The organism is Streptomyces sp. BK340 (assembly GCF_007827595.1).
Lineage (GTDB): Bacteria > Actinomycetota > Actinomycetes > Streptomycetales > Streptomycetaceae > Streptomyces.
Genome location: NZ_VISR01000032.1, coordinates 1 through 57,073, shown reverse-complemented (window position 1 = coordinate 57,073; position 57,073 = coordinate 1). Strand labels below are relative to the sequence as shown.

At 70.8% G+C, this 57,073-nt stretch carries 49 protein-coding genes, 1 pseudogene and 1 riboswitch (1 of these 51 cut by a window edge); of the genes and pseudogenes, 19 read left to right on the top strand and 31 right to left on the bottom strand.

Going from position 1 to position 57,073, the window contains the following annotated elements:
• On the top strand, window positions 1-1,128 hold the 3' portion of the coding sequence (locus tag FB157_RS39245; RefSeq protein WP_145885515.1) for an IS110 family transposase. Its footprint begins 87 nt before the window's first position; 1,128 of the gene's 1,215 nt are visible here — the last part of the coding sequence; its start codon lies beyond the left edge, outside the window; the stop codon is at window positions 1,126-1,128.
• A gap of 74 nt (window positions 1,129-1,202) precedes the next feature.
• On the opposite strand, the gene FB157_RS39240 is transcribed toward FB157_RS39245, so the two are convergent.
• The 6 genes from FB157_RS39240 to FB157_RS39215 form a co-directional block, all read right to left on the bottom strand.
• Window positions 1,203-1,991 carry a metalloregulator ArsR/SmtB family transcription factor gene (locus FB157_RS39240; protein WP_145885565.1) on the bottom strand — a complete coding sequence of 263 codons (789 nt, stop codon included), beginning with the start codon at window positions 1,989-1,991 and terminating at the stop codon, window positions 1,203-1,205.
• Between the two features lie 161 nt (window positions 1,992-2,152).
• Window positions 2,153-2,761, bottom strand: a complete 609-nt coding sequence (locus FB157_RS39235; protein WP_145885514.1) for a DJ-1/PfpI family protein — start codon at window positions 2,759-2,761, stop codon at window positions 2,153-2,155.
• Between the two features lie 155 nt (window positions 2,762-2,916).
• Window positions 2,917-4,290, bottom strand: a complete 1,374-nt coding sequence (locus tag FB157_RS39230) for a S8 family serine peptidase (RefSeq protein WP_145885513.1) — start codon at window positions 4,288-4,290, stop codon at window positions 2,917-2,919.
• A 191-nt stretch (window positions 4,291-4,481) separates the two neighbouring features.
• Window positions 4,482-5,927, bottom strand: coding sequence for an aldehyde dehydrogenase family protein (locus FB157_RS39225; RefSeq protein ID WP_145885512.1), 1,446 nt, complete (start codon window positions 5,925-5,927; stop codon window positions 4,482-4,484).
• 186 nt (window positions 5,928-6,113) lie between these two features.
• The gene (locus FB157_RS39220) at window positions 6,114-7,715 is read right to left on the bottom strand and encodes a PucR family transcriptional regulator (RefSeq protein ID WP_145885511.1); all 1,602 of its coding nucleotides are present in this window, start codon (window positions 7,713-7,715) and stop codon (window positions 6,114-6,116) included.
• Window positions 7,716-7,851: 136 nt separating this feature from the next.
• Window positions 7,852-9,978 carry an ATP-binding protein gene (locus tag FB157_RS39215; RefSeq protein WP_145885510.1) on the bottom strand — a complete coding sequence of 709 codons (2,127 nt, stop codon included), beginning with the start codon at window positions 9,976-9,978 and terminating at the stop codon, window positions 7,852-7,854.
• Window positions 9,979-10,268: 290 nt separating this feature from the next.
• Here FB157_RS39215 and gabT point away from each other — a divergent pair, with 290 nt between their 5' ends.
• Together gabT and FB157_RS49515 are read left to right on the top strand one after the other, a co-directional pair.
• Complete coding sequence (gabT, locus tag FB157_RS39210) at window positions 10,269-11,603, top strand: 4-aminobutyrate--2-oxoglutarate transaminase (RefSeq protein ID WP_145885509.1); 1,335 nt, start codon at window positions 10,269-10,271, stop codon at window positions 11,601-11,603.
• Between the two features lie 386 nt (window positions 11,604-11,989).
• A pseudogene (locus FB157_RS49515) lies at window positions 11,990-12,538 on the top strand (phosphatase PAP2 family protein); the annotation flags it as partial.
• A 52-nt stretch (window positions 12,539-12,590) separates the two neighbouring features.
• Here the strand turns inward: FB157_RS49515 and FB157_RS39200 are convergent.
• From FB157_RS39200 to FB157_RS39160, 9 genes are all read right to left on the bottom strand, one after another.
• Window positions 12,591-14,414 carry a chitinase gene (locus FB157_RS39200; protein WP_145885508.1) on the bottom strand — a complete coding sequence of 608 codons (1,824 nt, stop codon included), beginning with the start codon at window positions 14,412-14,414 and terminating at the stop codon, window positions 12,591-12,593.
• Window positions 14,415-14,501: 87 nt separating this feature from the next.
• Window positions 14,502-14,954, bottom strand: a complete 453-nt coding sequence (locus FB157_RS39195) for a hypothetical protein (RefSeq protein ID WP_145885507.1) — start codon at window positions 14,952-14,954, stop codon at window positions 14,502-14,504.
• A 124-nt stretch (window positions 14,955-15,078) separates the two neighbouring features.
• The gene (locus FB157_RS39190) at window positions 15,079-15,903 is read right to left on the bottom strand and encodes a hypothetical protein (protein WP_145885506.1); all 825 of its coding nucleotides are present in this window, start codon (window positions 15,901-15,903) and stop codon (window positions 15,079-15,081) included.
• 197 nt (window positions 15,904-16,100) lie between these two features.
• Entirely contained in the window at window positions 16,101-17,531 is a 1,431-nt protein-coding gene (locus FB157_RS39185) for an FAD-binding oxidoreductase (RefSeq protein ID WP_145885505.1), read from the bottom strand.
• Between the two features lie 22 nt (window positions 17,532-17,553).
• Window positions 17,554-18,351 (bottom strand): ABC transporter permease, encoded by a 798-nt coding sequence (locus FB157_RS39180; protein WP_145885504.1) that lies wholly within the window; start codon window positions 18,349-18,351, stop codon window positions 17,554-17,556.
• On the bottom strand, window positions 18,352-19,281 hold the full coding sequence (locus FB157_RS39175) for an ABC transporter permease (RefSeq protein WP_145885503.1): 930 nt from the start codon (window positions 19,279-19,281) through the stop codon (window positions 18,352-18,354). It lies immediately after the preceding gene.
• Between the two features lie 2 nt (window positions 19,282-19,283).
• On the bottom strand, window positions 19,284-20,438 hold the full coding sequence (locus FB157_RS39170) for an ABC transporter ATP-binding protein (protein WP_145885502.1): 1,155 nt from the start codon (window positions 20,436-20,438) through the stop codon (window positions 19,284-19,286).
• 7 nt (window positions 20,439-20,445) lie between these two features.
• Window positions 20,446-21,681 carry a PotD/PotF family extracellular solute-binding protein gene (locus tag FB157_RS39165; RefSeq protein WP_145885501.1) on the bottom strand — a complete coding sequence of 412 codons (1,236 nt, stop codon included), beginning with the start codon at window positions 21,679-21,681 and terminating at the stop codon, window positions 20,446-20,448.
• A 52-nt stretch (window positions 21,682-21,733) separates the two neighbouring features.
• Entirely contained in the window at window positions 21,734-23,269 is a 1,536-nt protein-coding gene (locus tag FB157_RS39160; RefSeq protein ID WP_145885500.1) for a gamma-aminobutyraldehyde dehydrogenase, read from the bottom strand.
• 209 nt (window positions 23,270-23,478) lie between these two features.
• Here FB157_RS39160 and FB157_RS39155 point away from each other — a divergent pair, with 209 nt between their 5' ends.
• Window positions 23,479-24,036: an NADAR family protein gene (locus tag FB157_RS39155; RefSeq protein WP_145885499.1), complete on the top strand. Its 558-nt coding sequence runs from the start codon at window positions 23,479-23,481 to the stop codon at window positions 24,034-24,036.
• 59 nt (window positions 24,037-24,095) lie between these two features.
• Here the strand turns inward: FB157_RS39155 and FB157_RS48960 are convergent, their stop codons facing one another.
• On the bottom strand, window positions 24,096-25,097 hold the full coding sequence (locus tag FB157_RS48960) for a DUF4190 domain-containing protein (RefSeq protein WP_261386816.1): 1,002 nt from the start codon (window positions 25,095-25,097) through the stop codon (window positions 24,096-24,098).
• Window positions 25,098-25,171: 74 nt separating this feature from the next.
• Between FB157_RS48960 and FB157_RS39145 the strand changes: the two genes are divergently transcribed.
• Both FB157_RS39145 and FB157_RS39140 read left to right on the top strand, forming a co-directional pair.
• Complete coding sequence (locus FB157_RS39145) at window positions 25,172-26,293, top strand: adenosine deaminase (protein ID WP_261386815.1); 1,122 nt, start codon at window positions 25,172-25,174, stop codon at window positions 26,291-26,293.
• Window positions 26,294-26,335: 42 nt separating this feature from the next.
• On the top strand, window positions 26,336-27,037 hold the full coding sequence (locus FB157_RS39140; RefSeq protein ID WP_145885497.1) for a glycerophosphodiester phosphodiesterase: 702 nt from the start codon (window positions 26,336-26,338) through the stop codon (window positions 27,035-27,037).
• Window positions 27,038-27,091: 54 nt separating this feature from the next.
• Here FB157_RS39140 and FB157_RS39135 read toward each other — a convergent pair whose 3' ends face one another.
• Window positions 27,092-28,609 (bottom strand): delta-60 repeat domain-containing protein, encoded by a 1,518-nt coding sequence (locus FB157_RS39135; protein ID WP_145885496.1) that lies wholly within the window; start codon window positions 28,607-28,609, stop codon window positions 27,092-27,094.
• A 432-nt stretch (window positions 28,610-29,041) separates the two neighbouring features.
• On the opposite strand from FB157_RS39135, the gene FB157_RS39130 reads away from it, so the two are divergent.
• Both FB157_RS39130 and FB157_RS39125 read left to right on the top strand, forming a co-directional pair.
• A complete protein-coding gene (locus FB157_RS39130) occupies window positions 29,042-29,569 on the top strand; it encodes a hypothetical protein (RefSeq protein ID WP_145885495.1) in 528 nt (175 codons plus the stop codon).
• Window positions 29,570-29,859: 290 nt separating this feature from the next.
• Entirely contained in the window at window positions 29,860-31,047 is a 1,188-nt protein-coding gene (locus FB157_RS39125) for a serine hydrolase (protein WP_145885494.1), read from the top strand.
• Here the strand turns inward: FB157_RS39125 and FB157_RS39120 are convergent.
• On the bottom strand, window positions 31,007-31,516 hold the full coding sequence (locus FB157_RS39120; RefSeq protein WP_145885493.1) for a hypothetical protein: 510 nt from the start codon (window positions 31,514-31,516) through the stop codon (window positions 31,007-31,009). The genes FB157_RS39125 and FB157_RS39120 overlap by 41 nt on opposite strands.
• Window positions 31,517-31,859: 343 nt before the next feature.
• On the opposite strand from FB157_RS39120, the gene FB157_RS39115 reads away from it, so the two are divergent.
• Entirely contained in the window at window positions 31,860-32,321 is a 462-nt protein-coding gene (locus tag FB157_RS39115; RefSeq protein WP_145885492.1) for a cyclic nucleotide-binding domain-containing protein, read from the top strand.
• A 30-nt stretch (window positions 32,322-32,351) separates the two neighbouring features.
• Here the strand turns inward: FB157_RS39115 and FB157_RS39110 are convergent, their stop codons facing one another.
• On the bottom strand, window positions 32,352-33,026 hold the full coding sequence (locus tag FB157_RS39110; RefSeq protein ID WP_145885491.1) for a CBS domain-containing protein: 675 nt from the start codon (window positions 33,024-33,026) through the stop codon (window positions 32,352-32,354).
• Window positions 33,027-33,150: 124 nt separating this feature from the next.
• Window positions 33,151-34,869: a GAF domain-containing protein gene (locus FB157_RS39105; RefSeq protein WP_145885490.1), complete on the bottom strand. Its 1,719-nt coding sequence runs from the start codon at window positions 34,867-34,869 to the stop codon at window positions 33,151-33,153.
• 294 nt (window positions 34,870-35,163) lie between these two features.
• Between FB157_RS39105 and FB157_RS39100 the strand changes: the two genes are divergently transcribed.
• Window positions 35,164-35,622 (top strand): pyridoxamine 5'-phosphate oxidase family protein, encoded by a 459-nt coding sequence (locus FB157_RS39100; protein WP_145885489.1) that lies wholly within the window; start codon window positions 35,164-35,166, stop codon window positions 35,620-35,622.
• Window positions 35,623-35,708: 86 nt separating this feature from the next.
• On the opposite strand, the gene FB157_RS39095 is transcribed toward FB157_RS39100, so the two are convergent.
• Window positions 35,709-36,383: a pyridoxamine 5'-phosphate oxidase family protein gene (locus tag FB157_RS39095; protein WP_145885488.1), complete on the bottom strand. Its 675-nt coding sequence runs from the start codon at window positions 36,381-36,383 to the stop codon at window positions 35,709-35,711.
• A 31-nt stretch (window positions 36,384-36,414) separates the two neighbouring features.
• Complete coding sequence (locus tag FB157_RS39090; protein ID WP_145885487.1) at window positions 36,415-37,314, bottom strand: universal stress protein; 900 nt, start codon at window positions 37,312-37,314, stop codon at window positions 36,415-36,417.
• 210 nt (window positions 37,315-37,524) lie between these two features.
• On the opposite strand from FB157_RS39090, the gene FB157_RS39085 reads away from it, so the two are divergent.
• Entirely contained in the window at window positions 37,525-39,246 is a 1,722-nt protein-coding gene (locus FB157_RS39085) for a SulP family inorganic anion transporter (protein WP_145885486.1), read from the top strand.
• A 101-nt stretch (window positions 39,247-39,347) separates the two neighbouring features.
• Window positions 39,348-40,037, top strand: coding sequence for a response regulator transcription factor (locus FB157_RS39080; protein WP_145885485.1), 690 nt, complete (start codon window positions 39,348-39,350; stop codon window positions 40,035-40,037).
• Window position 40,038: 1 nt separating this feature from the next.
• Here FB157_RS39080 and FB157_RS39075 read toward each other — a convergent pair whose 3' ends face one another.
• Both FB157_RS39075 and FB157_RS39070 read right to left on the bottom strand, forming a co-directional pair.
• The gene (locus tag FB157_RS39075) at window positions 40,039-41,232 is read right to left on the bottom strand and encodes a PotD/PotF family extracellular solute-binding protein (protein WP_145885484.1); all 1,194 of its coding nucleotides are present in this window, start codon (window positions 41,230-41,232) and stop codon (window positions 40,039-40,041) included.
• 181 nt (window positions 41,233-41,413) lie between these two features.
• Window positions 41,414-42,853 (bottom strand): gamma-aminobutyraldehyde dehydrogenase, encoded by a 1,440-nt coding sequence (locus FB157_RS39070; protein WP_145885483.1) that lies wholly within the window; start codon window positions 42,851-42,853, stop codon window positions 41,414-41,416.
• Between the two features lie 170 nt (window positions 42,854-43,023).
• Between FB157_RS39070 and FB157_RS39065 the strand changes: the two genes are divergently transcribed.
• From FB157_RS39065 to FB157_RS39035, 7 genes are all read left to right on the top strand, one after another.
• Window positions 43,024-43,545, top strand: coding sequence for an Lrp/AsnC family transcriptional regulator (locus tag FB157_RS39065; protein WP_145885482.1), 522 nt, complete (start codon window positions 43,024-43,026; stop codon window positions 43,543-43,545).
• Window positions 43,530-44,912 (top strand): aspartate aminotransferase family protein, encoded by a 1,383-nt coding sequence (locus FB157_RS39060; RefSeq protein ID WP_145885481.1) that lies wholly within the window; start codon window positions 43,530-43,532, stop codon window positions 44,910-44,912. The genes FB157_RS39065 and FB157_RS39060 overlap by 16 nt, the downstream gene beginning before the upstream one ends.
• 191 nt (window positions 44,913-45,103) lie before the next feature.
• The gene (locus tag FB157_RS39055; protein WP_145885480.1) at window positions 45,104-45,844 is read left to right on the top strand and encodes an ABC transporter ATP-binding protein; all 741 of its coding nucleotides are present in this window, start codon (window positions 45,104-45,106) and stop codon (window positions 45,842-45,844) included.
• Entirely contained in the window at window positions 45,826-47,193 is a 1,368-nt protein-coding gene (locus FB157_RS39050) for a hypothetical protein (RefSeq protein WP_145885479.1), read from the top strand. Before FB157_RS39055 ends, FB157_RS39050 begins: the two co-directional genes overlap by 19 nt.
• A 127-nt stretch (window positions 47,194-47,320) precedes the next feature.
• Window positions 47,321-47,728: a VOC family protein gene (locus FB157_RS39045; RefSeq protein WP_145885478.1), complete on the top strand. Its 408-nt coding sequence runs from the start codon at window positions 47,321-47,323 to the stop codon at window positions 47,726-47,728.
• Between the two features lie 37 nt (window positions 47,729-47,765).
• Window positions 47,766-48,890: an LOG family protein gene (locus FB157_RS39040; RefSeq protein ID WP_145885477.1), complete on the top strand. Its 1,125-nt coding sequence runs from the start codon at window positions 47,766-47,768 to the stop codon at window positions 48,888-48,890.
• 161 nt (window positions 48,891-49,051) lie between these two features.
• Entirely contained in the window at window positions 49,052-49,738 is a 687-nt protein-coding gene (locus tag FB157_RS39035) for an LAETG motif-containing sortase-dependent surface protein (RefSeq protein ID WP_186581885.1), read from the top strand.
• A gap of 66 nt (window positions 49,739-49,804) precedes the next feature.
• Here FB157_RS39035 and FB157_RS39030 read toward each other — a convergent pair whose 3' ends face one another.
• The 7 genes from FB157_RS39030 to FB157_RS48080 all read right to left on the bottom strand — a co-directional run bounded on the left by FB157_RS39030 (window position 49,805) and on the right by FB157_RS48080 (window position 57,054).
• The gene (locus FB157_RS39030; protein WP_145885476.1) at window positions 49,805-50,599 is read right to left on the bottom strand and encodes a maleylpyruvate isomerase family mycothiol-dependent enzyme; all 795 of its coding nucleotides are present in this window, start codon (window positions 50,597-50,599) and stop codon (window positions 49,805-49,807) included.
• A 25-nt stretch (window positions 50,600-50,624) separates the two neighbouring features.
• Complete coding sequence (locus FB157_RS39025; protein ID WP_145885475.1) at window positions 50,625-51,647, bottom strand: ABC transporter ATP-binding protein; 1,023 nt, start codon at window positions 51,645-51,647, stop codon at window positions 50,625-50,627.
• The gene (locus FB157_RS39020; RefSeq protein WP_145885474.1) at window positions 51,647-53,248 is read right to left on the bottom strand and encodes an iron ABC transporter permease; all 1,602 of its coding nucleotides are present in this window, start codon (window positions 53,246-53,248) and stop codon (window positions 51,647-51,649) included. The genes FB157_RS39025 and FB157_RS39020 overlap by 1 nt, the downstream gene beginning before the upstream one ends.
• Before the next feature lie 41 nt (window positions 53,249-53,289).
• On the bottom strand, window positions 53,290-54,399 hold the full coding sequence (locus FB157_RS39015) for a thiamine ABC transporter substrate binding subunit (protein ID WP_145885473.1): 1,110 nt from the start codon (window positions 54,397-54,399) through the stop codon (window positions 53,290-53,292).
• 74 nt (window positions 54,400-54,473) lie between these two features.
• A riboswitch (TPP riboswitch) is annotated at window positions 54,474-54,581 on the bottom strand.
• 35 nt (window positions 54,582-54,616) lie between these two features.
• Window positions 54,617-55,723 carry a 23S rRNA (adenine(2503)-C(2))-methyltransferase RlmN gene (gene rlmN, locus FB157_RS39010; RefSeq protein ID WP_145885472.1) on the bottom strand — a complete coding sequence of 369 codons (1,107 nt, stop codon included), beginning with the start codon at window positions 55,721-55,723 and terminating at the stop codon, window positions 54,617-54,619.
• Window positions 55,724-55,878: 155 nt separating this feature from the next.
• A complete protein-coding gene (locus FB157_RS39005) occupies window positions 55,879-56,481 on the bottom strand; it encodes a hypothetical protein (RefSeq protein WP_145885471.1) in 603 nt (200 codons plus the stop codon).
• Between the two features lie 246 nt (window positions 56,482-56,727).
• Window positions 56,728-57,054 (bottom strand): DUF6083 domain-containing protein, encoded by a 327-nt coding sequence (locus FB157_RS48080; RefSeq protein WP_222441010.1) that lies wholly within the window; start codon window positions 57,052-57,054, stop codon window positions 56,728-56,730.
• Window positions 57,055-57,073 lie beyond the last annotated feature (19 nt).

Genomic DNA, 57,073 nt, shown 5'->3' with positions numbered 1-57,073 from the left:
CGCCGGGTGCCGAACAACGAGACCGAGCTGCTCCAACTGCTCGGTGACGTCTTGGAGCTGGCCGACGGCAGCCCGGTCACCTGGGCGGTGGACCTGAACGCCGGCGGTGCCGCGCTGTCGATCGCGCTCTTGGTCAACCACGAGCAGCGCCTGTTCTACATCCCCGGCCGGTCCGTTCACCACGCCTCCGGCTCCTACCGCGGCGACGGCAAGACCGACGCGAAGGACGCCTACGTCATCGCCGACCAGGCCCGGATGCGCCGCGACCTGCAACCTCTTCAGAAGTGGGGCGAAATCGCGGTCGACCTGAAGATCCTCACGGCACGACGCCTGGACCTGTCCGCGGACCGCACCAGGGCGATCAACCGGCTCCGTGCTCAGATGCTGGAGTACTTCCCCGCGCTGGAGCGAGCCTTCGACTACAGCACCTCCAAGACCGCGCTCGTTGTGCTGACCGGGTACCAGACTCCCGCCGCCCTGCGGCGGATCGGTCGGGCCCGGCTTGCCACCTGGCTCAAGAACCGTGGCGTTCGCACCGACACCCTTGCCAAGAGCGCTGCCGATGCCGCGATTACTGCCGCCGAGGCCCAGTTCACCACCGTGCCCGGGGAGAAGACGGCCGCGAAGATGGTTCACACCCTGGCCAGGGAGGTGATGGCCCTCGATGAGGAGATCGCCCAGGTCAGTGTCCTCATCGAGGGGCGGTTTCGCGAGCATCCCGACGCCGAGGTGATCACCAGCATGCCCGGCATCGGCGACATGCTCGGCGCTGAGTTCGTCGCCGCCACCGGCGGCGACATGGCTGCCTTCGGCAGCCCCGACCGCCTCGCCGGCGTCGCCGGGCTCGCCCCCGTCCCCCGCGACTCGGGCAAGGTCAGCGGCAATCTGCGCAGGCCACGGCGCTACAGCCGACGGCTCCTGCGGATGTTCTACCTGTCCGCTCAGTCTGCCGCCGTGCACTGCCCTGTCTCCAAGGCGTTCTACGCACGCAAACGCGCTGAGGGAAAGTCCCACAGGCAGGCCGTCCTTGCCCTGGCCAGGCGCCGACTCAACGTCCTGTGGGCCCTCATACGCGACCACAGGACGTTCGACGCGATCGTCCCGGCCCCAGCAACAGCAGCGGCATGACACCGTCACGAGGCGTCACTGCCTCCGGTTGACAACGTCATTGGGAATCCTCTCGCTTGTGCCGACGTGCCGTCTCAGCTGTGCGCGCCGAACATCTCCCAGGGGGCCTGCGGGAGGATGTCGCCGGTCTCCAGCAGCGACTTGAGGTTCGCCAGCACGGCCGGCCATCCCCGTGAAATCCCCTTGAGCATCGCCTCGTTGGCGAGGTTCTCGTGGGTCACGGTGAGGCGGACGATGTCCTCGTGCGGCTCGACGAGGAAGGTGACCACCGACGGTTCCCTGGGCGGCACGGTGTCGGGGGCGTCCTCGAACGTGATGACCAGGCTCGTCGGGGGTTCGGCCTTGAGCACCCGGCCGACGACGTCGACCTTGCCCGATCCGTCGACGCGCCGGTGCTCCCAGGTCGAGCCCGGCTGCCAGTCCGAGACGTTGGCGTGGTCCCAGTAGCGCGCCGTCAGGTCCGCGTCCGTCAGGGCCTGCCACACCTGCTCCGCGCCGGCCCGGATGTAGGTGACGTAGACGTAGGTCGGTACGGATGTGGCTGCGTCGGTCATGGCGTACTCCTCTGCCTGGTTCTTGATGGCACTGATCGCTTGCAGGCGGGGCTTGTCGAACTCCGAGATCCAGCGCTCCTCGATCTCGTGGATGGGGGCCGGATTGAGGTAGTGGAGCCGTTCCCGCCCGCGCCGTACGACGGTCACGAGACCGGCCTGCTGGAGCAGGTCGAGATGCTGCGTCGCCGACTGCCGTGTCATGTCGAGGCGCTCGCACAGTTCACGCAGTGTCTGACCGTTCTGCTCGCGCAGCCGGTCGAGCAGGAGTCGTCGGGTGGGATCGGCCAGTGCCCTGAAGACCGAATCCATGGCTCTCGCTTCGTGGCTCACCCTTCGATTATGCAGGTATCTGCCTGCATAATGTCAACGACGAGATCCGAGCCCAGGGCACGCCACATGCCTGGAGCTGTTCTGACCTGCGGTGATGTCGTTCGGGTGCGACTGGGGGCCGACGCCGGCGCGCGGGGCCGTCAGCGCAGTGCGGCCTCGCCCGCCCGGACGGCGCGCAGGGCGCGCTCGACGGTCGCCCGGTTCTCGCCGACCGGCGCCACGTAGTCGACGACGTCACGCGCCGCGTCCTCGCCGAGCGTCTTGGCGATCACCCACGTGGCGAGGTACTGCGACGCCAGGCAGCCGCCCGCCGTGGCGATGTTCCCCTCGGCATGGAACGGCGCGTCCAGCACGGTGACGTCGCAGGCCTCGACGAAGGGCCGGCTCGTGCGGTCGGTGCAGGCGGGCATGCCGGCCAGCAGGCCGAGCCGGGCGAGCACCAGCGCGCCGGAGCACTGCGCACCGATCAGCTGTCGCGCGGGGTCGAGCGGCAGCCTGGAGATCAGCCGGTCGTCGGCGACCACGTCCCGCGTCTTCACGCCGCTGCCGATCAGCACGACGTCGGCCTCGGTGACGAACTCCATCGGGCGCTGCCCGGTCACCTCGACGCCGTTCATGGACGTCACCACCGGTGTCGGTGTCGTGATGAAGGCTTCCAGGCCGTCCTTGCGGCACCGGTTGATCAGCGCGGAGGCGATGAAGCTGTCGAGCTCGTTGAATCCGTCAAAGGTGACCACGGCTACCTGCATGGCGTCTCCTCGCAGTACGGCACTGGAGGCGCAGTCTCTCAGACGCGCCGTTGCCGGGTCGCGGGCCAGTCGGCGATCCGTGGCCCGGGGACGGACGAACGGCCCGGGTGGAGAACCCGGGCCGTTCGCAGGGGCAGCAGATGCCCCGTGGTGCGTCAGCTGTGGTGGCCCGCCTCGGCGAGGGCGGTCACGAAGCGGAGGGCGTTCACGGTGCCCACGCCGGTGGCCATGTCGTAGCCCTTGACGGCCTTGTAGCCGGTGACACCCTCGTAGCTGTTGTCGGTGCCGTCGTTGACGTCGACGACGCCGGTGTTCCGGAGCTTGGCCAGCTTGTACAGCGCCGCGTTGATGTTGCCGAGCCGGTGGCCCGCCGCCTGGTCGGCGAGCGCGACGATGCCCGAGAAGAGCGGGCTGGCCTCGCTGGTGCCGCCGGTGACGTCCCAGCCGGTGGCGGTCGGGTCGTAGCCGGAGTAGATCCAGGCGCCGCCGTTGACCGCGGCGGCCATCGACACGTCCGGCGTGCCGCGGCGGGTGCCGACGATGCCCTTCACGCCGTCCTGGAAGCCCGGGCGGCCGAAGACGTGCGACTGGCCGCCGCCGCCCGCGCCGTAGTCGTTGTAGACGCTGTCCGGCTTGACGCGGTCACCCTTGTCGTTCAGGTGGAGCTGGGTGCCGCCGATGGAGGTGACCAGCGGGTCCGAGGAGGGCCAGGAGTTGACCCGCTTGTTGTAGTAGTGCTTGCCGTCCGCCTTCATGTCGGTGGCACCGCCGTCACCGGACGAGGCGAGGACGGTCACGTGCTTGCGGTTCGCGTCCTGGAAGGCGTAGCGCAGCTTCTTGATGCTCGTGAAGTCGCCCCGGGCGAAGCCGGGGAACGTGTTCTCCGTGGCACCGAAGCTCTGGGTGATGACGTCGCCGACGCCCTGGTCGATCAGGTGCTTCTCGGCGGACATCATCTCCGGCAGACCGGTGGTGCCCTCGGTCTCGGAGACGGCCGTCTCCACCAGCACGATCTTGGCGCCGGGCGCCACCGCGTGGGCCATCTCGACGTCCAGGGTGGTCTCGCCGGCCCACCCGGTCATGTCGGAGTTCTTGGGGTCGAAGGCGGGCACGTGACCCCACTTGACGACCTTGACCTTGGTGCTCGGCAGACCGAACTGCCTGCTGTAGACGTCCAGGTCGTGCTGGACCGTCGGCGAGCCGAACGAGTCCACGATGACGATGGTGCGCCCCTTGCCCGTGATGCCCTGGCGGTACAGCGGGTTGAGGTTGTACGCGGTGCGGTACTGCAGCGGGTTGTAGCAGTTGATGTGCCACTTGGCCTGGCACTGCGCGCTCGGGAGCGGGCTGGCCACGCCATGGACCAGGGTGTGCCCTGCGATGGCCGGAACCGCCTTGGTGTGCGGTACGGCGGCGGGCGCGGCGGTGGTGACGCCGGCCTGCGAGGTGGTCGCCAGCGCGGCGGCGACGAGGGCAGCGGTGGCGGCCGCGGAAGTCGCGACGCCGCGCCCGGTACGGGCTATGTGCATGAATTCCCCTGAGTGGTCCGTGAGTCGGACGAAGTGGTCGACTCGCATCCCATCTAGTGAGTCATGCACAGAACAAGACTATTGAACGGACGATGCCGAATCCTTTACCCGGCTATAGGAACGGCAAAAGGAACGGCCGCAGCCCCCGCACAGTGGGCTGCGGCCGTTCCGTCCGACCTGTCCGTGGCAGGTCAGAGCGCGAGACCGGTGAGAACCAGAACGCGCTCGTATGTGTAGTCCTCCATCGCGAACTTCACGCCCTCGCGACCCACACCCGACTGCTTGGCACCGCCGTAGGGCATCTGGTCGGCGCGGTAGGACGGGACGTCGCCGATGACCACGCCGCCGACCTCCAGCGCCCGGTGGGCGCGGAAGGCGGCCTGGAGGTCACGGGTGAACACGCCCGCCTGGAGGCCGTACTTGGAGGAGTTGACGGCGGCGAAGGCCGCGGCCTCGCCGTCCACCTTCTGCACGGTGAGGACGGGTCCGAAGACCTCCTCGCACGCGATCGTGGTGTCCGCCGGTACGTCGGTGAGGACGGTCGGCGCGTAGGAGGCGCCGTCGCGGTCGCCGCCCGCGAGAAGGGTGGCACCGGCCTCGACGGCCTCCTTCACCCAGGACTCCACGCGCTTGGCCGCGTCCTCGCTGACCAGCGGGCCGACGTCGGTCTTGTCGTCGGTCGGGTCACCGGTGACCTGGGCCTCGACGGCGGCGACGATGCGCGGCAGCAGACGGTCGTAGACGGAGGCGTCCGCGATCACACGCTGCACGGAGATGCAGGACTGGCCGCCCTGGTAGTTCGAGAAGGTCGCGATGCGGGTCGCGGCCCAGTCGAGGTCGGCGTCGGAGGCGAAGTCACCGAGGACGACCGCGGCACCGTTGCCGCCCAGCTCCAGGGTGCAGTGCTTGCGCGGCACCGAGTCCATGATCGCGTAGCCGACCTTCTCGGAACCGGTGAAGGAGATGACCGGCAGGCGCTCGTCCTGAACCAGCGCGGGCATCTTCTCGTTGGCGACCGGGAGGATCGACCAGGAGCCGGCGGGCAGCTCGGTCTCGGCGAGCAGGTCACCGATGATCAGGCCGGAGAGCGGCGTGGCCGGGGCCGGCTTGAGGATGATCGGGGCGCCGGCGGCGATCGCCGGGGCGACCTTGTGCGCGCACAGGTTCAGCGGGAAGTTGAACGGCGCGATACCGAGGACGACGCCCTTCGGGAAGCGGCGGGTGAGCGCCAGACGGCCCTGGCCGCCGAGGTCGGTGTCGAGCCGCTGGGCCTCGCCGCCGTTGAACCGCCGGGCCTCCTCGGCCGCGAAGCGGAACACGGACACGGCACGGCCGACCTCGCCGCGCGCCCACTTGATCGGCTTGCCGTTCTCGGCGGAGATCAGCTGGGCGATCTCCTCGGTGCGCTCGACCAGACGCTTGCTGACGTGGTCGAGAGCGGCGGCCCGGACGTGCGCCGGGGTGGCGGCGAACTCGTCCCGCACGGCGTACGCGGCGGCCACGGCCTCCTCGACCTGGGCGTCGGTCGGCACGCTGACCTTGCCGACGAGACGGCCGTCCCACGGGGAGGTGACGTCGAAGGTGTCCTCGCCGGTGACCTGGCGGCCGGCGAGCCAGAAGGCGTGGGTGGAAGTCATCAGAGTCCCGGCCCTTCCGCGTTGGGGGTGTGCGTGTGCTTTCGTGGTCCACGGTAGGGCGGAGGCGGGCGGGGGTCGCTTGTCCGAGTCGTACTGATGTGGACGAGCGATGCTCCGGTTTGGCGTGGTGGGTGCCGAGACTCCCCGCTCTTTCGTCCCTGCCAGGGGGCGGAGCCCCTGGTACGGCTACTCCGGTGACGTCGCCTTCAGAGCGAGCCACAGCTCCATCCGGACGTCCGGGTCGTCCAGAGAGCGCCCCAGGATCTCCTCGACCCTGCGCATCCGGTACCGCAGCGTATGCCGGTGCACCCCGAGATCCGCGGCCGCCGCGTCCCACTGGCCGTGCCGGGACAGCCACGCCCGCAGGGAGGCGACCAGATCCCCCCGCCCCGTCGCATCGTGCTCGTGCAGCGCCCGCAGCAACCCGTCGGCGAACGCCTTCACGGCGTCGTCGGCCAGCAGTGGCAGGACCGACCCCGCAGCCAGCTGCTCGTGCTCCACCAGCACCCGCCCCCGCCGCCGCGCGACGGACAGCGCCTGCTCGGCCTGCTTGTAGGCCGCCGCGGCCGCGATCGGCCCGACCGGGGCCGACAGCCCGACGACCAGCTCCACCTCGTCCCCGGCCGCCTGCTCGGGCACCGCCCGCCCGGCCTCCAGCGCCGCCGCGTACGCCGCACAGGCGGCCACCGCCGCACCCCCGTCCGCGGCCAGCACCACCAGCCGCTCCCCCTCGGGCACGACCAGCACGGCCTCCCCGGCGCGCGCGGCCGCCGACTCCACGGCCTCCACGATCCCGCCCAGCGCGTCGGCGTCCGCCTCCGGGTGGGACCGCGCGGCCGTGCCGGACGCCGACTCGGCGACGATCACCCGGAAGGGTGCGTCGAGGAGCCCGCCGTACAGGTCACCGGCGACGGCCCGGGCATGGTCCGGCTCCCCGGCCAGCAGCATGCGCAGCACGGCCGCGCCGACCCGCTGCTCGGCCGCGTGCAGCGAGCGGGACCGTTCGGTGGTCAGGGTGAGCAGGGCGATCGCGGAGTGGACGGCGTACCGCTCGGCGGTGCCGAGGGCGGCGGCCGTGCCCACGGCGAGCGCGGCGCGCGGGCGCCGGCCCGTGCCCAGGGAGTGCAGCTCCACCCGGTCCTCGTTGTCGGGACCGCCGACCACCGAGGAGGCCGGGGCGGACCGCTCGCGCAGCCGCTCGACCTCCGCGGTGAGCCGGGCGGCCCGGCGACCGGCCCACTCGGGTGCGGTGGCGACGACGGCGCCCGAGGCGTCGTACAGCGCCGCCCACCCGTCGACCTGCGTGGCGAGCGCGCCGAGCACCCCCTCGGGGCCGGCGTTCAGGGCCTGCTTGGTCAGCTCCCGCTGGGCGGCGAAGCCCGCCGTGACGGCCCGGTACTGGTCGGCGGCGATCGCGGCCGAGACGGCCTTGCTGATGGCGAGGAAGGGGGTGCGGCGGGGCACCTCCAGCAGCGGCAGCCCCTCCTCCTCGGCGGCGTCGACGAGGGCCTTGGGGATCTCGTCGTAGTTCACCCCGACCGCGAAGCCGAGCCCCACGACACCCGCGCCGGCCAGCCGCTTCACATACCGCCGCATCGCCTCCGGATCCTCCGCGTCCAGCTTGAGCGCGGTGATCAGCAGCAGCTCGCCGCCCTCCATGTAGGGCACGGGGTCGGCCAGCTCGCTCACGTGCGCCCAGCGGACGGGCACGTCGAGCCGGTCCTCGCCCGCGCGGACGGTCAGCTTGAGCGCGGAGTGGTGGACGAGCGAGGCGAGCGTCGGGGGCATGAGGCCTTCAGGGAGGGGAGAACCGGGACGGACAGCGGGTGGGGAGATTCGGTGATCAGTGCGATCAATTGGCCGCCGCGTATGAACAGCCTATGCCGATTCTGCCGTACCGTACGGTCCCGGGTGGCCCCTTCCCTCAGCCCCGCAGATCCACCAGCAACGGCGGAGCGTGCTCCCCCTGCACGGTGGTCAGCGACAGCACCGCATGCCCCGGCGGCACCCCGTGCGCCAGCTCGGAGGCCGACCAGCGCTCGCGCTCCACCTGGCGGACGGTGACGGCCCGGGCGGTGGGTGCCTGCCCGGTGATGACCCGGCGCAGCATGTGCACGGCCTTGCCTGCCGGGGTCTCGGCGATGATCTGCCGGTCGGTGACGTCCCGGGTCTCGGTCCACTCCTTGCCCCACACCTCGGCGAAGTCCTGCCCGTCCCAGGGGGTGAGCCCGGACAGCGCCATCCGGCAGCCGGTGGCACCGAGCAGCGGTCCGCGCAGCGGCCGGGGTACGTCGTCCAGGGTGCGCAGCGTGAGCACGGTGCCCGCGTGGGCGGAGCGCAGCCGCTGGATGCCGCGCACGGACTCCGGTGTGATCACACCGGAGGCGTCGTCCAGCAGCAGGCAGGCGAACAGCGAGCGGTCCTCCCGTACCGTCACGCTGGCCGTGAACTGGGCCAGGACCAGCCGGGCGAGGATCCGGGAGGCGTCGGCGTGCCCGCGCTGGGGCAGGTCGATACGGACCCGGACCGGGTGGTCGAGGGCCTTGAGCGAGAACGGCCGGGACTGCCCGGACGTGTCGAAGAAGGGGGCGAAGGCGGGCCGGTCCAGCAGCGCGATCCGGTCGGCGAGCACCGCGCCGACATCGCCCGGGTGGGCCATCTGCCGCTCCCGCGCGTCCAGTTCCCTGAGCAGCGACTCCTGCCCGGTGTCGGTCAGCGCCTTGCGGAGCGCGGCGAGCGGTCCGGGCGTGCCGTCGAGGAGCTGGCGCAGCTCGGGGACGGAGGGGAAGCGGTCGTGGACGGCGCGGAAGGGGCCGAGCAGCTGGGCGAGGACGGTGGTGGAGCGGCGGCTGTCGCCACCGGGGTGCGGGTCGGCGAGATCGCCGACGAGGGCCTCGGCGAGTATGGCGGCGGCCTCGTCCGGGTCGGTGGTGCCGCCGTACAGGTCGAGGTCGTAGACGGACTCGGGGTGCCCGATCCGGACGACGACGTCGTACGCCTCGGCCGGGCCGAGTCCCGCGCCCGCCGCTCCGACGGCCACGACGGCGGCCCGTCCGGCGAGGGAGTGCAGGCACAGCGACTCGGCGAGCGGCCGGATGACCGCGCCGGTCTTGCCGGAGCCGGCCGGGCCGACGGCGAGCAGCGAGGTGCCGAGCAGCTCGGGGCCGAGGGCGAGTCCGGAACCGCGGTAGTGGTACGGGTTGCGGGGGTCGTCCGCGGTGGTGCCGAGCCGCACCTGCCCGGTGAGCAGGTCGTGCCGGGCCTGGCGGGCGGGCAGGTCGCGCTCGCCGGAGGGGTGCAGACAGGCGGCCGAGCCGTCCTGCAGCACGGCGCCCGTGAAGGAGGCGAGCGTGTGCGTGCCGGACCGCACGCCCTGCCAGGCCCGGCTGATCCGGGCGTGGTCGACGTCCCGCATGAGCCCGGCCCTCGCCTCGGCGGCCAGCCGCTCGGCGGCCTCATGGGCTCCGGCGTGCCGCAGCTGGGGCCATTCGGCGGGGTCCTGCTCGGGAGCGGGCGCGGGCTCGGCGGCGGGCACGGTCGCCCGCCAGGCGGGCGGCCCGAAACGGCGCCAGACCTCGCCCCAGCGGCCGAGGCGGCCGACGACGAGCATGATGCCCACCGCGATGAGGGTGTAGTACGAGTACCAGAGGAACGCGTTGCCGACCTGGTCGTTGCTCTGGCGCCAGGAGTCCGGGGTGAACAGTTCCAGGGGCAGCACCCACCAGCCCCCGAGGTAGCCGTTCCACAGCAGGGACCACACCAGCCAGCCCACGAGGAAGGCGATCAGTGCGCCGCTCAGCAGCTGCCGGGTCGGGATCCGCTCGGGCTCCTGTTCGGGCCGGGGCCGGTAGCCGAACCGCCACACGCCCGGTGCCGCCTCCGGCCGGGACGCCCGCAGCCAGGCCAGGAAGGCCGAGCCGTCCGGCCTGGGCGGAACCCCGGGCGGCCCGGCGGGCAGGGGCGGCACGGCGGAACCCTCCCGGGGCACCGCCGGGCGCGGCACAGGATTCGCATGCGTACCGCGCACGTCCCGCGTCCCGTCGCTCTCCATCGCCCCTGCCCCCTGACCAGCCGTTCCGTCCACCATCAGCGAGCCAATCTAACGCCCCGACAAAGGGAGTTCACCGTTTACGCGGCCGAGAGGACGCAACCGGCCGGGCGCGCCCCTCCCCCAGTGCTATGTCCACGACGGACAACCAATCTTCCCGACAACGCCCACATGGAGCATGCCCACCCTCCACCTCCGGCCCTAGCCTGCGAAGAAAGAGACAAGCGTCAGTAAAACGCACCGTCCGGTACCGCCCGGGAACACCCGGTACGCAAGATCATCAGGGAGCCCTCATGACCGCACTTCCGCAGGAGCGCCGCGTCGTCACCGCCATCCCCGGCCCGAAGTCGCAGGAGCTGCAGGCCCGCCGCCTCGCCGCGGTCGCGCAGGGCGTGGGCTCCGTGCTGCCCGTGTTCACGACGCGCGTGGACGGCGGCATCATCGAGGACGTCGACGGCAACCGTCTGATCGACTTCGGTTCCGGCATCGCCGTGACCTCGGTCGGCGGCTCCGCCGAGGCCGTCGTACGCCGCGCGAGCGCCCAGCTGGCCGACTTCACCCACACCTGTTTCATGGTCACGCCGTACGAGGGCTACGTGGCCGTCGCCGAGGCGCTGGCCGAGCTCACGCCGGGTGACCACGCCAAGAAGTCCGCGCTGTTCAACTCGGGCGCCGAGGCCGTCGAGAACGCCGTCAAGATCGCCCGCGCGTACACCAAGCGCCAGGCCGTCGTCGTCTTCGACCACGGCTACCACGGCCGTACCAACCTGACGATGGCGCTGACGGCCAAGAACATGCCGTACAAGCACGGCTTCGGCCCGTTCGCGCCCGAGGTCTACCGCGTCCCCGTCGCGTACGGCTACCGCTGGCTGACCGGCCCGGAGAACTGCGGCCCGGAGGCCACGAAGCAGGCCATCGACCAGATCACCAAGCAGATCGGCGCCGACAACGTCGCCGCGATCATCATCGAGCCCGTGCTCGGTGAGGGCGGCTTCATCGAGCCGGCCAAGGGCTTCCTGCCCGCGATCAGCGAGTTCGCCAAGGACAACGGCATCGTCTTCGTCGCGGACGAGATCCAGTCCGGCTTCTGCCGCACCGGCCAGTGGTTCGCCTGCGAGGACGAGGGCATCGTCCCCGACCTGATCACCACGGCCAAGGGCATCGCCGGCGGTCTGCCGCTGGCCGCCGTCACCGGCCGCGCCGAGATCATGGACGCCGCGCACGCGGGCGGCCTCGGCGGCACCTACGGCGGCAACCCGGTGGCCTGCGCCGGTGCGCTCGGCGCCATCGAGACGATGAAGGAGCTGGACCTCAACGCCAAGGCGAAGAACATCGAGGCGATCATGAAGGCGCGCCTCACCGCCATGGCCGAGAAGTTCGACATCATCGGCGACATCCGTGGCCGTGGCGGCATGATCGCCATCGAGCTGGTCAAGGACCGCGCCACCAAGGAGCCGAACGCGGAGGCCACCGCCGCCCTCGCCAAGGCCTGCCACCAGGAGGGCCTGCTCGTCCTGACCTGTGGCACCTACGGCAACGTGCTGCGTTTCCTGCCCCCGCTGGTGATCGGCGAGGACCTCCTGAACGAGGGTCTCGACATCATCGAGCAGGCGTTCGCACGCATCTGAGCGGCTGGTTCGCCCCTCTGAAGGGTGGCCTGCGGCAGGCCGTGTGAAGAAGGTGTGCGAGGTGGATGGCGGGACGCGATTCCGTCTGCCCAAGCGCCCCGGGCTGCCGTAGGTTCTACCCAGATGAGAGATACACCCCGCCCACAGGGGACTGTGGGTGATTTCAGGCCGGGGCCTCCCCAGCTTCGACCTGGTCGTGCCTTCGCGCACACAACCGGAGCCTGACCGCTCCGGGATCTCCTCACCGATCGGACGGTCGCCGCCCCAAACCCCCCGGGGCGCGCGACGTCCCGATCCGGACGGCCGCCTCGGAACCACCCCCCCTGTTCCGGGGCGGCCGACCTCCTTCCTCCCCCGCAGGGTCTGAGAAGCTGTGCCGCGTGCCGATGTCACCGGATCCGCGCCCGAAGTACGCGCTCCTGGCCCTGCCCACGCTCCTGCTCGCCCTGATCACCTGGCAGGTCGTCACCCACGGACCGCTCCTGCGCCTCGACGCGCGGTTGAGCCGGCAGCTCGTCCGTCCGGACCGGTTCTCCGAGCTCCTCTCCGACCTCGGCGATGTCCAGGTCGCCGTCCCGGTGCTCGTCCTCGCCCTCGGGTACTCCGCCTGGCGCGGCCGCGCGGCGGGCACGGACGGCTGGTGGCTGCCACCCGCCGCGGCGGCCGTACTGATGGCGCTGGTCCCTGCGTTCGTCGTCCCGCTGAAGGACTGGACCGCCCGGCCGGGGACCCCGCTGATGCCCCCGGGGGTCGGCTACTTCCCCTCCGGTCATACGGCGACCGCGGCGATCGCGTACGGTTCGGCGACCCTGCTCGTGTTCCCCTGGCTGCGCTCGGCCGCCGCCCGCAGAGCACTCGTCGGCGTCTGCGCCGCCCTCGTGCTCGGCGTCTCCTACGGCCTGGTCCGCCGGGGCTGGCACTGGCCGCTGGACGTGGTGGCCAGCTGGTGCCTGGGCACGGTGCTGCTGACCACCCTGTCCCTGGTGGTCAGCCGAAGTGGGCGTCGAAGTTCTTCTGGAACTCCCAGCTGGAGTAGCGGTCCCAGTTCACCGACCACGTCATCAGACCGCGAAGAGCGGGCCAGGTCCCGTGGGTCGGATACGAGCCGCAGTTCGTCTTCTTCGTCAGGCAGTCCAGGGTCTTGGTGACCTCGGACGGGGCCACGTACCCGTTGCCCGCGTTCGTCGACGCCGGCATGCCGATCGCCACCTGGTCCGGGCGCAGCGGCGGGAAGACGTTGTCCGCGTCGCCCGCGACCGGGAAGCCGGTGAGCAGCATGTCGGTCATGGCGATGTGGAAGTCGGCGCCGCCCATGGAGTGGTACTGGTTGTCGAGGCCCATGATCGGGCCCGAGTTGTAGTCCTGGACGTGCAGCAGGGTGAGGGCGTCGCGCAGGGCGTGGATGACCGGGAGGTACGCCCCGCAGCGCGGGTCCTGGCCGCCCCACTTGCCGGTGCCGTAGTACTGGTGTCCCATCTGGACGAAGAAGGTCTCCGGCGCCATCGTCAGCACGAATTTCGAACCGTACCTGGCCTTCAGGGTCTTCAGGGCCGAGATGAGGTTGACGATCACGGGCGTGGTCGGGTTCCTGAAGTCCGTGTCGTTCGCGTTCAGGGACAGCGAGTGGCCCTCGAAGTCGATGTCCAGGCCGTCGAGGCCGTAGGTGTCGATGATGTTCGAGACCGAGGAGACGAAGGTGTCGCGGGCCGCCGTGGTCGTCAGCTGGACCTGGCCGTTCTGACCGCCGATGGAGATCAGCACCTTCTTGCCGGCCGCCTGCTTGGCCTTGATGGCCGCCTTGAAGTCGGCGTCGCTCTCCACGTTCGGGCACTCGGTGACCGGGCAGCGGTTGAAGCGGATGTCACCGGAGGTGGCCGAGGTGGGCTCGCCGAAGGCCAGGTCGATGACGTCCCAGCTGTCGGGTACGTCGGCCATACGGGTGTAACCGGAGCCGTTGGCGAAACTGGCGTGCAGGTAGCCGACCAGGGCGTGGGCGGGCAGGTCGGTCGAGCCGCCGCCGGTGCCTGCCGTGGTCGTCGCGGTCACCGCGGCCGACCTGGCGGACTCGCCGGCGTCGTTGCTCGCGGTGACCTGGAAGCTGTACGCCGTCGAGGGCGCGAGCCCGGAGACGGTGGCCGAAGTGCCGCTCACCGTCTGGACCTTGGCCCCGTCCCGGTAGACCGCGTAACTCGTGGCGCCGGTCGCCGCCGACCAGGACAGGGCGACGGAGGAGGAGGTGACCGTGCCGGTTCTGAGGCCGGCCGGCGCGGCGGGCGGCTGTCCGGTGCTCCCGCCCGGGCCGACCAGGGAGATGTCGTCGGCGTAGTAGGCGCCGGTGCCGTACCAGCCGTGTGTGTAGAGGGTGACCTTCGTCGTGGCGGCGCCGGTGGTGAAGGTGGTCGTCAGCTTCTGCCAGTCGGGGGCGGACTGGGTCCAGGTGGAGACGTCGGTGGTGCCGGTGCCGTTCGCGCCGAGGTAGACGTAGGAGCCGCGGACGTAACCGGACAGCGTGTACTGGGAGTTGGGCTGGACGGTCACGGTCTGCGCGCACTGGGCGTTGTCGCTGCCGGCCGGGGTCGCCTGCAGCGCGGAACTCCCGCTGTGCACTGGAGAGTTGACCGCCGCTCCGGCCGTGCAGGTCCAGCCGTCGAGGCCGGACTCGAAGCCGCCGTTCCTCGCGAGGTCCGCGTCGGCCGCACGGGCGGCCGACGAGAGCACGGTGATGCCTGCTACGGCCAGCAGTACGGCCGTGAGCAGGGCGAGGACGGATCTGGGGTGTCCGGGTCGTCCGGTGCGTCGGGCGCGGTCCACAGGGGCCTCCGGCGAAGGGGGAGTTGGAGGGGGTGGAGCGCACTCAACTTGGTCCAGACCAATCGTCTTGTCAAGGTGTCCGGGGCGTCACCTCCCCTTCTTCCCGGCCAGCCCGGCCGCCGCCTCGTGCATCACCAGCTCCAGCAGCGCCGGGTCGGTCAGCAGACCGGAGCCGTCCGGCGGCACCAGCCAGCGCACGCCCCGCGACTCCCGGCCCGGGTACGGCACGACGATCCAGGTGCCGGCTCCGGCGGTACGGATGCCGGTACCCAGCCAGCGGGCCGCGGTTCCCGGCGGCACGAAGAAACCGACCCGGTTGCCGTCGAAGTCGACCAGAACCGGCCCGGGCCGATCGAGCACCCGGGTGAGCACATCGAGCGTGGGACCGCCGAGTTCACCCGGCAGGATCAGCACGTCCCAGGCCTTGCCCGCGGGCAGCAGCGCGATCCCGAGAGGATTGCGCTCCCACTCCCAGCGGCAGGCCCCGGGGTCCGGTGCGACGGACACCAGCCAGTCGACCGCCGTCTTCGCCCCTGTCATGAGAAGGCCTCCCTCTCTCTCGTGGACGCGGTCGCGTCACGAGAGAGAGGGAGGCCTTGCGGCGGTCATTACGCGGATTCCGGCTCCACTTTCGAGTGACCTGGGTCACGTTCTCAGCAGGGCATCACCCGCCGGCCGGGGCGACGTCACCGGCACCGGGGTCCTGCTGCGGGTGGTCCTGCGGGGCCTGGTCCTGCTGCGGCTGGTCCTGCGGGGTCTGGTCCTGCTGCGCCCGGCCCTCCTGCGCCTGCCCCGGCTGCTGATCCTGCTGCGGTTGCTCGTCCGGAGCCTGGTCCTGCTTCGCCTGGTCCTGCTCGGTCCGGCCGGGCTGCTGGTCCTGCTGCGGCTGGTCCTGCGCAGCCTGGTCCTGCTCGGCCTGAGGGGGCTGCTGGTCCTGCTGCGGCTGGTCCTGCTTCGCCTGGTCCTGCTGCGCCGGGTCGGTCTTGTCGGTGTCCTGCTTGCGGTCCTTCGTCTCGCCCTTCCGCTCGTCCTTGTTGTGCGACTCGGCCTTGTCCCAGTCCGACTTGGCGGGCTCCTTCTTCCAGTGGTCGTGGTCGTGCACGTCCCAGTGGTGGTCGTGGTGGTGGTGCCAGAAGTAGTGGAAGTTGTCGTAGGAGTCCCAGAGGTAGTACCGGTGATGGTCGACCAGCACGAAGAAGCAGTTGTGGTGGTCGTCCCAGTAGTACTTGTAGTTGTCGACCCAGCAGTAGAACTTGTGGTGCTTCTTCCAGTGGGACCTGTGGTGCTTGTCCCAGCAGTAGATCTTGTGCCCGCCGTGCTCCTGCACACCCTTGCTCACCGTCGGCGCCTGCGGCATCGGGGCCGCCGTGGCGGTCGCGACGGGCAGGACGGCACCTCCGGCGACGGCCGCGGCCGAGGCGATCGCCGCCGCGAGGCCCATACGGCGCTTGGAACGGAAATCGTCGTTCGTGCGGGTGACGCGAGTCATGATGTCTCTCCTGCTCCTGCTGGAAGGGGTTCGGCGCTTTCTCGGCGCACGTCCAGTAGGCCGGAACCGCCCGGCGGGGTCATGCTCCGAGGATTCGGGACTTGACCGAGGAGTAAATCGGGCGTAAAAGGCGGAGCAGCACAAAGGCCCAGGTCTGTGACCTGGGCCTTTGCTCATGAAGGAGCGCCGGAAAGGGCTCAGCTGTCGAAGCCCAGCCCCAGCCGGTCCATCGCCCGCAGCCACAGGTTGCGGCGGCCGCCGTGCGCGTCCGCGCGGGCCAGCGACCACTTCGTCAGGGCGATACCGGTCCAGGCGAAGGGCTCCGGCGGGAACGGCAGCGGCTTCCTGCGGACCATCTCCAGCTCGGTCCGCTCGGTGCGCTCCCCGTCCAGCAGGTCCAGCATCACGTCGGCACCGAAGCGGGTGGCGCCGACACCGAGGCCGGTGTAGCCCGCCGCGTATGCCACCTTCCCCTGGTGGGCCGTGCCGAAGAACGCCGAGAAGCGCGAGCAGGTGTCGATCGCGCCGCCCCAGGCGTGCGTGAAGCGGACGCCCTCCAGCTGCGGGAAGCAGGAGAAGAAGTGCCCCGCGAGCTTGGCGTACGTCTCCGGGCGGTCGTCGTACTCGGCGCGCACCCGGCCACCGTAGTGGTGGATCGCGTCGTAGCCGCCCCACAGGATCCGGTTGTCGGCGGACAGCCGGAAGTAGTGGAACTGGTTCGCCGAGTCCCCGAGGCCCTGGCGGTTCTTCCAGCCGATCGAGGCCAGCTGGTCCGCGCTCAGCGGCTCGGTCATCAGCGCGTAGTCGTAGACCGGGACGGTGTACGAGCGCACGCGCCGCAGCAGGCTCGGGAAGATGTTCGTGCCGAGCGCGACCCGGCGGGCCCGGACGGAGCCGTACGGCGTGCGTACGGCCATACCGGCGCCGTACGCCTTCAGGGAGAGGGCGGGCGTGTGCTCGTACACGCGCACCCCGAGCCTGACGCACGCCTCCTTCAGACCCCAGACCAGCTTGGCCGGGTGCAGCATCGCCACGCCCCGGCGGTCCCACAGGCCGGCCTCGAAGGTGGGCGAGTTCACCTGCTCGCGCACGGCGTCCGTGTCGAGGAACTCGATGCCGTCGGCGAGGCCCTTCTCCTCCAGCTGCCGGTGCCAGTCGCGCAGCTCCCAGGCCTGGTAGGTCTCGGTGGCCACGTCGATCTCACCCGTGCGCTCGAAGTCGCAGTCGATGCCGTGCCGGGCGACCGCCGCCTCGATCTCGTCGAGGTTGCGCCGGCCCAGCTCCTCCAGCCGGCCGATCTCGTCCGGCCAGCGGGCAAGGCCATTGGGCAGGCCGTGCGTGAGGGAGGCGGCACAGAAGCCGCCGTTGCGGCCCGAGGCGGCCCAGCCCACCTCGCGGCCTTCCAGCAGCACCACTTCGCGCTGCGGGTCGCGCTCCTTGGCGTTGAGCGCGGTCCACAGTCCGCTGTAGCCGCCGCCGACGACCAGCAGGTCGCAGGTCTCGGTGCCGGTGAGGGCGGGCTCGGCAGGTGGCTTGCCGGGGTCTTCCAGCCAGTACGGCACCGGCTGGGCTTCGGAAAGAGAGGCGATCCAGTTGTCTTTACCACGACTCATGGCGCTTGGGGCCATGATTTCAACTCCCTACAGAGCGTTACGCCTTTTGCTTACGGCGGTTGGTGATGAGCATCGAGACCAGGACGAACAGCACGGCGACCAGGAACATGGCCGTACCGATGACGTTGATCTGAACGGGGGTTCCGCGCTGCGCCGAACCCCACACGAACATGGGGAAGGTGACGGTCGAGCCCGCGTTGAAATTGGTGATGATGAAATCGTCGAAGGAGAGCGCGAAGGACAGCAGCGCGCCCGCGGCGATTCCGGGTGCCGCGATCGGCAGGGTGACCCGCAGGAAGGTCTGCGCCGGGCCGGCGTACAGGTCCCGGGCGGCCTCCTCCAGACGCGGGTCCATCGACATCACGCGCGCCTTGACCGCGGTGACGACGAAGCTGAGGCAGAACATGATGTGCGCGATCAGGATCGTCATGAAGCCGAGCTGGGCGCCCATGTTGAGGAACAGGGTGAGCAGCGAGGCCGCCATGACGACCTCGGGCATCGCCATCGGCAGGAAGATCAGCGAGTTGACGGCGCCGCGGGCGCGGAAGCGGTAGCGGACCAGGGCGAAGGCGATCATCGTGCCGAGGACCGAGGCACCGATGGTCGCCCAGACGGCGATCTGGAGGCTGATGGACAGCGAGCCGCACATGTCGGCGACGCCGCACGGGTCCTTCCAGGCGTCCGTGGAGAACTGCTGCCACTGGTAGTTGAAGCGCCCCTTCGGCTTGTTGAAGGAGAACACCGTCACGATGATGTTCGGCAGCAGCAGATAGGAGAGCGTCAGCAGTCCCGCGATGACGACGAGATGGCGCTTGAGCCAGGTGACGAAGGGCATTTAGACCAGATCCTCCGTCCCGGACCGGCGGATGTAGACCGTGACCATGAGCAGGATCGCGGCCATGAGGATGAAGGACAGGGCGGCCGCCGTCGGATAGTCCAGGATGCGCAGGAACTGCGTCTGGATGACGTTGCCGATCATGCGGGTGTCGGTCGAGCCGAGGAGTTCGGCGTTGACGTAGTCGCCGGCCGCCGGGATGAAGGTCAGCAGCGTGCCGGAGACCACGCCCGGCATCGACAGCGGGAAGGTCACCTTGCGGAAGGTGGTCCACGGCTTGGCGTACAGGTCGCCGGCCGCCTCGTGCAGCCGCCCGTCGATCCGCTCCAGCGAGGTGTAGAGCGGAAGGATCATGAACGGCAGGAAGTTGTACGTCAGACCGCACACCACCGCGAGTGGTGTGGCGAGGACGCGGTCGCCGGCCGTCCAGCCGAGGAAGTTGGTGAGGTCCAGGATGTGCAGCGAGTTCAGGGTGTGCACGACCGGGCCGTTGTCCGCGAGGATCGTCTTCCAGGCCAGGGTCCGGATCAGGAAGCTGGTGAAGAACGGCGCGATCACCAGGATCATGATCAGGTTGCGCCAGCGGCCCGCGCGGAAGGCGATCAGATACGCCAGCGGGTAGCCGAGCAGCAGACACAGCACGGTCGCCGCGGCCGCGTAGGACACGGACCGCAGGAACTGCGGCCAGTACTCGGCCAGGGCGTCCCAGTAGGTCGCGACGTGCCAGGTGACCTTGTAGCCCTCCTCCAGGGAGCCCGTCTGCACGGACGTGGAGGCCTGGTAGATCATCGGCAGCGCGAAGAAGACGACCAGCCACAGGATGCCGGGGAGCAGCAGCCAGTACGGCGTGAACCGGCCGCGCTTGCGCGGGGCCTGCTTCGCCGTCTCGGCGGGAGCGAGAGGCGGGGGTGCCTCGGTGAGCGTCGACATGTCTACGCGGCCTCTTCCTCGACGGACTCCACGCCGGCGTCGATGTCCTGGGCCGCGTCGAGGCCGAAGGTGTGGGCCGGGCTCCAGTGCAGGACGACGTCGGCACCGGGCAGGAGCCGTCCGTCGCGCTCGACGTTCTGGACGTAGACCGCGAACTCGTCACAGACCGGGGTGTCGATCACGTACTGCGTGGAGACGCCGATGAAGCTGGCGTCGGCGATCTTGCCGGTGATGCGGTTGCGGCCCTCGGGGATGGAGCCGGCGTCGTCGGCGTGGGTGAGGGAGATCTTCTCGGGCCGGACCCCGACCAGCACCTTGCCGCCGGCCGTGGTCGGGGCCGAACATCGCGCCTCGGGCAGCACCAGCTTCCCGCCACCGGCCCTGAGGACGATGTCGTCCCCGCTCTTCGTGTCGACCTCGGCCTCGATCAGGTTGGAGGTGCCCAGGAAGTTGGCGACGAAGGTGGTCTGGGGGTTCTCGTAGAGATCGGCCGGCGAGCCGAGCTGCTCGACGCGCCCCGCGTTCATCACGGCGACCGTGTCGGCCATGGTCATGGCCTCCTCCTGGTCGTGCGTGACATGGACGAAGGTGATGCCGACCTCGGTCTGGATGCGCTTGAGCTCCAGCTGCATCTGGCGGCGCAGCTTGAGGTCGAGGGCGCCGAGCGGCTCGTCGAGGAGCAGCACCTTGGGGTGGTTGATGAGCGCCCGGGCGACCGCGACACGCTGCTGCTGGCCGCCGGAGAGCTGGTGCGGCTTCTTGCGCGCCTGCTCTCCGAGCTGGACCAGCTCCAGCATCTCCTCCACCTGCTTCTTGACGCTCTTGATGCCGCGCCGGCGCAGACCGAAGGCGACGTTCTCGAAGATGTCGAGGTGCGGGAAGAGGGCGTAGGACTGGAAGACCGTGTTCACGGGGCGCTTGTACGGCGGCAGGTGGGTGACGTCCTGGTCGCCGAGGTGCACGGTGCCGCTGGTCGGCTCCTCCAGGCCCGCGATCATGCGCAGGGTGGTGGTCTTGCCGCAGCCGGAGGCACCGAGGAGGGCGAAGAAGGAGCCCTGCGGCACGGTCAGGTCCAGCGGGTGTACGGCGGTGAAGCCGTTGTCGTAGGTCTTGCCGATGCCGGTGAGGCGGACGTCGCCGCTGCTGTCTGTCGTCATGGTGTCGTCACGCCCCTGTGAGCTTCGCGAACTTCTGCTGGTAGGCCGTCTCTTCCTTCGAGCTCAGGGCGCGGAAGGCATGGGACTTGGCCTGCATGGCTTTGTCGGGAACGATCAGCGGATTGCTCGCCGCCGACTTGTCGATCTTGGCAAGGTAAGGCTGCACGTCCGCGACCGGACTGACGTAGTTGACGTAGGCGGAGAGTTCCGCGGCCGGCTGGGGCTCGTAGTAGAAGTCGATGAGCCGCTCGGCGTTCGTCTTGTGGCGCGCCTTGTTCGGGATCAGCATGTTGTCGGTCGACGTCATGTAGCCGCTGTCCGGGATGACGTAGGCGACGTCCGGGTTGTCGGCCTGGAGCTGCACGACGTCGCCACCCCAGGCGACACAGGCGGCCAGGTCGCCCTTGCTGAGGTCCGAGGTGTAGTCGTTGCCGGTGAACCGGCGGATCTGCCCCTTGTCGACGGCCTTCTGGAGGCGGGCGATCACCGCGTCGTAGTCGTCGTCGGTGAACTTCGCCGGGTCGATGCCCATGTCGAGCATGGTCATGCCGACGGTGTCCCGCATCTCCGTCAGCAGACCGACCCGGCCCTTGAGCGCGGGGTTGTCCAGCAGGTCGGAGACCGACTTCACCTCGACACCGTTGAGGGCCTTCTTGTTGAAGGCGACGACGGTCGAGATGCCCTGCCAGGGGTACGAGTAGGCACGGCCCGGGTCCCAGTCGGGGCTGCGGAACTGGTCCGACAGGTTGGCGAAGGCGTGCGGCAGGTTGGCCGTGTCCAGTTTCTGGACGTAGCCGAGCCGGATCATGCGGGCGGCCAGCCAGTCGGTGAGGACGATCAGGTCACGGCCGGTGTCCTGGCCGGCGGCGAGCTGCGGCTGGATCTTGCCGAAGAACTCGTCGTTGTCGTTGATGTCCTCGGTGTACTTGACCGCGATGCCGGTCCGCTTGCGGAACTCGTCCAGCGTGGGGTGGGTCTTCCCGCTGTCGTCCACGTCGATGTACTCGGGCCAGTTGGAGAAGTTGACGATCTTCTCCTGGTCCGAGTGGTCGTCGGCGGAGACCCCGCCCTGGGACTTGCCGGCCGCGGGGATGCCGCAGGCGCTCAGCGCCCCGACGCCGCCCACCGCGAGCGCGCCGCCCAGGAACGACCGGCGGGCCAGGGCGGCCCGTCCGGAGCGGAGGCTGCGCCGGATGGCGGCCAATTCGACCGGGGTAGGGCGGTCGGGCTCGTACTGCCTCATGCGCTAGATGCCCTTTCGGGAAGCCGGCCGCGCCGAGCGGCCGGAGGTATGACTATCGGTCCCCGAAGATCGTGCGGTGCCAGTCCTTCCGCGCCACCGCCGTATTGTCGAACATTACGTGCTTGACCTGCGTGTACTCCTCGAACGAGTACGCCGACATGTCCTTGCCGAAGCCGGACGCCTTGTAGCCGCCGTGCGGCATCTCACTGATGATCGGAATGTGGTCGTTGATCCACACACAGCCCGCCTTGATCTCGCGGGTGGCGCGGTTGGCCCGGTAGACATTGCTGGTCCAGGCGGAGGCGGCGAGGCCGTACGGGGTGTCGTTGGCCAGCCGGATGCCCTCATCATCACTGTCGAACGGCAGAACGACCAATACCGGACCGAAGATCTCGGACTGGACGATCTCGCTGTCCTGGGCCGCGTCGGCGACGAGGGTGGGCCGATAGTAGGCGCCGTCCTCGAGGTCGCCCTGCGGCACCTCGCCCCCGGCCACCACGCGCGCGTAGGCACGCGCCCGGTCCACGAAGCCGGCGACCCGGTCACGCTGGGTGTGCGAGATGAGGGGGCCGAGGTCGGTGCCGGGAGCGAACGGGTCCCCGAGCCGTACGGTCTCCATCAGCGCGGCCGTCTGCTCCACGAAGGCCTCGTAGAGCGGTCGCTGCACGTACGCGCGCGTGGCGGCCGTGCAGTCCTGCCCGGTGTTGATGAGCGAGCCGGCGACCGCGCCGTTGACGGCGGCCTCCAGGTCGGCGTCGTCGAAGACCACGAAGGGGGCCTTGCCGCCCAGCTCCAGGTGGAGGCGCTTGACGGTGGCGGTGGCGATCTCGGCGACCCGCTTGCCGACGGCGGTGGACCCGGTGAAGGAGGTCATCGCCACGTCGGGATGACCGACGAGGTGCTCACCCGCCTCCTTGCCGGCACCCGTGACGATGTTGATGACACCGTCCGGGATGCCCGCGTCGGTGGCGGCCTGGGCGAACATCAGCGAGGTCAGCGGGGTCAGCTCGGCGGGCTTGAGCACGATGGTGTTGCCCGCGGCGATCGCCGGCAGGATCTTCCAGGCGGCCATCTGGAGGGGGTAGTTCCAGGGCGCGATCGACCCGACGACACCGATGGGCTCGCGCCGGATGTACGACGTGTGGTCGCCCGAGTACTCACCGGCCGACTGGCCCTGCAGATGCCGGGCGGCGCCCGCGAAGAACGCGGTGTTGTCGATGGTCCCCGGTACGTCGAACTCGCGGGTCAGCTTCAGCGGCTTGCCGCACTGCAGGGACTCGGCACGGGCGAAATCCTCGGCACGTTCGGCGAGCACGGCGGCGAAGCGGTGCAGCGCGTCCGAGCGCTCGCCCGGGGTGGTGGCGGCCCAGCCCGGGAACGCCTCGCGCGCCGCGGCCACGGCGGCGTCGACGTCGTCGGTGCCGGCCAGCTCGTAGGTGTACACCTCCTCGCCGGTGGCCGGGTCGACCACGGCGTGGGTACGGCCCGAGGTGCCCTTCGTCAGACGACCCGCGATGAACTGCGCTCCGTCCGCGAAACGCTCCTGTGCGGGGAATCGTTCCGGGGTCGCAATGCCCGGGTTGTGCATGTCGCTCTCCTCCGCCGTTCGCCCCGTCCCGGGGGGTGGGTGGCGTAGCTCCAGCTCGATTTGAGTGCCGATCCTGACAGAGCAATAGGACTCCAACAAGTGATTCCGTTGTTGCCTTTTGGTTACGCGACGGAATCTGTCGACCAGGTGTCGAGTCGGCGTGGAAAACGGCGGACGGAGTGTCAGTGGTGCGTGCCACACTCGCGTGCATGGGAAAGATCGACGGGGTGGAAGCCCTGATCAGGGAAGTGAAGACAGGGGCCCGCATCAAGTACCTCCACTTCTGGGGGCACCGTCCGCGGCCGGACGGCCGGCTGGGGGCGAGCTGCCTCAGCCAGTGGTGGCCGTCACCCTTCGTGGTGGACGGTGTGGAATACGCGACGGCCGAGCACTGGATGATGGCAGGCAAGGCGCGGCTGTTCGGCGACGCGGAGGCGGAGCGCCGGGTGCTGGCCGCGGGTCATCCCGCCGAGGCCAAGAAGGCGGGACGGCTGGTGCGCGACTTCGACGACGCGATGTGGGAGCGGGAGCGCTTCCGGATCGTGGTCGAGGGCAGCGTCCACAAGTTCGGGTCGGACGAAGCCCTCAGGACGTTCCTGCTGAACACCGGCGACCGCGTCCTGGTGGAGGCGAGCCCCGTCGACCGCATATGGGGCATCGGCCTCGCCGCGGACGACGAGGCGGCCTCGGACCCCGAGCGCTGGCAGGGACCGAACCTGCTGGGTTTCGCGCTGATGGAGGCGCGGGAGCGGATGACCGGGGCGTGATCCCGCGGGGCTTCGGCGGGGGGTGAGCGGGCCGGGGCGGCAGAGCGGTCGTCGGGCGGTCAGCTCTTGTAGACCGCGATGAAGAACGCGAAGAAGCCCAGTACCAGGACGATGGATGCGGCGCCGCAGATGATCCCGGCCAGGGCCACGCCCGGGTTGGTGGCCTCGCCCCGGCGGGCCTTGCCGCGGCCCAGGGCGCCGAGGATCACCGCCACGACACCCATCACCAGGGCCAGCGGCCAGGCGCAGAAGCCGACCGTCGCCAGGATGCCCAGCACCAGGGACGCCGTACCCATGCCGTTGTTCGGTTGCGGCTGCAGCCCCGGCCAGCCGTAGCCGCCCGCCGCGGGGTAGGACGGGATGCCGGGTCCGCCGTAGCCCGGCTGCGGCTGCTGGGCCGGGTAGCCGTAGGGCACCTGGCCGGGGCCGTCGGGGGACATGGGCGGCGGGGGTACGGGGGCCGTCTCCTGGGGCTGGAGCGGGGATGCCATGGACGGCCCGTACGGGTTGCCGGAGGCGGCCGGAGGGGCGTAGGGGGGCGCCGGACTGCCGGCAGCGGGCGGAGCGAAAGGGTTCGCCGGAGGTGCGAAGGGATTCGCCGGGGGTGCGTACGAGTTCGTCGGCGCCGCACCGGGCGGCACTGCGGACGGGGGTGCGAAGGGGTTCGCCGGGGCTTCGGCGGGCGGCGCGGAGGCCGCAGGGGCGTACGGGTCGGCCGGCCTGGCCCACGCCGGGGGGACCGCGTCGGCAGGCGCGTCCGGGGTGGGCAGGGAGGCGACCGTCTGCTGGTCGTGGACCGACGGGTGCGGCGGCTGTGCCGGGGATCCCGGCGCGCCGGACAAGACCGTGTCACCGGCTCCCTGCCCGCCGGCCGGAGACGTCCACGGATCCGCACTCACGGACTGCGCCGCTCCCGGCCGTCCGTCGGCCGGCTCCGCTTCCGTGGGCCGCCCGGACGCCTCCCCGTCCCCGCTCCCCTTGTCCAGGGAGACCCGAGGCGGCTCGGCCTCGTCCCCGGCGCCGTGCTCCCGCGGCGTCGGCTGTGGCACCTCGTCGGACATCGCTCAGGCCCCCCTGTGATCGTCGTCCCATCATGCTACGGCGCGGGTCCGGCCGCCGCGGGCCCGGGCCTACGATGATCCCGATTCATCGATCAGCCGATCACCCGCGCCCGGACGACGGACCTCGCTCCACGGGCGCCGTTCCCGGGGAGGAACCCTTGACCGACCGCGATCTGCACGCCTTCATCGCCGGACTGCCCAAGGCCGAACTGCACGTCCACCACGTCGGCTCCGCCTCCCCCCGTATCGTCTCGGAACTGGCCGCCCGCCACCCCGACTCCAAGGTCCCCACCGACCCCGAGGCGCTGGCCGACTACTTCACGTTCACGGACTTCGCGCACTTCATCGACGTGTACCTGTCCGTGGTGGACCTGATCCGCACCCCTGAGGACGTGCGGCTGCTGACCTTCGAGGTGGCCCGTGACCTGGCCCGCCAGCAGGTGCGCTACGCAGAGCTGACCATCACCCCGTTCTCCTCCACCCGGCGCGGCATCGACGAGCTGGCCTTCATGGCCGCCATCGAGGACGCGCGCAAGGCGGCCGAGGCCGAGTTCGGCACCGTGCTGCGCTGGTGCTTCGACATCCCGGGCGAGGCCGGTCTGCAGTCCGCCGAGGAGACCGTCCGCCTCGCCACCGACGACCGGATCCGCCCGGAGGGCCTGGTGTCGTTCGGGCTCGGCGGGCCCGAGATCGGTGTGCCCCGGCCGCAGTTCAAGCCGTACTTCGACCAGGCCATCGCCGCCGGTCTGCACTCCGTCCCGCACGCCGGGGAGACGACCGGCCCGGAGACGGTGTGGGACGCGCTCACCGAGCTGCGTGCCGAGCGGATCGGGCACGGCACCAGCTCGGCTCAGGACCCCGAGCTGCTCGCCCACCTCGCCGAGCATCGCATCGCGCTGGAGGTCTGCCCGACCTCCAACATCGCCACCCGCGCGGTCCGCACCCTGGACGAACACCCGGTCAAGGAGTTCACCCGGGCCGGCGTGCTGGTCACGATCAACTCCGACGACCCGCCGATGTTCGGCACCGACCTCAACAACGAGTACGCGGTGGCCGCCCGCCTCCTCGACCTCGACGAGCGGGGCCTCGCCGGCCTCGCCAAGAACGCCGTGGAGGCGTCCTTCCTCGACGCGTCGGGCAAGGACCGGATCGCGGCGGAGATCGACACGTACACCGCCGCCTGGCTCGCCCCCTGACCCCTGCGCGGTGACCACCGCGCGATGGTCACAATGGGGGCCATGCAGACCGTGACCGCCGTGGCCCACCGCGGCGCCCCCTACCGCTTCCGTGAGAACACCCTCGACTCGCTGCGTTCCGCGCTCGGTCTGGGCGCGGACGCGGTCGAGATCGACGTACGCCTCACCCGCGACGGCGTCCCCGTGCTGCTGCACGACGAGACGCTGAAGCGGCTGTGGGAGCACGACCGGCCCGTGGGCTCGCTGTCGGCGGACGAGGTGCGCGGGCTCACGGCGGGCGGGGTGCCGACGCTGGCGGAAGCACTGGCCGCGACCGGTGACAGCCGGGTGATGATGGACCTGTGCGGGCGGGTCGACCGCCGGACCGTACGACAGGTGATGGACGTGGTCCGGCAGAGCGGGGCGCGGGACCGCGTGTACTACTGCGCGCACGCCGAGGCCATGCTCGCCGTCCGTGCCGCCGACCCGGCCGCCGAGATCGCCCTGACCTGGACGACCCTGGCCCCGCCCCGGCCGGCACTGCTGGACGTGGTGCGCCCGCGCTGGCTCAACTACCGCTTCTCCCTGGTCGACCGGGACCTCGCGGCCCGCGTCCACCGCGACGGATATCTGCTGTCCGTCTGGACCCCGGACACCCGCCGCTCCATGCGCCGTCTCCTCGACCTGGGCGTCGACTCCATCACCACGAACCGCGTCGACGCCCTGCACGCCCTGCGCGACGGCGGCCACGTACGCGAGCGCTGAGGAACAGGTCTACCGGGTGGAGAAGGGGCTGGTCCACCGCAGTTCGTCCACCGATCACTTCCGGGCGACCGCGGTCGCGGCGAGCGGCTTCGACCGGTGTGTGGTGTGCCTGCCGTCGGTGACGGCGATCGTGTACCGGTGGCGAGAGCCAGGGGCGACGGAGTCCGTGTACGTCATCTCCGGAAGGTGCCAGTCGACCGACCGCTTCTTCAGCGAGGCCACACGGGCACCGTCGCGATAGATCAGGTACGTCAGCTGCGCGTCGTCCCGGTCCCAGGTGGTCTGCCAGGCGAGCGAGACCTTCCCGGCCCGTGAACTCTTGGCCGAGAGCTCGGGGATCGCTTCGGGAGCGGTGTTCGCGGGACCGGCCGAGAAGCGTGTCAGGCCCTGCTGGGCCTTGCCGTTGACCGTGGTGAACTCGCCGCCCGCCCAGAGGATTCCTTTGGCCATCACCAGCGCCCTGGGGCCGATGGACTCCCCGAGTCCGTCGTTCGTGTCGGGGAACCAGTGCAGGATGCGCCTGTCCTTGACGGACTGGGCCAGGAAGTGGCGACGGCGTCCGTCGGGGAAGCCCCCGGGGGTACGGACGCAGTTGTGCGCGTGGGATGCGCTGTAGAGAACACCGTGGTGCACGAGGAGGGCCTGGGTGGCGCCCTGGCAGTAGTCCTTCCAGACCATCTTGCCGTCGGACAGACGGCCGGCGATGCGACCGTCGAAGACGCCCGTTCCCCTGCCTTCGGCCCCCACATAGAAGTTGGTCTTGTCGCGTACCAGTGTCTTCACCGACGAGCGGGGCGGAAGCCATCGCCGGAACGAGGTCACGGTCGAACCCGTCGAGGAATTCAGCGCGACCAGCGCCCCCTCCGGCGCGCCGTTGACCTTGTGGAAGTCACCGCCGACGAGAACCTTGCCGTAGGTGGGCGTGGCCAGGACGGCCCGCACCGGCTCGTCGATGTCCGCCGCGAAGGGCAGGAGTGAGCCCTTTGTACTGAGCGCGGCGATGTGGTTTCTGGTCTTCCCGTCGACGGCCTCGAAGTCGCCGCCCAGGTACACCGTGGATTTGGTGGTGTCGATGGCCCGAACCGTGGCTCCCACCGCGGGGCGGAAGTCCTCGCGAAGCGAGCACCTGGCCGTGTTGAGCGCGACCGCGCTGGCCACGCCCGTCTTGTCGACCTTGCCGAACGATCCGCCGACATACAGCACCTTGCCGTCGGGCGACGCCTTCAGCGCCCGTACGGTTCCTTCGCCCCCCGTGAAGGTGTGGGCGCACGGCAGCAGTCTGCCGGTGACGGCGTCGAACGCGGCGAAGTTCTTCCGGGCGACCTCCTTCTGACCGGGTTTCGCGCCCGGCGGGCGGACGCTGTCGAAGGTTCCGCCTACGTACACGACACCGCGTGCGTAGGCGACCGACCAGACAATGCCATCGGTCTGCCATGTCGCCAAAGGGGCGGCGGTCAGGATCTTTTCGTTGCGCGCAGACGAACCGTGGGCGGTCGCGGGCGGAGCGGCCGCGAGAAGGGCCACGGTCGAGGCCGTGGTGACGAGCCTCGTCGTGCATTTCCTCAGACGCATGGAACATCCCGGGATGGAAGTGAGACAGGGGTGGCCGAAAGGGGAGAGTGTGATGAATGCGCCGCAAACTATACGGATTGCACACATCCGTGGGGCGGTTCCCAGGCCGACGTCGGCCGCCGCGTCACCCGTCGGCAGCATCCCGGTAGCCCGTGCCGCAATGGCCCACATGTCCGCGCATCAGGTCCTTCGTTCGGCCGAATTTCCCTTGCTCCTACGACACTCACTTCACCTTTCCAGTCCTTTTATAGGACTCAAATGGTCTAGGGAAAGGCGTCGTAAAGCGTGCAGACCAGCATGCCGTGGAAATGTTCACGGCGCCCGGCGGACAGACGTCCAGCACTCGAGCTCCCGACAGAACATGCCTGGGAGTTCGCGAGGGCGAGATCAGGCGCCCGAGATCTGGGGCCCTAACAAGGAGGAGTGCTCGTCATGCGAGTGACTACCCGTTCGAAGAGACAGGTATGGGGAGCGCGGCTCGCCTGCGCCGGTGTGACCACGGCAGTGGCTCTCTGCATCGCGGCCAGTCCCGCGTCGGCCGCTCGGGAGCCGGGGCCGCCGAGCAACGAGGGCGTGCAGCCCGTCGAGTACGACGGGCACCCGACCTGCGAAGACATCCTGGGGGAGGGCGCGTTCACGTTCGACTTCGAGCAGCAGCCCGTGAACGACGGGACCTTCACCTTCGACCCCCCGAACGACAACGGTTCGATCACCCTCGACGTTCACGGCCCCTCCACCGCTCAGCTGGTCGACTTCACGATCAACGGGCCGTACGCCGCCCGCGGGATCATCGTCGTGGGCGGGTCGAGCTCCAACTTCTACAGCTACGGCGCGCCTGACTTCCCCACCGGCATCAAGTCGGACGCGGACCTCCACGCGCCGGTCAGCAGGGTCGGGTTCGACAACCCCACCCACCTCCACGTCTGCGGGATCCCCAGCAAGTACGGCTCCACCTCCTGACAGAGGCACGGGCCGGGCGTACGGGCCGGCTCACGGGTGGAGCTGAGGTGACCCCCTTCACGAGACCACCACCACACTGAGGTCGGGGCCCGGGCAACCGGGCCCCTTCCCTTTTCCGGTCGCGTCCGAACACCTCGCCTAGGGGTCATCCCGCACAACTCCCCTGGTACCGCTCCTGGTTGACGGGAGGGTTGCGTCAGGGGCGGGCCCCTCCCTGCCGACGATCCCGATCCCGACGCACCGGCCGAGGATGATCACGAAAGCCCACCTCATCCTCCCCAGGAGCCTCCATGCGTCTGCGCAGCCGCAGCACCGTCATCGCCGCCTCCCTCGCCCTGGCCCTCGCCGCCGGCCCGCTGGTGGCACCGGCCTTCGCCGCGCCGGCCGCGGTGACCGCGCGAACGGCGAACACGGTCCCGGATCCCGGGGCCCTGCAGGCCGCGCTCGCCGGGCTGCCCGATGCCGACGCGACCGCCGCGCTGGTCCGGGTCGGCGGCACCGACGGCACCTGGCGGGGCAGCGCGGGCGTGCACGATCTGGCGAGCGGCCGGGCGGCGGACCCGAATGCCCGCTTCCGGGCCGGCTCCACGACGAAGGTCGTGACGGCGGCGACCGTGCTGAAGCTGGCGGCGGAGGGCGAGGTCGACCTGGACACGCCCGTCCAGCACTACCTGCCCGGCTTGCTCACCCCGGCGTTCAAGCCCATCTCCGTGAGGCAGTTGCTGAACCACACCAGCGGCATCCAGGCGGGCGACGGCTGGGGAGACGACTTCGCGGACCAGTACGCGCACCGTTTCGACACGATCACCCCGGAACAGGTGGTGGCCTCGGCGGTGGCGAAGGGGCCGGAGTTCGACCCCGGTGACCGGCAGGACTACCTGAACATCAACTACACGATCCTCGGGATGCTGATCGAGAAGGTGACGGGGCACTCCTACGAGCACGAGGCGACCCGGTTGGTGCTCCGCCCGGCCGGCATGCGCCACACCAGCTTCCCCGGCTCCGACCCGGTGATCCATGGCCCGCACAACCACGGCTACCAGCTGGTGAAGAACGCCGACGGGACCACGCGATTCGTGGACGTCACCGACTGGAACCAGGCGGACCGCCGGGCGGCGGGCGACATGATCTCCACCACCGCCGACCTGGAGCGGCTGATCACGGCACTGTTCCAGGGCCGGATCGTGCCCGGGCCGCAGCTGCAGGAGATGTTCACGGTGCCGGCGAACATCCCCGGCGCCACCTACAGCGCCGGGCTGACACGGTTCGAGTACAAGGGAACGGTGTACTGGCTCAAGTCCGGCGCCCGCTACGGCTACAGCACGGCGATCGCCGCCACCCAGGATCTGAGCCGGACCCTCGTCTACTCGGTCGACTCCACGGACTCCAAGGGCGAGTCGGCGAACGCGGTCGCCCAGCGCATCGTCGCGGCCACCCTCAAGCAGCAGCCGGAGCGCTCAGCGCCTCCAGTCGCCTGATCTTCCGCCGCACGACGTACAGCGGGACGACTCCGACCACCCCGAACGACATGTCGATCAGCGACCACCAGAGGGGGATTCCCCGGATCGGTCCGCAGATCAGGGCGAGCGGGATGATCCCGGCGCAGGCGATCATCCCGAACTCCACGACCCAGATGTTGCGGACCGGGTCGCGGTACGGCCCGTAGAAGGCGACCGCGATGACGAGGTGCGCGAACGCCAGCCAGTCCGTGCCGTACAGCACGAACGGGTACTTGGCGTCGACGGCGTCGAGCCCGTCCCGCACCCGTGAGATCCACTCCATGAGCCCCGGCAACAGCTCGGGCACGGACAGCGCCCGCAACCCGCTCTCCGTCCAACGGAGTTCGTGCACCAGCGGAAAGGCGGTGGCCCCGCTGAGCACAAGACACACGACGAAGGTGACCAACCAGACGCGAATGCCCTTCAGCAGGGCGGCTCTGTCGCTCATGCCAGGAGCGTACGCCTGCATTTGAACACGTTCAAAACCGCCCCCTGGGCAATTGCCGCTTCTGGACGTCGCGGCACTGGTGGACCGGCCGTTCCCGTGGTGTGCTGGAAGTGGCGGGAAGGACCCCTTGGAGACGCGGGGAAGCGGCTGGCGGCCGTGCACCGCGCAATCAGGATCCGCGAGAAGTGGATGGAGCCCTTCCCGTCCTTCATGGCGTCCGCTCCCCGTCCGCCGGGGCCGCCGGGGTGGGCCGAAGGACCCCGGGCCGGGTCCGGGCGGCCCGTGGTGCGGGGCTCCGGGGTGGCAGAGGGTGGGGTCAGACGCCACGAAGGGAGCTCGTGCGATGACCTCGGCCACGACCACCATGAACGCGGCCCTCCCCGCCGGACACCGTGAACGGCTGATGCGGGTCGCCCGTGAGGTGTCCTTCGGGGCCGGGACGCGGCTGTTCGAGGAGGGCCGGCGCGCCGACCGCTTCTGGATCGTGCGGACCGGCAGCATCGCGCTCGACCTGCGGGTGCCCGGCCGCCGTCCCGCCGTCGTCGAGTCGGTCGGGCACGGCGAACTGGTCGGCTGGTCCTGGCATTTCCCGCCCTTCCTGTGGCATCTGGGCGCCGAGGCGACGAGCCCGGTGCGGGCCTGGGAGTTCGACGCCGAGACGGTCCGGGAGATGTGTGCCGCCGACTCCGGCTTCGGGCGGGCCATCGCGGTCTGGGTGGGCCGGGTGGTGGCTCGGCGCCTGCCCGCTTCCCGGGTCCGGCTGCTCGACCTCTACGCCCCGTACGGCAGTGGTGGCCTGGCGTGACTCCCGGCTCCGGGGCGGTCGCCCCGGCCTTCACCCCCTGCTGTCGCTGAAGCTGCTGTCGCTGAAGGCGGTCAGCGCGCAGCGCACGTCGACCACACCCGGCACCGATCGCGCGAGCAGGGTCGCGATCGGTACGAGGACGGTGTCCTGGACCCGGCCGGTGAGCGTGACCACACCGTCGTGCACCTCGACCCGTACGGGCGCCGACCGTGTGCCGAAGAGCCGGGTGACGACCTCGCGGCCGACGTCCTCGGCGATGTCCTCGTCGTTCCGCAGGAACACCGTCAGCAGGTCGGAGCGGCTGACGATGCCCATGAGGGCGCCCGCGTCGTCGGTCACCGGCAGCCGCTTGACCCTGCTGCGGGCCATGACGCGCGCGGCGTGGGCGAGGGTCGCGTCCGGCGCCACGGTCACGGCCGGAGTGGTCATCAGCTCCTGCGCCGTCACCCCGTCCGCCTTGCGCAGGTCGGCGGGGTACGGCAGCTGTCCGTACCGGCCGGGGGCGCCCTCGCGGTACTCCTCCTTCGGCAGCAGGTCGGCCTCGGAGACCACGCCGACGACGCGTCCACCGCCGTCCAGCACGGGAAGGGCACTCACGTGCCACTCCCGCATGGTCCGCGCGATCTCCTTGAAGGCGGCTCCCGTGCGCAGGGCGACGACCGTGCGGGTCATCACGTCGTTCACGACGGTCGGAGTGCCGTTCATGGCGTCCTCCAAGGTGCTCGGATGCCGTCCGGCGGCACCTCAAGGGTGCCGCCGCGGGCCCGGCTGCCGCATGGGCCGGGTGGCCCCACCCGGGGCCCGATTCAGCCGGCCACCGGCCCGCCGCCTACTGGACCGGCAGCGGCACCCGCCACTCCAGTGTGGCGCCGCCGCCCTCGGTGCCGGACACGGCGAGGTGTCCGCCCAGCTGTTCCGCCCGCTCGGCCATGTTGCGCAGCCCGCTGCGGCGGCCGCCGGACGGGATGCCCACGCCGTTGTCCGCGACCGTCAGGAACACGTCGTGGCCGTCGGTCCGCAGGACGACTTGGGCCCCGTCGGCGTGGGCGTGCCGGGCGATGTTGGTGAGGGCCTCGGAGAGCACGGCCACCACATGGTCGGCCACCTCGCGCGGCACGTCGGTGTCCAGCAGCCCCTCCATGCGCACGCTCGGCGCGAAGCCGAGCAGCGGGGCCGCCTCCCCCGCCGCGCGGACGACCCTGGCCCGCAGTCCGCTCCCGGCGCCGCCCTCGCGTGCCCGCAGCCCGAAGATCGTCGAGCGGATGATCTTGATGGTCTCGTCGAGGTCGTCGACGGCCCGCAGAACCCGCTCGGAGGCTTCCGGGTGCTCGATGAAACGGCCCGCGCTCTGCAGCGTCATACCGGTGGCGAACAGTCGCTGGATGGCCAGGTCGTGCAGGTCACGGGCGATCCGGTCGCGGTCCTCCAGCACCGCGATCTGCTCGGCGTCCTGCCGCCGTTCGGCCAGCTCCATGGCGATCGCGGCCTGCGCGGCGAACCCCCGCAGCGTCTCGGTCTCGTTCTCCGAGAACACCGGGCGGCCGGCCTCGCGCACCAGCAGGACCACGCCCCGGGCGCCACCCTCCCCTGTGCCGATGGGGACGGCGACCGCAGGGCCGAGTCCGGTGAACCGCGGGGCTTCCCGGGAGAGCCGCGCGTCCTGGGTGATGTCGTCGGTCGCGACCGGAGCGAGGGCGGAGTACGCCAGCCCCATCAGGCTGTCGCACAGCGGCAGCACCAGTCCCCGGTGCTCCTGCGCGTCCACTCCGACGGCGATCTCCACGGCGAGCGACTCGGTGTCCTCCATCGGCAGCGCGACCGCCGCCAGGGCCGAGCCAGTGATCTCCCGGGCGCGCTCGGCGATCAGGTTCAGGGCCTCGGAGCGTCCGCTGCCCGACAGCAGGCTGTGCGTGATCTCCGCGTTCGCCCGCAGCCAGCGCTCCCGCAGCCGCGAGTCCTCGTACAGCCGCGCGTTGTCGATGGCCACGCCGGCCGCCACGGCCAGCGTCGACAGCACCGACTCGTCCTCCTCGTCGAACTCCGCGCCGCCCCGCTTCTCGGTGGGGTACAGGTTGCCGAACACCTGGTCGCGGACCCGGATCGGGACACCGAGGAAGCTGTTCATCGGCGGGTGGTTCGGCGGGAAACCGTACGAGGCCGGGTGCTCGGACAGTTTCGCGAGCCGGAGCGGCTCCGGGTGCCGGATCAGTTCGCCGAGGATGCCGTGGCCCGCCGGATACGGCCCGATCTCGGCGATCTGCCGCTCGGTGACGCCCACCGTGTAGAACCGGGACAGCCGTGTGCCGTCCGGTCCGATGACGCCGAGGGCGGCGTACTCCGCGTCCACGAGCACCGCGGCCGCGTCCACGATGGAGTGCAGGGCCTGCTCCAGGTGCAGCTCCCGGCCGACGGCGAGCACCGCCTCCAGCAGGCTGTGCACCCGGTCCCGGGTGCCGCGGGCCGCGTCGATCCGGGCCTGCAGTTCCTCCAGCAGCTCGTCGAGCTTCAGCTGCGGCAGTCGTACACGGGGCCCCTCGGGGCTTGCCACCACGTTCCTCCAGGTCACCTGGGCGGGGACACCCGGACCCTCCGGGTCCCCACCACCGTATCCGCCATCGGCGGGTGCCTTCGGGCGACCTTGGCCGAAGGACCTACGGTCCCTGGACGGGGACCGATCGGCACTGGCCCGGCGGCGCCGCACGCGCGACGGTGGACACAGGAGCGGCACCGATCCCCCGCGGTGTCGCTCCGCACGCATCCCGTCCCGACGCCGATGCCGAGGCGTAGGCGTAGGCGGAGGCCGATGAGAAGCGAACGACGCACCCCACGAAGAAATCCCGCCATGATCACTGACAAGGGCCCTGCGTCGCACCGGCGCGTCGATCTCGACCGTGCCGAGGCCCTGCGGCTGCTGGGCAGCGTGTCCCTGGGAAGGGTCGTCTTCACCCGTCAGGCCCTGCCCACCGTCCGCCCGGTCAACCACGTCCTGGACGACGGCGACATCGTCATCCGCACCCATGAGGGCGCGGCCCTGACCTCCCAGGCCCGGCAGGCCGACGGCCCCGGAGTCGTCGTGGCCTACGAGGCCGACGCCATCGACCCGGACACCCACCTCGGCTGGAGCGTGGTGGTCACGGGATACGCGCAGGTGGTGACCGACGCGGAGGAACTGACCCGTATCCGGGGGCTGTTGAAGCCGTGGGCGGCCCTGCCGGGGATGGACCACGCGGTGCGGATCCACCCCGATCTGGTCACGGGCATCATGCTGACCTCGCGGGGCGACGGGCCGGAGGACGGCTGACCGCGCCGACCGCGCGGGAGCACGGCGGAAGGCCACGCGCGTACGGTCGTACACGCGTCGCCTTCCGCCGTACCGCCCCCTCCTCCTCACACGGTGATCCGGCGTCCGGTCACGGTGAACGGATCGATGCGCACCCACAGGCTGCGGGAGCCTCCGGCCCAGGGCGCGCTGTGGGCACGTTCCGTGAGCCGGCGCCGCTCCTGCGGGTCGCTGACCGCGCGCGCGGGTCCGCGGACCAGGACGCTCCAGCCCTGGCTGAACGCGTCGTCGATTCGGTCGACCTCGAAGGCCACCTGGCAGCCGATGGCCAGGGCCGGCGTGGCGCCGCGCTCGGTCCGGAAGACGATCGCCCCGTCCACGACGCTGTAGTTGACGGGCACGATCACCGGACCGGAGGCCGTGCCGAGCGCGAGCCGCCCCACCCCGTGCGTCGCCAGCAGGGCCCGGCACTCCCCGGTGCGCAGCCGGGTGAACTCCGGTGCGGGCGCGGCGTGTCCGATACCCGGCGGCAGGTCGACGGCACCGCCGGTGAGTTCGGTGACGGTGGTCTCCAGTGCCGTGGCCAGGGCCATCAGCACGCCGGTGCCCGGCGTGGCCCCGGGATGCTCCTCCAGGTACCTGAGATAGCCGGCCGCCATCCCGGCGCGCGCCGCCGTCTCCCGCCGGGTGAGGCCGAGTTGGATGCGCCGGGCGGCGAGCCTGCGGCCCAGGTCGCCCAGCGGCGCCTCCGTCGCCGTGTCCGCTCTCGTCTGCTCGTTCATGATCATGGCTTCTCCTCCTCGGGCCGGCGAGTCAGCCGTGCGCGACCACGGCGACGGGAGCGTCGGCGTGATGCAGGACGGCGTGGGTGACGTGGCCGATGTGGGCGCCGAGCCGGCTGGTGCGGATGCGCCGGCCGACGACGACCAGAGAGGCGTCACGGGAGGCGTCGACCAGGACGGGGGCCGCATGGCCGGTCCGGCTCACCTCGGTCACGTCCACGTCCGGGAACTTCTGCAGCCAGGGGCGCACCACCTCGGTCAGGACGTCGGCCTCGCTGCGTGCGATCGATTCCCGCAGGTCGTAGACGGCGGACAGGGGGTCGACGGGCGGCGGTGTCCAGCCGTGCACGATGCGCAGCGGGGCGTCGCGGCGCGCGGCGGCGTCGAAGGCGAACTCGAGCAGTGTCTCGTCGGGGTCCTGGGTGTCGAGGCCGAGGACGACGGGCCGGAAGGGTGCCGAGGCCGAGGGCACGCCCGCCGGGTCCATCCGGTGCTCGTCGGCGGCCTGTTCACCCGCCCTGACCAGCACCACGGGCCGTACGACCCGCGCGATGACGGACAGGCTCACCGAGCCGACCAGGAACCCGCCGAGCCCGCCGAGGCCCCGCGAGCCGAGCACCAGCAGCTCGGCGGCCTGCGCCGCCTCGCACAGCACGTCGGCCGGTATCCCGGTGCGCTGCTCGGCGGTCACGTCGAGACCGGGGTGGCGCAGCCGGATGCCCTCGGCGAACTCACGCGGAACCCGCTCGGTCCAGTACGGCTGGGTCTCCGCCGCGGGCAGCGGCGCCTCGCCGATCAGCCCGGGCGTGGGCTCCCAGACATGGACGATCTTCAGAGGCAGGCCCCTCAACGCTGCCTCACGGGCCGCCCATTCCGCTGCGGCCCGGCTCTCGGGCGAGCCGTCGAGACCTGCCGTGACCGGTCGGGTCATGCTCTCCACCTCCAGGGGCGAGGAACCAGTTCCACCACTGCCACCATCCTGCGACCGGAGCCGCGGGAAGCAGGGGCCACTCGTCCCCGGCCGGGACCGACCGGCCCTGAGCGGGCCGGCGGCGGGACGGGTGCCGCGCGGCGGGGCCCGCACGCCTCGCGGTGGCCGGTGCCCCGGTGGATCCTGGGGGCGGACGGCGGAGGTCGGCGCATGGCCAAAGGACGGGCCGGGCGGGTTCCGGGGCCGTGGGGTCCCGTGCCCGGGCCCGGTGCGCTTCTCGCGCGCCTGTGGAGCCGGCTGCGGGGCGACCTGCCGGCGGGTGTGACGGTGGCCGCGTACCTCGTGCCGCAGTGCATGGCGTACGCGGGCGTGGCCGGTCTGCCACCGGTCACCGGACTCTGGGCGATCCTCCCGGCGCTCGGCCTCTACGCGCTGCTCGGCTCGTCACGTCTGCTGTCGGTCGGCCCGGAGTCCACGACGGCCCTGATGACGGCCACGGTGGTGGGCCCCCTGGCCGCCGGCGACCCGGGCCGCTACGCCGCGCTGGCGGCCGCCCTCGCCGTCACGGTCGGGCTGCTGTGCCTGGCGGCCCGCGCGATCCGGCTGGGCTTCCTCGCGGACCTGCTCTCCCGCCCGGTCCTGATCGGCTACCTGGCGGGCGTGGCCCTGATCATGGCGGTGGACCAGTTGACCAGGCTCACCGGAGTGCGGACGAGCGGCACGGAGTTCTTCCCCCAGCTGTGGTCCTTCTGCACCCGTCTCGCGGACGCCCACCCGGCGACCGTGGCCCTCTCCGCGGCCGTACTGGTGTTCCTCTTCGCCGTCGCCCGCTTCTTCCCCAGGCTCCCCGGACCGCTGCTCGCGGTGGTCCTCGCCACGGTGGCCGTCGTGGTCCTCGACCTGGACGGCCGGTACGGCGTCGCGGTGATCGGCACCGTGCCCTCCGGCCTTCCGGACCTCGCCCTGCCGGATCTCTCCGCGGTGCCGGGCCTGGCGCTGCCCGCGCTCGGCGTGCTGCTGGTCGCGTACACCGACATGATCCTCACCGCGCGGGCGTTCGCGGACCACGGCGACGAGAACGCGCTGGACGCCGACCGGGAGTTCCTCGCCCTGGGCGCCACCAACCTCGGCGCCGGTGTGCTGCACGGCTTCCCGGTCAGCAGCAGCGCCAGCCGTACGGCGCTCGCGTCCTCCGCGGGCGCCCGCAGCCAGCTGTACTCGCTGGTCGCGGGGGCGGTGGTACTGGCCGTCCTGCTGTTCCTCAGCCCGCTGCTGTCCCGCATGCCCTCCGCCGCGCTCGGCGCACTCGTCGTCTACGCCGCCGCCCGCATGATCGACGTCGCGGGCTTCCGCCGCCTCGCCTCCTTCCGGCGCCGCGAGCTGTTCCTGGCCCTGGGCTGTCTGGCGGGCGTGCTCACCCTGGGCATCCTGTACGGGGTGGTCGTGGCCGTCGGCCTGTCGATCGCCGAACTGCTGACCCGGGTGGCCCGGCCCCACGACGCGGTCGAGGGCCTGGTCCCCGGGATGGCCGGCATGCACGACGTCGACGACTACCCGCAGGCGCACACGGTCCCCGGTCTGCTCGTCTACCGCTACGACTCGCCCCTGTTCTTCGCCAACGCGGAGAACTTCCGGCGCCGGGCGCTGGACGCCGTGGACGAACAGACCGAACCCGTACGGTGGTTCGTCCTCAACACCGAGGCCAACGTGGAGGTCGACATCACGGCCCTGGACGCCGTGGAGGACCTGCGCCGGGAGCTCACGGGCCGAGGCATCGTCTTCGCCCTGGCCCGGGTCAAACAGGACCTGCTGGACGACCTCGAGTCGTACGGCCTCGCGGAGTCCGTCGGCGCCGGCCACATCTTCCCGACGCTGCCGACGGCGGTGGCCGCGTACCGGGAGTGGAGCCGCGACCACGACCGCGACCGCTGACCGAGTAGGGCCTTTCGGCCCTGGTGTCCACGGCTCCGACGGACGATGATCGGCTTCGGGGCGGTCCTCAGGCTGCCCCGACCGGGGAACGAGGGGTCGTCATGACCGAGGCACACACCTTCACCGAGCAGCACCCGATCCGGGTGTTCCTGCTGGACGACCACGAGGTCGTCCGGCGCGGCCTGGCCGACCTGCTCGACGCCGAACCGGACATCTCCGTGGTCGGCGACGCGGACACCGCCGAGCACGCCCTCACCCGCGGCCCCGCGCTGCGCCCGCACGTCGCCGTGCTCGACGTGCGCCTGCCCGACGGGGACGGCATCTCGGTCTGCCGCGAGCTGCGCAGCCGGATGCCGGAACTGGCCTGCCTGATGCTGACCTCCTTCGACGACGAGGACGCCCTGCTCGACGCGATCATGGCCGGGGCGTCCGGGTACGTCCTGAAGCAGATCAAGGGCTCCGACCTGGTGTCGGCGGTCCGCACGGTCGCCTCGGGCCAGTCGATGCTGGACCCCGCGACGACCGCCCGCCTCATGCGGTCCCTGCGGACCGGGCCCGCCGAGACTCCCGCACTGCCCCCCGAGCTGGCGAGTCTGTCCCCGCGCGAACGCGACATCCTCGCCCTGATCGGCGACGGCCTGACCAACCGCGAGATCGGCAGCAAGCTGTACCTGTCCGAGAAGACCGTCAAGAACCACATCTCCCGCCTGCTGGCCAAGCTGGGCGTACAGCGCAGGGTCCAGGCCGCGGTCCTGGCCTCGCACCTGGAGCAGCACGGCGACCAGGACTGACCTACAGCCCCACGATCCGGTTCCACCGCTTCGCGAACTCCACCCGCTCCTCGGAGGTGATGTCCCGGGCGATGGCCAGCCGCTTGCGCATGGTGTCGTCCGGGAAGATCAGGGGGTTGCCGGCCAGGGCCGCGGTGTCCTTGTCCTTGGACGCCGCCAGCACCTCCCTGGCCGCCGGGACCGGGCAGACGTAGTTGACCCAGGCGGCGAGCTGCGCGGCGACCTCGGGGTCGTAGTAGTAGTCGACCAGGCGCTCCGCGTTGGTCTTGTGGCGGGCCCGGTTGGGGATCATCAGGGAGTCCGACCACAGCTCGGCGCCCTCCTCGGGGACGACGAAGCGGATGTCGGGGTTGTCCGCCTGGAGCTGGATGACGTCGCCCGAGTAGGCCTGGCAGGCGAGGACGTCGCCGCTGACCAGGTCCTTGGTGTAGTCGTTGCCGGTGAAGCGGCGGATCTGGCCGCCGTGGACCTCGCGCTCCACCTGGTCGCAGACCCGGTGGAAGTCGTCCGCGGTCCACCGGGTGACGTCCACGCCGTTGCCCTGCATCAGCAGCGCGAACGACTCGTCCAGGCCGGAGAGCAGGGTCACGCGGCCCTTGAGGTCGCTCGCCCAGAGGTCCGAGACGTGGCGTATCTCGCGGCCGAGCTTGCGGCGGTTGTACGCGATGCCGGTGATGCCGGACTGCCAGGGCACCGTGAACATGCGGCCCGGGTCGAAGCCCGGTGAGCGCAGGAGCGGGTCCAGGTACTTCGCCACGTTGGGCTGGTGGGCGCGGTCCATCCGCTGCACCCAGCCCAGGCGGACGAAGCGCGCGCACATCCAGTCGCTGATGACGATCAGGTCGCGGCCGGTCGACTGGTGGTTCATCAGCGCGGGGCTGATCTTGCCGAAGAACTCGTCGTTGTCGTTGATCTCCTCGACGTAGTCGACGGAGATGCCGGTGCGCTTCCCGAAGGCCTCGAGGGTGGGCCGCCGGTTGGGGTTGTCGTCATCGGTGTCGATGTACAGCGGCCAGTTCGCCCAGGTCAGCTTCTTGTCGGTGGCGGACACGTCGGTCACGGCACGGTCGCCGGGCTTGACGTAGGCGGCGGGCACCCCGCAGCCGGCCAGGGCGCCGAGCGCGCCGGTGCCGCCGAGCGCGCGCAGCAGGGAACGGCGGGAGACGGGACGCGGAACCGAGGATGTCTGGGGCACCAAGGCAGGATGCCGTGGGGCCCCGTGCGCGGACAATCGACGCTGCGTCGATCCCACCGGGTGGGACCCGACACCTTGTCGATCACAGCCGGGAGAACGGCCGGCACCGTACGGCAGAAGGGCGCGGCCCCGGACGGGGAGGTGAACCCGTCCGGGGCCGCGCATGTCCGTTCCCGGATTCCTACGAGTCGAGCGACGTCATCACGTGCTTGATCCGCGTGTAGTCCTCGAAGCCGTACGCCGACAGGTCCTTGCCGTAGCCGGACTTCTTGAAGCCGCCGTGGGGCATCTCGGCGACCAGCGGGATGTGGGTGTTGATCCACACGCAACCGAAGTCGAGCTTCTTGGACATGCGCATCGCGCGGCCGTGGTCCTTGGTCCACACCGAGGAGGCGAGGGCGTACTCGACGCCGTTGGCCCACTCGACGGCCTGGTCCTCGTCGGTGAAGGACTGGACGGTGATGACCGGGCCGAAGACCTCGTTCTGGACGATCTCGTCGTCCTGCTTCAGGCCGGAGACGACGGTCGGGGCGTAGAAGTAGCCCTTGTCGCCGACCTGGTGGCCGCCCGCCTCGACCTTGGCGTGGGCGGGCAGGCGCTCGATGAAGCCGGAGACCTGCTTGAGCTGGTTGGGGTTGTTCAGCGGGCCGAAGAGCACGTCCTCGTCGTCCGGCTGGCCGGTCTTGGTCTCGGACGCGGCCTTCGCCAGCGCGGCGACGAACTCGTCGTGGATGGACTCCTGGACGAGGACGCGGGTCGCGGCCGTACAGTCCTGGCCGGCGTTGAAGTAGCCCGCCACCGAGATGTCCTCGACGGCCTTGGCGATGTCGGTGTCCTCGAAGACGACGACCGGGGCCTTGCCGCCCAGCTCCAGGTGGACCCGCTTGAGGTCCTTGGAGGCGGACTCGGCGACGGACATGCCGGCGCGTACGGAGCCGGTGATGGAGGCCATCGCCGGGGTGTCGTGCTCGACCATCGCGCGGCCGGTCTCACGGTCGCCGCAGATGACGTTGAAGACGCCCTTGGGCAGGACCGAGCCCATGATCTCGGCGATCAGGACGGTCGAGGCGGGGGTGGTGTCCGAGGGCTTCAGGACGACCGTGTTGCCCGCGGCGATGGCCGGGGCGAACTTCCACACGGCCATCATCATCGGGTAGTTCCACGGCGCGACCTGCGCGCAGACGCCGACCGGCTCGCGGCGGATGATCGAGGTCATCCCGTCCATGTACTCGCCGGCCGAGCGGCCCTCGAGCAGCCGGGCCGCACCCGCGAAGAAGCGGATCTGGTCGACCATCGGCGGGATCTCCTCGGAGCGGGTCAGCCCGGTCGGCTTGCCCGTGTTCTCCACCTCGGCCGCGATCAGCTCCTCGGCACGCTCCTCGAACGCGTCCGCGATCTTCAGGAGGGCCTTCTGCCGCTCGGACGGGGTCGTGTCGCGCCAGGCCGGGAAGGCCGCGGCGGCGGCCGCCATGGCCGCGTCCACGTCCGCCTGTCCGGACAGCGGAGCGGTGGCGTACGCCTCGCCCGTCGCGGGGTTGACCACCTCGGTGGTCCGTCCGTCGGCGGCGTCCCGGAACTCACCGTCGATGTAGTTGCGCAGACGACGCAGCTCGGTGCTCACTGCCGGCCTCCTGGTCTGGTTCAAGCTGTCCAATCAATGAGACACCCACCCTAGTCGCCGCCCCCACGTTTTCAACACCCCCATCCCGGCCTCTTCTGCGAAATCCGCAAGACTGGGACTCGCAAACAACGAATTTCATCGATACGGCCTTGCGAAACTGTCGAGACGTCGTGCACAGTGAGCTCGTGGCCAGTCGAAGCGCAGACCAGAGGGACTCGTCCCGCGAGTCCAGGAACGGCAACAGTCCCCAGCTGGACGCCGTCTCCCTCGCCATCATTCAGCAGCTCCAGGAGGACGGCCGCCGGCCGTACGCCGCGATCGGCAAGGCCGTCGGCCTCTCCGAAGCGGCCGTGCGCCAGCGCGTCCAGAAGCTGCTGGACCAGGGCGTGATGCAGATCGTCGCCGTCACGGACCCGCTCACCGTGGGCTTCCGCAGGCAGGCGATGGTCGGGATCAACGTCGAGGGCGATGTCGAGTCGATCGCGGACGCGCTGACCGGCATGTCGGAAGTCGAGTACGTGGTGATGGCCGCGGGCTCGTTCGACATCCTCGCCGAGATCGTCTGCGAGGACGACGACCACCTGCTGGACGTCATCAACAAACGCATCCGGGCCCTGCCCGGGGTGCGCTCCACCGAAAGCTTCGTCTATCTGAAGCTGAAGAAGCAGACCTACATGTGGGGAACCCGATAACCGTGACCCAGAAGGACCTCAGCCGCACCGCGTACGACCACCTGTGGATGCACTTCACCCGCATGTCCTCGTACGAGAACTCTCCCGTCCCGACCATCGTGCGGGGCGAGGGCACCTACATCTACGACGACAAGGGCAAGCGCTACCTCGACGGTCTCGCCGGTCTGTTCGTGGTCCAGGCCGGTCACGGCCGCACGGAACTCGCCGAGACCGCCTTCAAGCAGGCCCAGGAGCTGGCGTTCTTCCCGGTGTGGTCCTACGCCCACCCGAAGGCCGTGGAGCTGGCCGAGCGCATCGCCGACTACGCCCCCGGCGACCTGAACAAGGTCTTCTTCACCACGGGCGGCGGTGAGGCGGTCGAGACCGCCTGGAAGCTCGCCAAGCAGTACTTCAAGCTGCAGGGCAAGCCGACCAAGTACAAGGTCATCTCGCGTGCGGTCGCCTACCACGGCACCCCGCAGGGCGCCCTGTCCATCACCGGCCTGCCGGGCCTGAAGGCCCCCTTCGAGCCGCTGGTGCCGGGCGCGCACAAGGTGCCGAACACCAACATCTACCGCGCCCCGCTCTTCGGCGACGACCCGGAGGCCTTCGGCCGCTGGGCCGCCGACCAGATCGAGCAGGAGATCCTCTTCGAGGGCCCGGACACCGTCGCCGCGGTCTTCCTCGAACCCGTGCAGAACGCCGGCGGCTGCTTCCCGCCCCCGCCCGGCTACTTCCAGCGCGTGCGCGAGATCTGCGACAAGTACGACGTGCTGCTCGTGTCGGACGAGGTCATCTGCGCCTTCGGCCGCCTGGGCACGATGTTCGCCTGCGACAAGTTCGGCTACGTCCCGGACATGATCACCTGCGCCAAGGGCATGACCTCGGGCTACTCCCCGATCGGCGCCTGCATCGTCTCCGACCGGATCGCCGAGCCGTTCTACAAGGGCGACAACACCTTCCTGCACGGCTACACCTTCGGCGGCCACCCCGTGTCGGCCGCGGTGGGCCTGGCGAACCTGGACCTGTTCGAGCGCGAGGGCCTCAACCAGCACGTGCTGGACAACGAGGGCGCGTTCCTCTCCACGCTGCAGAAGCTGCACGACCTGCCGATCGTCGGCGACGTCCGCGGCAACGGCTTCTTCTACGGCATCGAGCTGGTGAAGGACAAGCACACCAAGGAGTCCTTCAACGAGGAGGAGACCGAGCGCGTCCTGTACGGCTTCCTCTCCAAGGCCCTGTTCGAGAACGGCCTGTACTGCCGCGCCGACGACCGTGGTGACCCGGTCGTCCAGCTCGCCCCGCCGCTGATCTCCAACCAGGAGACCTTCGACGAGATCGAGCAGATCCTGCGGGCCACCCTCACGGAGGCGTGGACCAAGCTCTGATCATCCGACTGGATGACCGACACCGGCCCCGGTGCCGTCCGTTCGAGTGAGAACGGCGGCCCGGGGCCGTGTGCTGTCCGGCCTCCCGGTAGCGGCTGCCTAGCGTTCCAGTGACCGATCGGCCCAGCCTTCGTTCCCCCGGACGGGGGACGCAGCAAGGGAACAACGGATCAGAACCGAGGTGTACGCCCATGGAGGCCCCGCCGGACAACGACGTGCTGTGGGCACGCTCCCTGCACTTCACGCACCGCGACGGCTCGCCAGGCCTGGCCGGTGTCTCGCTCGCGGTGCGGCAGGGCGAGATCCTCGCCGTCAGCGGCCCGCGCGGCAGCGGCAAGACCACGCTCCTCAGGTGCCTGTCCGGCCTGGTGCGGGCGCAGCAGGGCGAGGTCTGGTTCAACAGCACGCCCATGCACACGCTGGGGACGATGGCCCGTGAGCGGCTGCGCCGCGACCGCTTCGGCTGGATCGACCCGTCCCCCGCGCTCGTACCGGAGCTGAACGTCTGGGAGAACGCCGCCCTCCCGCTGATGCTGCGCGGCACCAGCCGCCGCCGGGCCAAGGTGGCCGCGCTGGAGTGGCTGGAGCGGCTGGACGTCGGCGACCGGGCCCGCAGACGCCCGCACGAGCTGCAGCAGGCGGAGCGCCAGCGCGTCTGCATCGCCCGTGCGCTCGCCCCCGGGCCCACGGTCCTCTTCGCGGACGAGCCGACGGCCCCGCTGCACCGCGCCGACCGCGCCCATGTGCTGCGCACGCTCACCACGGCGGCCCGCTCGCACGGGATCACCGTCGTGCTCGCCACGCACGACTCCGACACGGCGGCCCTCGCCGACCGTGCGCTCGCCCTGCTGGACGGGCGCCGCGTGAAGACCGTGCACCTGCCGGACGCCCCGGAGACGGAAGGCCGGGCCGCGTGCTCGCTCTCCGCCTGACCCGCGCGGCCCGGCCCGCCGTCCAGCTGCGCCGTCTGCTGGTCGCCGCCGCCTCGGGGGGCACCGGCTTCCTGCTGCTCGGCACCCTGGGCTACGCGCTGGGCCACCCGCAGACCCCGGGCGCGGCCGTGCTGCGGCTGGCCTGGTGCCTGGTCCCGCTCGCCGCCACGGTGTACTTCGCGCTCGCGGTGGCCCGCACGGACCCCGGTACCAGACCCCGGCAGAACCTGTCCGCCGTGGGCCTGGGCCCGGCCCGCCTGATGGCGGTCTCGGCGCTGACGACGGCCCTGTCCACCGCCCTGGGCTCGATGCTGGCGCTGCTGGTCTTCCTGCACCTGCGCGGCGATCTGACGGGCATGCCCTTCGACGGCGCGGCGGCCCAGTTCCTGGCCGTGGACCAGCCCCTCCCGGTGCCGGCGGCCCTGACCCTGCTGGGCCTGGTCCCGGTGTTCGCCTCGACGGCGGTGGCCGTCGCCCTGCGCCCCAGGGACCCGCGCCGGCCCGCCAGGACAACCCGCGCCTCCGGCCGCTCCGGTGCGCACGGTCACGCGGCACAGCGAGAGACGTCCGGGGTGCGCGGGAGGCTCGGGGCGCGGTTGTTCGCCCCCGCGGGGCCGCGTGCCGCCGCCGGGGAGCCGGAGAGCGCCCGGCAGACTCCGCCCGAGGCGGCTCACGCCGGGGTCACCGACTCCGAGGCACCGGAACAGGACGCCGCCGAGCCCGACATCCCCGCCGCCCTCCCGCCGCCCCGTGAAGCCCCCGTGGGCCTGCCCTGGGGCGTCGCCACCGTCGCCGCCGGCCTCGCCGTGCAGGCCTACGCCGGTCGCACCACCCCCGCCCCGGACCTCACCGACCTGCCGGTCGAGGCCTTCACCGTCCTGGTCGGCTGGGTGCTGACCGCCCTCGGGCTCGTCCTCGCCTCCCCCGGCCTCACCCATCTGTGCGGGCGCGTCCTGCAGTCCGTCCGGCCGGGCGCGCTCAGGCTGCTGGCCGGCCGGGGCCTGATGGCGGAGGCCACCCGGATCGGCCGCCCCCTCGGCGTGGTGTGCGCGGTGGCGTCCGCCGCCTACGCCCTGACCGCCCTGTACAACGGCCCCGAACCCTCCTTCGGCCCGCTGACGACCCTCGGCGCGCTCGTGGTCACCGGCAGCACGGTGGCGACCCTGCTGACGGCGGCCACCGAGGCCCGCCAGTGCCGTGCCGACACCGTGGCCGCGCTGCTGCGCCTCGGCGCCCCCGCCGCGATGCTGCGCAGTGCCGCCGCCCTCCGCGCGGCCGCGCTGCTCGCCGTGTTCGGCCCGCTCACCCTGGCGATCGCCGACCTGGCGGCGCTGCCGATGGCCCACTGAGCGTCGAACGAGAAGGTCTCCCGGAGGACCTTCCGGAAAAGATCTCCGGCCGCCGATGAGTTTCGCGGCGGCCCGGGGTCCAACCCAGCGAACGCCGGCAAGCGCACGGACCGAGGGAGACAGACCCATGTACCAGCAGATGATCTTCGTGAACCTGGCCACCGCCGACGTCGAGGCGTCCAAGAAGTTCTTCACCGCGCTCGGCTACACGATCAACCCCCAGTTCAGCTCCGACGACTGCACCTGCGTCGTGATCAGCGACACGATCGTCGCGATGCTGCTCAGCAAGGAGCACTACGCCACCTTCACGAAGAAGGCGATCGTCGACTCGACGACGTCCAGCGAGGTGCTGGTGTGTCTGAGCGCCGAGAGCCGCGAGAAGGTCGACGAGCTGGTGGACAAGGCGATCGCGGCGGGCGGGAAGCCGAGCGGCGAGACGCAGGACCACGGCTTCATGTACGGCCGTGCCTTCGACGACCTCGACGGCCACACCTGGGAGGTCATGTGGATGGACCCGGCGGCGGTTCAGGGCTGACCCGGTCCGTTCGCACGGACGTGCCTAGCATGGGCGGGTGCATCCGACACCCGCCCAGCCGCTCGACGGCTCCCACGACCGCGAGATCGAGTCCCTGGCCGAGTTCGACGAGGTGGTCGCCGAGCGCGGCTCGCTGGCCCACCATCGTGTCCAGGCAGTCGATCTGACGGACCGTACGAAGACTCTGCTCACCCTCGACACCACCGGCGCCGTCTTCCTCGGCTGCCCCATGGACCCCGAGGCGGCCGCCCACGTCCGGTCGTCCGGCGCCCTGGTGTTCCCGCCGGTCCCGGGGCTCCCCTTCGACCCGTACCGCGGCTTCGCCTACGCACCCGAGGAGTTGTTCGCGTCGCTGAAGGAGGGCTACGAGGCGACGCCGGACGCACGGGCCTACGCCTGGTTCCAGCGCACCAGGGCCGACGGTGACGTCTTCGCCTCCATGCTGCGCGCGATCCACGACGACGCCGTCTCCGACGCCCTGGACGAACTCCTCGCCGGCGCCCGGGTGGTGGGCGTCATGGGCGGCCATGCGATGGCCCGCGGCACGGCCGCGTACGCCGGAGCCGCCCGGCTGGGCCGGGAGCTGGCACGCGCCGGGTTCACGGTCGCCACCGGCGGCGGCCCCGGGGCGATGGAGGCGGCCAACCTCGGCGCGTACGCCGCCCCCTTCGACGACGGCATGCTGGAGGGGGCGCTCCGGCTCCTCGCCGGGGCGCCCTCGTTCCGGCCGTCCGTCACCGAATGGGCGCGGGCCGCCTTCGAGGTGCGCGAACGCTGGCCCGGCGGCGGGGAGTCGGTGGGCATCCCCACCTGGTTCTACGGCCACGAACCGCCGAACGCCTTTGCCGCGCACATAGCCAAGTACTTCGCCAACGCCACCCGCGAGGACGGCCTGCTGGCCCGCTCCACCGCCGGGGTGGTGTTCCTGCCGGGCGCCGCCGGCACCGTGCAGGAGATCTTCGACAACGCGACGCCGAACTACTACGAGTCGCGGGGCGAGCCCACGCCCATGGTCCTGGTGAACGAGGAGCACTGGACACGCGAACTGCCGGCCTGGCCGCTGCTGCAGTCGCTGGCGCGGGGGCGGTCCATGGAGTCCCGTATCGCCCTCGTTGACCGGATCGAGCAGGCTCCGGAGGCGTTGAAACGTCTCTGCAGTTAATAAGCAGGCAAAGCCAAGGGCGGCCACGGGCATATGCATTGACACTCTTATGGAGCGCTTATAAACCTGTGAGCCTCCTGGGGGTGCTGGGGCATCACCTCGTCCCTCGTCCCATCTCCCCCTCAGCCCCCCGCAGTTCTGCACTCTGAAAAGGACAGACGTTGTCCATAACTCGCCGTAGCGCCCGCCGTTCCGTGCGCATCCTGGGTGTTGCCTCCGCCTCCGCCGCGCTGGCCCTCGGTGTCGCCGGCCAGGCCCTCGCCTGCAACATCACCGAGTTCTCCGCCGAAGCCCAGTGCGACGGCAACAAGGGCGTCATCGTCGTCACCGACAAGGACGCCTCCGGTACCCCGGCCACGATCACCGTCTTCTCGAAGAACGCCGCCGGTGTCGAGAAGCAGGTCGGCGAGCCGCAGGACATCAAGGGCTCCGCCAAGGGCACCACGGTGAACTTCCAGGAGAACTGGAAGCCCAACGCCACCTACCGCGTCCACGTCAAGGCCGGCGACCAGGTCGACGAGGACATCAAGCCCGACCTGGTGACCCCGTCGACGGCCTGCAAGAAGGAGGAGTCCCAGACTCCGACGCCGCCGGCCAGCCCGACGCCGAAGCCGTCGGCGTCCACCCCCACCTCCACCCCGACTCCGTCGGCCTCCGAGAGCAGCTCCGCCCCGGCGGGCGCGCCGAGCAACGCGCCGTCCCCGGCGGCCGCCGACTCGAACCTCGCCGAGACCGGTGCCAGCTCCAACACCGGCCTGATCGCCGGTGTCGCGGGCGCCCTGGTCGTCGTCGGCGGTGGCGCTGTCTACTTCGGCATGCGCCGGCGTGGGGCGAGCAGCGGCCGCTGACGCCTCACTTCGCACCTCACCCGGCCCGTCCCCGATCCCCAGGGGGGCGGGCCGCGGTCGTCCTCGTCAGAACGCGGACCGCTCCAGCCAGAACTCCAGCACCTCGCGCTCGCCCAGCACCTCCAGGCCGGGGGCGTCCAGCGGCAGCCGCCGGTAGAAGGCGAGCAGGAGCGGGGTGAGCGGGCCGCGCAGGGCGACGGTGGCCTTCTCGTGGCCGCGGCGCCAGCTGACGCCGTCCGCCGCGAGCTCGACGATCCACTCGGCGTGCAGCGCCGGGTCGCTGTCGGTGGCGTGGAGGTGGATGGTGCGCGGCGGACCGTCCAGCCTGAGCGCCCCCTCAGCGCCACGATGCCGCTGGACGAAGAGGGCGATGTCCAGCCACTCGTCCAGCGCGTCGGCGGCCACCTCGGGTGCCACCTCGTAGGGCACCCCCGCGGTGAGCGTGGCGTCCGCGCGGTGGACGGTGATCTCGTGGGTCATCCTGCGGGCCCAGAAGGCCGCGTCGGACATGCCGATCCAGGACCACACCGCGGTGTCCGGTCCGGCCTCGCGCAGGGCGCCCACGACCAGTTCGCCGGTCTCCGCCAGCCATTTGTCCAGGGCCGCCGCGTCACCCCGCTCCTCGGGTCCGGCACCGAACGGGATCTGCTCCTGCGGGATGTTCTCCTTCGCCCGGGTGCGCACCAGGGCGTCCACCCAGCGCAGGGCCCTGCCCACATGGAGTACGAGGTCCTCCAGCGACCAGTCCGGGCAGGTCGGCACGGTGGCCGCGAGGTCGGTGCCGGAGGTCAGCACCGCCCTCAACTGCCCCACCTGGTGAGCGATTTCGTCGCAGTAACGGTCATGGGTGAGCAAAGTCATGTCCCTCACCCTAGGGGTGAGGTGATCAGCCGAGCACCACGATTTCGGCCGCGTCGAACGCGACCCCCAGCTCGGCCCCGGCCTCCGGCGCGTCCCGGAGTGCGCAGGCCGCCTCCAGGCGCGGGCCGCCGTCCCGGGGCCGGAGGTGAACGGCCACATGGGTGCCCTTGAAGGTGCGGGCGGTCACCGTGCACGGCAGACCCTCGTCGGCCGCGACGAGCCGTACACCGGCGGGCCGGACCAGCAGCGAGCGGTTGCCCCGGGGCGAGCCGTCGGGCACGGGCAGCTTGCCCCACGGGGTGGTCGCCGCCGTGTCGCCGACGGTCGCCGGGACCACGTTGTCGAAGCCGAGGAAGCGGGCCACGAACTCGTCCGCGGGCCGCTGCCAGACCTCCAGCGGCGTCCCGGACTGGGCGATCCGCCCGTCCCGCATCACCACCACCCGGTCGGCCAGCGCGAAGGCCTCGCCCTGGTCGTGGGTGACGGCGAGCACGGTGGTACCCAACCGGCCGAACAGCTCTTTGAGTTCGACCACCAGTCGCTCCCGCAGCGAGCGGTCGAGCTGCCCCAGGGGTTCGTCCAGCATGAGCAGCCGGGGCCTGGGCGCGAGCGCCCGGGCCAGGGCCACGCGCTGCTGCTCGCCGCCGGACAGCCCGGCGACGGCCCGCCCGGCGGCTCCCGGCAGCCCGACCAGCTCCAGCAACTGCCCGACCTCGGCCTCCCGGCCGCCCCTCGGCACACCGTGCATCCGCAGCCCGAAGGCCACGTTGCCGCCGACGTCCCGCTGCGGGAAGAGCTGGTGGTCCTGGAACATCAGCCCGACACCCCGCCGGTGCGCGGGCACGCCCGCCTGGTCCCGGCCGTCGAGCAGCACCCGGCCCGAGTTCAGGGGCTGCAGTCCGGCCACCGCCCTGAGCAGTGTCGACTTTCCACTGCCGCTGGGTCCGAGCACGCACACCACCTCGTGCTCGGCGACATCGAGGCCGACCGCGTCGAGCACGGGCCGCCCGCCGAGGCGCACGGTCGCGTCCGCAAGGCTCAGCAGCATCAGAACTCCCCCGTCCGGTCGGTGCGCAGCCGCTCCAGGAGCAGCAGGGCCGCAGCGCACACCACCATCAGAATCGTCGACAGGGCCATCGCCTGCCCGTAGTTGAGGTCACCGGGCCGGCTCAGCAGCCGGGCCACCGCGACCGGGAGCGTCGGGTTGTCGGGCCGCGCGATGAACACGGTCGCCCCGAACTCCCCGAGAGACACGGCGAACGCGAACCCGGCCGCGATCAGCAGCGCCCGCCGCACCAGCGGCAGGTCGACCTCCCGCCAGACCCGCCAGGGCGGGGCACCGAGCACGGCCGCCGCCTCCCTGAGCCGTCCGTCCACCGCCCGCAGCACGGGCAGCATGGTCCGTACGACGAAGGGGGCGCCCACCAGCGCCTGCGCGAGCGGGACGAGGATCCAGGACTGCCGCAGATCCAGCGGGGGCCTGTCCAACGAGATGAGGAAGCCGAAGCCGACGGTCACGGCGGAGACGCCGAGGGGCAGCATGAGCAGCGCGTCGAAGCCGCGCACGAGCCGTCCGGCGTCCCTGCGGGCCAGCGCGGCGGCCGCGAGTCCGCCGATCAGCACGGCGACGGCGGTGGCGGCGAAGGCGTACTCGAGCGAGGTCCACACGGCGTGCAGGGGTGCCACGAGGAAGGTGCCGCCGTCGGCGTCGGTGAGCGCCCGGTAGTAGCCGAAGCCCGGCGCGTCGAGGGAGCGCTGCACGAGCACGCCGAGCGGCAGCACCAGCAGCAGGGCCACGGTGACCAGGACCCCGGCGAGCAGCGCCCACTGCCCGGCGCCGCGCGGCCGGCGGGCGGTCATCTTCGGGTCGACGAGCCGCAGGGCGGTCTCCCGGCGCCGTACCGTCCAGGCGTGCACGGCGAGGATCGCGCCCACCGCGACGAACTGGACGAGGGTGAGGACGGCTGCCGTGGACAGGTCGAAGACTTCTGAGGTCTGGCGGTAGATCTCCACTTCGAGGGTGGAGAAGGTGGGTCCGCCGAGGATCTGCACCACGCCGAAGGAGGTGAAGGTGAACAGGAACACCATCAGCGCTGCGGCGGCCACGGCGGGTGCGAGGGCGGGCAGCGTCACCTTCCGCCAGGCCCGCAGCGGGGACGCGCCGAGCATCCGGGCGGCCTGTTCCTGCCTGGGGTCGAGCTGGGCCCACAGCCCGCCGACCGTGCGGACGACGACCGCGTAGTTGAAGAAGACGTGCGCCAGCAGGATCGCCCACACGGTGGTGTCGAGCCGTACGCCCCACAGGTCGTCGAGCAGACCGCCGCGGCCGACGAGCGCGAGGAACGCCGTGCCGACGACGACGGTGGGCAGCACGAAGGGGACCGTGACGACGGCCCGCAGCAGGTGTCTGCCCGGGAAGTCCAGGCGGGCGAAGACGTAGGCGGCGGGCAGGGCGAGCAGCAGGGTGAGCGCGGTGGAGGCGACCGCCTGCCAGGTGGTGAACCACAGCACGTGCCGGATGTCCGGCTGGGCGACGACGTCCGCCATCCGCCCGAACTGCCAGACGCCGTCCACCTTCAGCCCGCGCGCGACGATCGCGGCGACGGGCCAGGCGAAGAAGACGGCGAAGAACGCGACGGGCAGGGCCATGAGCCCCAGCCGCGCCGCGCTCCCGCGCGTCCGCCTCGTGGCTACTTCAGTACGAGAGACGTCCACGACTTGACCCACTGGTCGCGGTTGGCGGCGATCTTGCCCGGGGCCATCGTCTCGGGGTCCTTGGCGGCCGGCCCGTACTTGGTGAAGTCGTCGGGCACCGCGGCGCCCTGCACCACCGGGTACACGAACATGTTCAGCGGCATGTCCTGCTGGAACTCCTTGGAGAGCAGGAAGTCGATGAACGCCTTGGCACCCTTGGTGTTCTTCGCGTTGCTCAGCAGCCCGGCGAACTCGATCTGCCGGAAGCAGGTGCCGGTCGCGACGCCGGTCGGCGCGGTGCTGGGCCGCTTCTTGGCGTAGATCACCTCGGCGGGCGGGGAGGAGGCGTACGACACGACGAGCGGCCGGTCACCGCCCGCCTTCCTGCCCTCGGACGAGCCGGAGAACTCCTGGCGGTAGGCCTGCTCCCAGCCGTCGACGACCTTGACCCCGTTGGCCTTGAGCTTCTTCCAGTAGCCCTGCCACCCTCCCCCACTCTCGGCTTCGCTCGAGCGGGAGGTGCCCCCATCGCCGTACTGCGCGGCGCTGCCGAGCAGGAAACCGAGGCCGGGCGAGGAGGTGGCCGCGTTCTCGGTGACGAGGAGGTTCTTGTACGCGGGCTTGGCGAGGTCGGCGAAGGTCTGCGGCGGGGTCAGCTTGTGCTCGCTGAAGTAGGCCTTGTCGTAGTTGACGCAGATGTCGCCGTAGTCGACGGGCGTGACCCGGTGCTTGTCCTTGTCGAGCTGGTAGGCGGCGCCGACGGTGCCGAGGCCCTTCGCCTCGTACGGCTGGAACAGCCCGTTGTCGAGAGCCCGGGACAGCAGGGTGTTGTCGACGCCGAAGAAGACGTCACCCTGCGGGTTGTCCTTGGTCAGGATCGCCTTGTTGACGGCCTGACCGGCGTCGCCGCCCGGCAGTACCCGGACCTTGTAGCCGGACTGCTTCTCGAAGTCCTTGAGCACGTTCTTCGAGACGGCCCACGAGTCGTGGCTGACGAGAGTGACGGTCTTGGAGTCCGCCGAGCCCTTGCCGTCCGTCGATCCGCACGCGGACAAGGTGAGCAGGCCGAGGCCGACCGCCGCGGCCACGAGGGTCTTGGTGTTCACGTGAGTTGTCCTCCTGGGGTTGGCCAGGAAGAACGCGGCCCTGCCCGGGCACGAACCCGGGCAGGGCGCAACAGCATGAGTGGTGACCGAACTTCCTACCCAGAATGACCTGGGCGAGGTTCAGAGGGTCTGCGGCCCGCTTGCCGCACTCTCAGCGCTGTGGCGCTCCCCTGTCGGAATATGAAGATGTGATGGGACGCGATGGAACGCAGCCAGATTACCGCTCGGTGGCCGCGAGCTGACCACACGCCCCGTCGATCTCCTGCCCGCGGGTATCCCGGACGGTGACCGGCACGCCGTGGGCGGCGATCGCCTCCACGAACGCCTTCTCGTCCTCGGGCCGCGAGGCGGTCCACTTGGACCCCGGCGTCGGGTTCAGCGGAATGAGGTTGACGTGCACGGGCTTGCCCCTGAGCAGCCGCCCGAGCCGGTCACCGCGCCAGGCCTGGTCGTTGATGTCGCGGATGAGCGCGTACTCGATCGACAGCCGGCGCCCGGACTTCTCGACGTAATCGAACCCGGCGTCCAGCACCTCGCGCACCTTCCACCGCGTGTTCACGGGGACGAGGGTGTCGCGCAGCTCGTCGTCGGGGGCGTGCAGGGAGATCGCGAGCCGGCACTTGAAGCCCTCGTCGGCGAACCGGTGGATGGCGGGCACGAGGCCGACCGTCGAGACCGTGATCCCGCGCTGCGACAGCCCGAGTCCGTCCGGCGCGGGATCGGTGAGCGCACGGATGGCTCCCACGACCCGGTTGTAGTTGGCGAGCGGCTCACCCATGCCCATGAAGACGATGTTGGAGAGCCGCGCGGGCCCGCCGGGCACTTCGCCGTCCCGCAGCGCCCGCATGCCGTCCACGATCTGGTGGACGATCTCGGCGGTCGACAGATTCCGGTCGAGCCCCGCCTGCCCGGTGGCGCAGAAGGGGCAGTTCATCCCGCATCCGGCCTGCGAGCTGATGCACATGGTCACCCGGTCCGGGTACCGCATCAGCACCGACTCCACGAGCGTGCCGTCGAACAGCCGCCACAGCGTCTTGCGGGTCGTCCCCTGGTCGGTGGACAGATGCCGGACGACGGTCATCAGGTCCGGGAACAGCGCCTCGCGCAGCCGGTCCCGCGAACCGGCCGGGATGTCGGTCCACTGCTCGGGGTCGTGCGCGTACCGCGCGAAGTAGTGCTGCGAGAGCTGCTTGGCGCGAAACGGCTTCTCCCCGACCTCGGCCACCGCCTCCTTGCGCTGGGCGGGCGTGAGGTCGGCAAGGTGCCGCGGCGGCTTCTTGGCTCCGCGCGGGGCTACGAAAGTGAGTTCTCCGGGCTTAGGCATGGCTCTATCAGTGTCGCAGATCCACTTGGGTGACCTGGGGCCGGTCGCTCGCTACGACTGTCGTTAGTAGGCGTCATCGGTCGTCACTGAGCGGCGTCGGACGGCCCAGGGACGGCCCAGCCGGCGGCGCGGTGCACCCGGCTGAGCTGCTCTGTCTATCGTTCCGGCCCACTCACCCGGAGCAGATCATCCATGGCGCTGCGTGCTGCCGCCACGAAGGCGTCGAGGCAGTCATCCAGGCGCGAGTGGATTTGGAACCACGAATCAGCGGGCGTCTCCTCGCCCGGCCCGCCACGGCTTCCGTCCTGCCGCCAGCGCCGCAGTGTTCGGAGCGTGGGAGGTAGCTGGGACAGACACAACATAAGCTCGTCAGCCAGTTGCGAAACCGCCTCCGGCCCCTCCAGCTGCACCTTGTGTACGGAGCCTCCGGCCGCCCTGACTGCTGCGTCGAGCTCGGCAGCGAGGGCGTCGGTGTCGCCGACCGCCTCGTAACGGGAGCGCATGATCATGTCGCCAAGCCTGCCGCCATCGTGACTGACGGTATGGGCGTCGGCCAGGAACTGCTGATACACCTGCCGACGGTGATCGATCTGGAGCTCTCGTATCTGTCGACGCTCTTCGGCTTGCAACAGCCGCGTCTGTTGCTGTTCAGCGGACAGGAGCTGTAGCCGTTGCTGCTCTGCGAGGGCTGCATCCTTGCGCCGTTCCGACCGGAACGTAACTGCTGCAGTCAGTCCGCCGCCGGCAAGCGTCCCCAAGACGCTTACACCGCCACAAGTAGAGAGTCCGCCATGGGCCTCATGCTGCCAGCGAAGACTTCTTCGCGTTCGAGGATTGATCACTAGCTTGGAAGATCGCGTATGCGGATTCGGTCTGAGCTGGCAAATCACTGACCTGCGGTTTCTCGGGTCGCTCTCCGGTGTTCCCCGCTGCTCCCCGCCGCTCGCCGCCCGATCGGGCACGCGGGAGACACGGTGCATGCTCACCGCTCGCTGCTGCGTGACCTACGGCTCACCCCAGTCGGGGACGCACATCATGCTGTGAGCCGGCACCACGGGTTCGCTCGGCAACGGATCGATTCCACGGACCCGTACGGCCACGATATCGGCAGGGATGGATCGAGCCGGGAGCCTCGTCAAACGCCACCTGAAGGCCTCTGGGACGTCCTTAGCGGGCAGTTCCACCATGGCGAGGCTTACCCATCGGCCGTAGTTGGTGGGGTACACGCGGATCGAAGCGCCGCATTCAGGGCAAAGGTTGCGTCCATGGAGATGGTGTACGGGTTCGACCTGATCCGGGGGTTTGCTCCGGCGTCGGGATGATGCCCGCATAGATGAACGGCCACCGGCT

Excerpts from the sequence above, each read along its gene's own strand:
- FB157_RS39055 (WP_145885480.1), top strand. The coding sequence starts at position 45,104 with ATGGAGGCCCCGCCGGACAACGACGTGCTGTGGGCACGCTCCCTGCAC.
- FB157_RS48080 (WP_222441010.1), bottom strand. The coding sequence starts at position 57,054 with ATGCGGGCATCATCCCGACGCCGGAGCAAACCCCCGGATCAGGTCGAA.
- FB157_RS39020 (WP_145885474.1), bottom strand. The coding sequence starts at position 53,248 with ATGGCCCTGCCCGTCGCGTTCTTCGCCGTCTTCTTCGCCTGGCCCGTC.
- FB157_RS39195 (WP_145885507.1), bottom strand. The coding sequence starts at position 14,954 with ATGACAGGGGCGAAGACGGCGGTCGACTGGCTGGTGTCCGTCGCACCG.
- FB157_RS39100 (WP_145885489.1), top strand. The coding sequence starts at position 35,164 with ATGATCACTGACAAGGGCCCTGCGTCGCACCGGCGCGTCGATCTCGAC.
- FB157_RS39030 (WP_145885476.1), bottom strand. The coding sequence starts at position 50,599 with ATGACTTTGCTCACCCATGACCGTTACTGCGACGAAATCGCTCACCAG.
- FB157_RS39170 (WP_145885502.1), bottom strand. The coding sequence starts at position 20,438 with ATGACGACAGACAGCAGCGGCGACGTCCGCCTCACCGGCATCGGCAAG.
- FB157_RS39225 (WP_145885512.1), bottom strand. The coding sequence starts at position 5,927 with ATGACTTCCACCCACGCCTTCTGGCTCGCCGGCCGCCAGGTCACCGGC.
- FB157_RS39095 (WP_145885488.1), bottom strand. The coding sequence starts at position 36,383 with ATGAACGAGCAGACGAGAGCGGACACGGCGACGGAGGCGCCGCTGGGC.
- FB157_RS39135 (WP_145885496.1), bottom strand. The coding sequence starts at position 28,609 with ATGCGTCTGAGGAAATGCACGACGAGGCTCGTCACCACGGCCTCGACC.
- FB157_RS39130 (WP_145885495.1), top strand. The coding sequence starts at position 29,042 with ATGCGAGTGACTACCCGTTCGAAGAGACAGGTATGGGGAGCGCGGCTC.
- FB157_RS39115 (WP_145885492.1), top strand. The coding sequence starts at position 31,860 with ATGACCTCGGCCACGACCACCATGAACGCGGCCCTCCCCGCCGGACAC.
- FB157_RS39220 (WP_145885511.1), bottom strand. The coding sequence starts at position 7,715 with ATGCCCCCGACGCTCGCCTCGCTCGTCCACCACTCCGCGCTCAAGCTG.
- FB157_RS39160 (WP_145885500.1), bottom strand. The coding sequence starts at position 23,269 with ATGCACAACCCGGGCATTGCGACCCCGGAACGATTCCCCGCACAGGAG.
- FB157_RS39145 (WP_261386815.1), top strand. The coding sequence starts at position 25,172 with ATGATCCCGATTCATCGATCAGCCGATCACCCGCGCCCGGACGACGGA.
- gabT (WP_145885509.1), top strand. The coding sequence starts at position 10,269 with ATGACCGCACTTCCGCAGGAGCGCCGCGTCGTCACCGCCATCCCCGGC.
- FB157_RS39110 (WP_145885491.1), bottom strand. The coding sequence starts at position 33,026 with ATGAACGGCACTCCGACCGTCGTGAACGACGTGATGACCCGCACGGTC.
- FB157_RS39165 (WP_145885501.1), bottom strand. The coding sequence starts at position 21,681 with ATGAGGCAGTACGAGCCCGACCGCCCTACCCCGGTCGAATTGGCCGCC.
- FB157_RS39180 (WP_145885504.1), bottom strand. The coding sequence starts at position 18,351 with ATGCCCTTCGTCACCTGGCTCAAGCGCCATCTCGTCGTCATCGCGGGA.
- FB157_RS39235 (WP_145885514.1), bottom strand. The coding sequence starts at position 2,761 with ATGCAGGTAGCCGTGGTCACCTTTGACGGATTCAACGAGCTCGACAGC.
- FB157_RS39155 (WP_145885499.1), top strand. The coding sequence starts at position 23,479 with ATGGGAAAGATCGACGGGGTGGAAGCCCTGATCAGGGAAGTGAAGACA.
- FB157_RS39215 (WP_145885510.1), bottom strand. The coding sequence starts at position 9,978 with ATGGAGAGCGACGGGACGCGGGACGTGCGCGGTACGCATGCGAATCCT.
- FB157_RS39230 (WP_145885513.1), bottom strand. The coding sequence starts at position 4,290 with ATGCACATAGCCCGTACCGGGCGCGGCGTCGCGACTTCCGCGGCCGCC.
- FB157_RS39085 (WP_145885486.1), top strand. The coding sequence starts at position 37,525 with ATGGCCAAAGGACGGGCCGGGCGGGTTCCGGGGCCGTGGGGTCCCGTG.
- FB157_RS39240 (WP_145885565.1), bottom strand. The coding sequence starts at position 1,991 with ATGGATTCGGTCTTCAGGGCACTGGCCGATCCCACCCGACGACTCCTG.
- FB157_RS39080 (WP_145885485.1), top strand. The coding sequence starts at position 39,348 with ATGACCGAGGCACACACCTTCACCGAGCAGCACCCGATCCGGGTGTTC.
- FB157_RS39175 (WP_145885503.1), bottom strand. The coding sequence starts at position 19,281 with ATGTCGACGCTCACCGAGGCACCCCCGCCTCTCGCTCCCGCCGAGACG.
- FB157_RS39190 (WP_145885506.1), bottom strand. The coding sequence starts at position 15,903 with ATGACTCGCGTCACCCGCACGAACGACGATTTCCGTTCCAAGCGCCGT.
- FB157_RS39140 (WP_145885497.1), top strand. The coding sequence starts at position 26,336 with ATGCAGACCGTGACCGCCGTGGCCCACCGCGGCGCCCCCTACCGCTTC.
- FB157_RS48960 (WP_261386816.1), bottom strand. The coding sequence starts at position 25,097 with ATGTCCGACGAGGTGCCACAGCCGACGCCGCGGGAGCACGGCGCCGGG.
- rlmN (WP_145885472.1), bottom strand. The coding sequence starts at position 55,723 with ATGCCTAAGCCCGGAGAACTCACTTTCGTAGCCCCGCGCGGAGCCAAG.
- FB157_RS39120 (WP_145885493.1), bottom strand. The coding sequence starts at position 31,516 with ATGAGCGACAGAGCCGCCCTGCTGAAGGGCATTCGCGTCTGGTTGGTC.
- FB157_RS39090 (WP_145885487.1), bottom strand. The coding sequence starts at position 37,314 with ATGACCCGACCGGTCACGGCAGGTCTCGACGGCTCGCCCGAGAGCCGG.
- FB157_RS39125 (WP_145885494.1), top strand. The coding sequence starts at position 29,860 with ATGCGTCTGCGCAGCCGCAGCACCGTCATCGCCGCCTCCCTCGCCCTG.
- FB157_RS39025 (WP_145885475.1), bottom strand. The coding sequence starts at position 51,647 with ATGCTGCTGAGCCTTGCGGACGCGACCGTGCGCCTCGGCGGGCGGCCC.
- FB157_RS39045 (WP_145885478.1), top strand. The coding sequence starts at position 47,321 with ATGTACCAGCAGATGATCTTCGTGAACCTGGCCACCGCCGACGTCGAG.
- FB157_RS39185 (WP_145885505.1), bottom strand. The coding sequence starts at position 17,531 with ATGGCCCCAAGCGCCATGAGTCGTGGTAAAGACAACTGGATCGCCTCT.